This window comes from Nonomuraea sp. NPDC005692 (assembly GCF_040631115.1).
In the GTDB taxonomy this organism is placed as follows: Bacteria; Actinomycetota; Actinomycetes; order Streptosporangiales; family Streptosporangiaceae; genus Nonomuraea.
In genome coordinates this window covers 168,227-218,335 of the sequence record NZ_JBEXYU010000015.1, presented here as the reverse complement: position 1 = coordinate 218,335, position 50,109 = coordinate 168,227, and the positions used below count along the sequence as shown (strand labels likewise).

Here is a 50,109-nt window from a genome sequence, read left to right as displayed (position 1 = left end):
CTCCCTTGGAGGTACTTAACGAGTCCCTCTCGCTCCAAGCGGCCGCATAGGCTCTACGCCATAAGACGGCTGTCCGGAATCACCGAGGCCCCTCACTGCGCAACCGTCCTTCGATCTCGACGACCTCGTGCTGATGTTGGTGCGGATGTGCCAGTCCACGCCTACGGCCGCACTCAGGCTTCGGCCGCGGAACCCGGGCGGCTGCAACGTCGGCACCCAACGCACCCCACAGGCAGCGATGCGGCATCTACCACCTCCTCCGCCTTGTCCCCACGCTGCGTCTCTCCAAGCGCTTACGACGTCCCCATCACCTGGTCACGTACTTCCGTTGCCGGCCTCGCTGCAGTTGCCGAGGCAGCTCATCCGTAATGTGGTCGCCCTACCTGGAGGGGCTGCCTGCATCCTGCAGTATCTGATTGACGAGGGCGTCATCGCTGATGTGGCCGACCATGTGGCTCAAGCCATAATCTCGGCCGCGCTCTTGCGAGTCGGCCACGCTCCACCGGCCTTGCTACGTGCCTGTGCTGCGGCATTGGACCGAGAGCTCTCCTGGTCGAACAGCATGGGTGCGCCGCAGGATCGCCTTGACGAATATCCCTGCGATGTCTTGGCTCGGTCACCGAAGCTGATCGAACCGAGGGAAGCATCTGCGTCAGCCTCTGATGAGCAGGAACTTGTGACGCCAGAATGGCAACAATCCCGACCGGAGCGTCTGAATGCCGTTATGGAACCCGGGCGCGTAGTCACAAGCTCTGCTCCAGGCGAAGCTGTTCCTGCGACGACGTCAGCGCAAGTAGGCGCCGGCGACCTTGACACAACGAACAATCGGCGCGCCCTGAATCCTCGGTTGATCATTTCATGCGTAGAAGTCACGGCCGAAACCCCAGACTCAGCGCTAGCGGCGATGGATCGACCGCAATCGGAGCAAGCCATATCGCAGAGGGCCATCGAGGTGTTGGCGGAGTTCATGCCTCCGCATGCCAACGGCCAGGCAGGAAGCGGAAAAACCCGTGCCTTCCTGGACACGCTTTTGACTAGTTCGTTAAATGCTGGGCGCGGCAACCGTTTCCGGAGAGTGCTTTTCCTGCTCGATGAGAAGGCCTCCACGTGTGTGACTGATCTCGCCGATTCACTGTGGACTAACATCCTGCGTTGCTGGTGCAGGCAGACTCGTCCAACGGGCCATTGTGGTTCCACTGGGCATTTGCCAGATATCGTCCCGGTTAGTCCCCCATGGCTGACTCTGCGCACCTTCGGCAGACCCACAGATGAAATGCCGTATGCCTTGCCCAGAGAATCGGCAAGACTAGTCGCCCCTACGGCAACTGCCGTCCGAGCCATGATGCACAGCCAAGGTGGCGACATAATTGAGCCTTCAGGTGTCGGCGTCCTCACGGCCTTGCACTTTGTCGATCCCAGCGGCAGTTGGGACGTCCATGAGAACCACTGGGGAACTTGCAGTTCTACCTTCTCCATGACCCTGCTCTCCTGGCCTGAAGGTACGCCAGCCTCCATATCCTGGGACGACCCCAGTGGCTTCCGAACACAGCCTGCGGTAAGGACGTGGGCAAAAACGAGAGAACACACAACGGCGCATGTCCTACCACGTCACCTTCTCATCCCCTTTAAGCTCAGCACTCTCTTCCGATATGCCACTAGTGGAAGCAGTGAGTGCCTACGCGAGAAGGCGCTACACCCAGTTGAGTCCGCGGCCGGCCTGCGTGCACTCATTCCACACATGTGTTGGTCAAAATGGCAGCTAAATCTCGCCAGCCCTCTGCAGATTAAAGCAACCGCTACCTCAAATGCCCCTACTTGGCATGTAACAGCGCCGGTTCTCCACCTCCCAAGCTTAAGCAACGAGAGTGTTGAGCATGAACTGGATTCTCAGCGCGGAACTACCCCTTCATGGCTCCTGAACTCGCATTTCTGCCGTGATGCCTGGGTAATAGAGGACACGGAAGAGCTCCCTAGCCGCGTTCAGCAGCCTCGCATGTCGTCTCTTCCAAAGTATGTGGCGAGCATGAACCTATCGAGGCGACTGCGAACTCTGGCTGAGCTATACGATCACGCCATAGATCAATTGGAACTTGAATGGCTGCCTCCAGCGACTGTCGATACCAGCAACTCCGATACGCCCCTGAACCAGTCCCCGCATCGAGACTCATACAACAATCGAGCTGGTGGCAGGTGAGGCGCGCCCGCTCCTACGGCAGCTCCCGCCAGGTTCGACCTGCGGCATCACCGACAACTTTACGAGCCAGTGACTTTGGTCCCAGGTTTCCGACGTGCAGCAAATAGCTTACGGGGGAAGCTGCTAGGTTCTCGGCTCGTGTCTTCCTGGCGCCGCGCACGACGCCGAAGAGCCCGAGTGCTGCTGCTCCGCCGGCCAGAAGAGGGTGACCGGCGAAGGCGGCACTCCCTGCAGCAACGGTAGCGAGTGCCGGCACCTCGAACTTCGTGTTCAGCGCCCAAGGACTGATTCGACGCCAACGCCTCGCATGGCTTTTCGTAGGTCATGCAGAGGGCGTATGAATCGCCGTTCGACCTCCTGACGCACGTAGTGGTCGAGAATACCGGGGTCCTTGACTTCCCCAAGGCTATCGGCCAGCTCGGTGACCGTAGCGGTCACTAGCTGCCCGAAAGCGTCGAACTCAGCTCCATGCTTCTGACGCAGGTGGACGATTTTCTTGATGGGAATGTTGTCGAGGTCGGCTGGAAGGGCGACTTCGAGGGCTAGGAGAGCAAGCGTTTCATGCATCTTCTGAACCTGTCGAGGCACCTGCTCACCGGGTGACGTCAGCAAGGCGTCAGCGATTCGGTCGGCGGTCCAGTCCTGGTCCGCTGCATGAGTCTCAATCTGGTCTGTGATCGGCTGCAATTGGTTCTGCCGTGCGATCTCCATCGTGAGTGCGCATTTATATACCCAGGCCATCTGTGGGTGTACCACGACCCACCGTTCAGGCCCCCCCTATGATGCGTTCCCCCATATAGGCTAGGCCTGTATCGAATAGCACTTCTTGGAGAGCAGGGTCAATCTCATGGCTGATGATACCTGCGGATACCGGCGCCCCGTCCAGGTCTTCTCTGGAAGGAGTCGCCCTATCATGTGGCGTAGCCGTCACATGCGTGAGTCGTGCACGCTCAGGGAAGCTGCCAGGCGATCGGGGACGCAGGTGCTGGAGCAGAGCGGGTTGCTTTCCTATGGTCTGAGTGAAGGCCGACGACACTGCAGTCGCTGCTGCTGTTGGATCCACGCCAACGATGAAGTTGAGCTCATCCACCAGTGCTCTTGCAACGTGCGAATCACCAGTCCGATACCCCGACGGCACGATTCGTGCCATCGCGGGCCAATATAGGGCTACGGCCTTGAGCCAACGATCATCACGGATGTTGATGTAAGGGAAGTAGAGGGCTATCCGCTGCATACCTCATAGTCTCTCAACGAGAGAGACAGATTAAGGGTTTTCTCAAGTCGCCTCCGCCAAACTTGCAGCCTCGGACTTCCATGATCTGAAGGATCCCACCTGAGTTGCGGCCCGCAATCCGGTTTAGTGGGCATCCGGAATCAGGAGGCTTTGCGCGTCACACTGTTCCACTGGACCTCCAGCTCCTCCAGTGACGCTTCGCAACCGATCACCTGAATCGCCCCGGCTTCGGTGGAGACCAAACAGACCGGGCGCGGTTCACTACTCGCGCCAGGTCACGGCCACCCTGCTCGAAAGCGGTGCGCTGACCCCACCGGGAGAGGCCTCCGTCTGCAGCATGGTGCGGCGCCTGGACTCGTGGGTCGGCGAACCCGTACCGGACCCCGCCCTCGCCCTGCGGACGGAGACGCCGACCGGCTTGGCTCGCGCCAGCGAGAACGCAGCGCTTTGGACCCGCTCACTAATCGGCTATTCGGTCGTTGGGCTGCTGTGACGGGTGAGACGGGCGTAGTACTTTGCTCGCATGTCTCACTCAAGTCATGCAAGTTGACCGCTGGCTTACGTCGGAAAGCCGTCAGAGTGGCCGTCGCGTGGATCGTCGCCGGGTCGCCGATCTGCTTGGGTTCGTCGGTTGCGTACGCATCGGACGGGGCGCCGCGGGCCAACGCGGTCGTCGTCTGGGACAGGAACGCCCAGACCACCATGTGGGACGTCGCCCAGCAGCAGCCGCCGGAGCAGTCCCGGAGCGCTGCCATGGTGCACGGGGCCATCTACGACGCGGTGAGTCACACCGAACGGAAGCCACATATCACCTATGAGCAGATATATCGGATTGGATACGGCTCGAGCGGCTCCTAAAGCGGGTGCCGCAGGTCTTTTGCTTCGCAGACCTTGATAGGAACCGACAGTGCCCGCATGCGGCCGTAAGACCGTGATCAGGCGAGAAATAGGGGATGAGCTTGGGCGTGACCGTGCTCCCCCTGGTCAGACCGCGGTTTTGGCCACTTGGGTCTCCGGAAGCCCGCTACGAGCTCAGGTCGACTGCGGCCAGAACTGAAGCATGTACAGGTCCACCTGGTAGATATCGCGGGGGAAGAGGGGTTCTCGGTCGTTGTCGAGGAACTTGCGCCGAATGCGAACTCGCCAGGTGGTGGCGCGACGACCGAGGTCGAGGACCCAGTTGCGGTGAATGTAGCCGCCGGTCATGCTGAGGGCGCTTATCCTGCCGGTGCTCAGATAGATCTCGCCGGTCCAGACATGCGGCCAGGAGCCGTCGTCGGGCGGTTCCTCGTCCCAGCCCTCGCAGCAGATGCAGAGCGCGGCGCCCGGGCTGGTCTTCGGCCGTACGATGTTGGGACTGGTGGCCACCCATTCACCGGAGCCGAGGGGCGGGCAGTCCCAGGGGCTGGGCTCGTCCCGTAACCCTTCTTCCTCGACGCCAATGTCCTGAATCCCATAGAAGTCACTAATGGCCGTCTCTCCGGTCAGGACGGCGGTCCTTTCGGCGATCGTACTCACCTCTCATCCATGAACCGCCCGGGGCGCCAGGCGCCCCGGGCGGTTTGCCGCTCACGGAGTCAGTTGATCTTCACATAGAACGCGTCGGCGTATGCTGTGTCGGGCTCACGCCAGACAGAGAGTATTCGGTTGTTGCTGAACCAAGCGCCGAGGACGACTCCGTGCTTCGTATTCTCCTCGGTCGGGATTAGGTGAACCGAGTAGTTGTGCCGCGGCAAGGCGAAAGCCGCGCCTTCCCAGGTTGCGGCGAAGGGGAACTCATCGCAACTCTTTCCCTTTTTCTCTTGCTCGGGAAGCCAGCCGAACTCCTTTTTGCAGGCTTCCTGTGCCGCACCCCGGTTCGCCTCGTTGTCACTGACGTGATCTCAGCGAATTGCCGGTAGGTGGTTGTGCTCGAAATGGGTGAGGACAAGAGCGGCGCGGGCGATGTCGCCGATCGCGCTGGGGCTGGCGGTGATGTGCTGAAGGATCCGCCAGCGGCCTTTGAGCAGGGCGAATCCGCGTTCGCCGAGGCATCGCAGGGCGCGCAGGAGCCGGTTGTAGGTGCGGTTGTCCGGGCTGAGAGTCTGGTTTCCCTCAGGCTGCTTGATGGGCGTGTGAATGCCGATCCCGGCGCCGTCGTAGTCGCTGTCGGCGAGGGTGGGCAGGCCGGCCGTGGCTGCGGCGTACAAGGCGCCGAGCACGTGCGTGCGGGCAGCGGTCAGGTCGTGCACCGAGCCCGGCTCGACCTCGGCGATCCACAACGGGAGCCCGTTGGGCGCCGAGAGGGCTGCAGGTTGCCGGCGTGCTGGTGGGCTTTGCCGGAGTACCAGGCGTCGATGGGCTCGCCCTTGACGCTGATGATCTGCTCGGCGCAGCGGTCGGTGAGGATCAGGGAGCCGTCGAGGATCACGTAGGCCAGCCCGTCGGCCTGAGCGCGGTCCAGGGCCTCATGCAGATCAGGTGCTTGAGCTGCGAGGACGTCGACCCCTTCGGCGATGTAGCGGTAGGCGGTGGCGCGGGAGACGCGGTGGTCGCGGCCGAGCTTGGGGATGTCGCTCTCACCCCGGAACCAGCGCAGGACCAGTACCGCCTGCCAGAACGGCGTCAGGGCGCGACTGCCCTTCGGGGTGCCGAGCCGGCGACGTTCGTCCCTCAGCAGCCGGGCAACATGGTGAACCAGCGCGCGGGAGACGTCGAGCATGGCACGATGAGCAATCACGTGGAGCCTTTCGGCTGGCGGGGATTCTTGTGGTGAGAACTCATCTACCGGAGGCTCCACGTCTATCTCCGGCCTTCGACGACTTCTCCCAGAAGGTCCGAAACGCCACCCCGGGCGTCCCGAAGATCCCCTAATCGCCCGAATTATTTCTCTGAGATCACCTCACTGGAGTACGGCGTGCGGTGGAGTGGCCTTCTGGCGCTGCCACCAGGGATGCTCTTCGGCCCAGAGATGTCGGGGAACATCTGCCCGCCCGGCACCGGGTTCGTGTTCTGCATCTGCGCGGGATCGAGCGCTCGTTTGATGTGGTCATAGATGTTGGGGAAGGAGACCCCATTAGGGTTCTGGTCGGTCCTGGTCATGGTGAATGCGGGTACGACGTCCATGACGACGCAGCCTCCACCGTTCGAGTTGAGCCAACCCAGCGACGGGGATTTGTCGCATCGCACGGTGTCCGAAACCGGGTCGGCGATGCCGACGGTCACCACGGTGAAGCGAACCTTCATGGAGCCGGTCAGCGTGCATTCCCCGATTTCGTGGTAGCCCGTGCGGCGGTTGGCGTAGAAGGTCTCGACTATCTGCCATTGGTTGGTGTTAGCGGCCCACGCGTCCGGACTGTAGGCACCAGTGCCGGTCGCGGCGCCGCGTGCGCAGTTGGTGGTATTGCCGGGATAGGCGGGGTCTTTGAGCAGCGTTGGGAAGGACACCGTGCTGCTCGTCAGCACGCCGTACTTCGAGTCGATGAACACATGCTTGGTCATCGAGAAGGTGCGTGCATCCTGTTCGGCGCGGAGCCGGAAAAGGAGCCGTCCCTTGATCTCCGAGACAACCGTGCCGCCGACGTACAGGCGGTAGTACCATTTCACGGTCCTGCAGTACGCGAACCTGTTCTTGAAGTAGCCGGCCTTCGTCGCCGTCCGCGCGTCGGACAGGCATTCGGAGTAGCTGACGTCGCTGGCACGAGCGGGACCTTCGGGCAGGACTCTCTTGATCTCAGCAGCGGTCGGGTTGGAAGAGGCGGCGAGCGTACGGGCTGCCGTCGGTGCGTTCTGGGCAATGGTGATCTCCTGCCAGTCCGACCAGGCACCAGTGGTTCCGGCGAGGGTGCCCCGGGCACGCCAGCGGACCTTCCAGCCCGGCTTCAGTTTCCCGTGCGGGATCTGGACAGTGGCCGATGTCCCTGGCCTGGAGACGGGGCTTCCCCCATAAACGTGGACACCGATTTCCCCGTGTTCCGCGTAATTCAGTGAGCTAGAGAGGCAGATCAGTGCTCTGAGCTGGGCTCACATGGTTGTAGCCGCCTGGAGGGCGTTTCTCTAGGCGGTGGTGTTCGGGCTGGTCAGCGGGGTGTGGGCTGCAGGTCGATGACTTGCTTGGGGCGGGGGATGCCGAGCGTTGCCAGCAGGTCGAGTTGCGGCTTCGTGAGGGCGGTGACCTGCCGGAACAGGCCGGCGGATCCGGTGAAGGTGCCGAGGTGGATCCGGTCGAGCTCGCGGCGTATGGCCCGCCAGGTGGCGCCGGTGGTGGTCTCGGTGATCCGGATGAGGAGTAGGGCGAGCCAGCAGAGGATGACGTGAGCGCGGATGCGTTCTTCGAGCCGGTGATAGACCGGCCGCAGGTCGATGATCTGCTTCATGTCGCGCCAGCCTCGCTCCAATTCCAGTAATTGCTGGTAACCGACGGCGATGTCCTCGGCGCTCAGATGCGGGTCTGCGCAGCGCAGCAGGTACTTGCCGTCGAGATTCTCCTCCGTTTTGATCTTCGCGGTGTCGATGCGAAGCTTGCCGGCCGGGGTGGTGCGCAGGTAGCGCGCCAGGCCGGGCTTGGCGGAGATCTTCCCGCGCAGTTCGCCCCGTTTGAACTCGCTGAGCTGGTCGGTGTCGTCGATCAGGACGGACAACTGGGCGAGGAGTTGTTCGCGGGTGTGCTTGTCACGCTCGGCGGCTTCGGGGTTGTGGCAGATGACGAACCGTTCGGTCTCGCTGATCCGCACTTCTTTGATCCGCAGGTTGCCGGAGATCTCGGTGTAGCGGCCCTGCCGTGACAGAGCGGCTTTAACCTCGGGGCTGCCGGAGCGGAGCTTTTCGCCGATGATGTAGGAGTGGTCGCCTTGCCGCAGGTAACGGCGGTTTTCGGCGGAGGAGAAGCCGCGGTCGGTCACCCATACGATCTTGGATAGGGTCCAGTCTCGCATGTCGTCCTTGACCTGGCGGATCAAGGTCTGGTCGGAGGCGTTACCGGCCCAGCACCAGCAGCGGACCGGGATCCCGTCCCTGGTCACGGCCATGCCGATGACGATCTGCGGCAGATCGTCACGAGCGTCCTTGGACTTGCCGTAGGCCCGGAACCCCGCCTCGGCGTTCTCCTGGCCGTCTTCGCCGTCTGCGTCACCATCATCGTCAGGCAGGCGGTCACCGCGTTCGTCCCGGGCGACGGGAGCATCGGGCTCCTCCAGCTCGAAGTAGGTGCTGGTGGTGTCGAAGAACAGCAGGTCCACCTCCAGATTCAGCAGGTTGGCCACCTCGTCGAACACCTGCTTTTCCAGGTCGTCCTTGACCTCGTGCAGCCAGTCCATCGCCCGGTAGCAGGCGTCGTCACTGGTGGCGGGCAAGCCGTCGATGTGCACGTCCTGGCTGATCCACTCGGCCGCGGCGAGTTTGGAGGATGGGGCCAGTGCCCGGTTGGCGACCAGGGCGAACAGCACGCGCTCGGTGGCGGTCATGTCCCGCCGGCGGCCGCGCTTGGGCTGCCCCACCCGGGCGGCGATCTGATCGATCCGCAGTCTGCGCCACAGATGGTCGAGCACGTGGGCGCCGCCGAACGCGGCCGAGGAGGTGAACTCCAGGTCCGAGGCCGTTGTGGAGGCCAGTGCCTGGCCGGGGTCCAGCAGTCGGGATAGAGACGCGACCAGCCGCTTGATCGCTTCGCGGTCGAGATCGTCCTCGCGGCCAAACGTGAACAGCACCTTCGGCACCGCCCGGCCCTTGATGGGGTCCCACTCGTTATGGGCGAGATGCAGATAACGGACGGTCCCGGACTTGTTCTCCCGCTTCGTCGTCTTCACGTACACGACTCCAGACCATAGGACCACGATCCAGGTCAGCGCAGGCAAATCATCAAAATCGCGTCTCTAGGCGTTTCTTCGTTGTCACCCATGCTCCAATTCGTTGACCTGCATGTTCAGCCCTGTCCGCCCTCTAGATTCGTCGAATTACGCGGAACGCGGGCCTAACCGTCGTCACACGAAGCTCTACGGGCACCGCGACGCCGACAGCAAACGTCCCCGGGATCTCCTTCTCGGTCTGAGCTGCGGTCAGGCATCGTCCTTAGGGTTGGGAAGCACATATTCCACAGCCTTCTTCGCTAGATGAAGAGGGAAGGGAAAGGCCAGGGGTGCGTCGATGTCGGGTGCGTGGCGCAACTGGTGGACGCAGGCGGCCCACTCGCCGGGCTCTTCTCCGCGTTGGCAGGCGAGGACCGCGATCTCCAGCAGATTGGGGTTGAAGGCGTTCTTGTCGGTGTCCCGGACTTCCTTGCCCGTCCGGTCAGTCCGCACACCCTCCTTCCGTGCCTTGATGGATGCCTTCTTCGCGGTGCCGGGTCGATCTGTGGAGCTGTAGAAGACCCGTTCGCCGTGCGCCTCGGTGAGGGGCCAGAGGCCGGCCGGGATCCCGTGATTGCCGTCCGTGGCGTACCACTGAGGGGTTTCGTCGCGGCTGCTGTCCCTCACCCGCAGGAGACGCAGCCGATTCCCCCAAAGGGCGACGGGTATGGGGTCACCGTCGTCGACCCAGATGTGATCCCGCATGACCATGCCGTTGTTCAGCCATGGCCAACCCCCACGGAGATTCTGCGCATGAACCATGAAGAGTGTCGGGTGATCGCGCAGCTGCGCCAGTAGCGGCCGGAGAAAGGCCGCCGTTCTCCTCTGCAAGTTCTTCTGCTCTTTGTCCCACTGAGAGAAGGAGCTCTGCGTGCCGTTTTCGGCAGTTTCGTCGTCGGCCGCGATCTCGTCTGCAGAGGCGTGGGAGTCGACGCCTCTGGCCAGCCATAGCAGATACTCGGGATAGGGCGCCCATCGGCGTTCGTCCGCGATCCAACCCGACACTCCGCGTACGCCATCCGCCGGACGCACCCTGATGGCGAGCAGTTGCCGGATGGCCCGGCGAGTGGGGCCATCCTTCCTGCGTTTCGCCATCCATACGGCGACGTACTGCAGATCCCCTGGGAATGTGTCCACGAAAGTGTGCCGCGGAACGCGTGAGGCTCCGAGCTGTCGAAACGCGTCGATCCACGCCATCTTCGCGCGGTGGGGGCGGTTCTTTATCAGAGCCTTGTCTACGGCGGTTTGGAGGAACTGGGTGATCACTCCGGCGTCGGCGTAGCCCAGCCGGACGGCGAACTTCGAGTCAGAACGCTTGATCTTGAAATCTTTATCAATCTCTACCAGCGAGACCAGTGGTCTGGGCCCCTTCTCGTTGTTCATGGTGTTCACGATCTCGCTCCGCCGTTTGGCGATGGCCTCCCCCAACTCTTTGCTGCTGGGTGTCTTGATGGCGCTGACCTCTAGGGCGGCGCCGATGTCCCCGGTAGACCGTACTTGCAGGATTACGTCGAGTTCAGGCGTTCGCCAAGTGAGGGTCTCGTCCGCACTGTCTGGAGTGGGCAGGTCGAGCAAGCTGCTAAGGGACGTGATCAGGGCGTCGCGAGTCGCTTCTTCCTGCCAATGGACGCGGGCGACCAGTGGTGCGCCCCCGAGTGCCTCCCTGAGCAGTCGACGTCGTTCGACGGCATCCCTGACCGCCTGCTCCGCCTTCTTGTGCTCCAGGATCCGCACGCGATCGGCCTGGGCTGCCTTCCTGGGCGCCAGGATCTTCTTCGGCGCGTTGGATGGCTTGGCGGGCCAAGAAGCGCGACGGCAAGCGGGAGTCCGGGTGAACTCAGGGGAGATTGCCTCGTCGATCCACGCCATGAGCGGCACTCTGTCCGCGGACATGAGCCCGGCGCCCACTTCGTGGGTTCCCATGGTTGAGTGGTGCGGAATACCTGCCCTGATTCCGGTGAGTCCGTCCAGGTATTTTCTGGGATTCCTTCCGAGATCCGCTGCATCCACCGCGGAGCGCACCAGGCTGGCTGCTGGGAGCAGGTCGGGCCTGTCGATGGCCCGCCACGTGTGCTCGGCTCTCCTGACGTCGTAGCGAAGGCGGTGGATCGCGATCCGGGTGCTGTCCCCCGATTCTCCGGGCCACTGCGTGTCGGTGATCACGTGAACGGACGCCGAACGGCCTGCTGTGTAGACGGTGCCTTGGGCGTTCACTTCGGTCACCCAGCGTCGGACGCCCGTCCGCACGTGCAGCCGGAACTGCGAGGTGAACGGCACGGTCTGTACCGTGATGGTGATGACGTAGGAGAACAGCGCCCCTGGAGTTTCCGACAGATCGCCACGCGGGGGCCATGAAACGAGCTCCGCTCGCCGGTCGGTAGTCGGGGCCTCGAGAAACGACCAGGGGCGTCCACCTGCTCCCCTGAACTCGCCACGCCGCCGGATGAGGCGGGCCACGTAGTCGGGAAGCAGGTGGTACAAGGATGGCTCGGGCTGGGCGGTCTTGCCGTCACTCAACGTACGCCCGGCCAGATCGATGAACTTGGCCTGCCATGGTAGTGCGGTCCTCATGAGAAGGTCGTAGGCGTGTTCACGGAGGTCCTCCGTGCCGCGCATGCCGAGGAGCCAGACTCCCAGCAGCCCTTGGACGATCCGGTTGTCTACGGGGTGATGCGCGTAGAGCCACGGGACATCATCTTCCATGGAGACCCGCTGGCCCACCGAGATCACATCCGGTGCGGCCAGGGGGAGGAGCGCATTGAGCGACCTTATGGGAAAGGTCCTGACCTGATTTTCAGGAATGTCGGCGAGCCCTGACCGGTGGGCCTCCGCGAACGCCGCCCGTAGCTCTTTCGGGACGTGCAGGACCTGGAAGGGCTTGAGCAGTGAGTTCTCTGAGGGCTGGTAGGCGGTCAGGGTGATCGATTCGTACGTCATTGCCATCTCCTCTCGGCGCCGTGGAGGGGGACGGCCTCGGGAGACCTCAGCAGAAGCTTTTTCAGGCCGTCGTAGAGCGGCCGGTAGAGGGCGTCCGCGAGATAGATGTTCGCCTCGGTTGCGGGAAGCCGATGCGGAGGAGCGGGACGGCGTTGCCACTCCGGCGCGTCCCCGAAGTAAGGGGCCAGGACGTCGCGCATGCTGACCAGCAGACTGGAACGCGGGTTGTCCCTGCGCAGTCCGGCGGCACGCCGCGGAGCGAAGGCCGAGTCCACGAAGTGCACACGAGCACTCACGCCGCCCCGCGTCAGCCGGCCGATCACCTGCCACATCACTACGAGCAGGTCCCATGTGAGGTACTCGCGGTCGGCGTCGCTCAGTCGCTTCCACATCAACTCCCGGTTGGCGAGCCAGTGCAACTCCCTGCGCGCCTGCTTCCGCCACTCCAGACCGGCGGCGTCCAGCGACGTCGCGTTCTGGACGACTTGGTCGAAGGCACCGCCGGGACGGGTACGGCGGACGGTCAGATCGTTGAGCGCGTGGATGAGCACACTGACGTCGCTAGGCGTGGGAAGGGGACGGGCCAGGAAGTAGACCGATCCGAAGAGTGCCTTCTCCTGGTCATTGAGAATGTTGTGCCCGCGTTCGACCGACTGGAGCGGTGCGATAAGGATGGTGTATTTGGTGGCGCCGAATGTGGCGAGGTCGCCGCGACGGAGCGTCGGAGCGTCCCGGCTGCCGTCCTGGTCGTGGCGCGGGACGTCGGGGGCCTCATCGTCATCTGAGATGAGGACGCAGATCCTGTCCCTCCACTCTCTGATGCTTTGGAGAGCTCGGCCCGCTTCTTTAGCGTCTTTGTAGCTGCCGGTTAGTACGAGCAGATGCTGACGGCTGGGAGGCAGCTTCCCCAGTTCCTGCGTGAACCTGGAACGCCCGCCTTTGTCCGTCGGATCTGGATCGGCGAGGCCGCGAAGCATCTTCCACAACACGTCGTTCCGATTGGAAGACGTGCCGGAGAGCTGCAGAGGTCTCATCGGGTCCTTTGGCGCGGCGTCCTCGACGGCGTCATAGACGAAGGAGGTGAACATGGAAATCTCCGGGATGGAGGGTTCCCCCGGTTCCTCTTCGCGTGCCTTGGCATGCAGCACCGCTTTCACCGGCTCGGCGAGGTGATAGCGGGTGGATGCGCCCGCCCAGCTCGTTCCGGACATCAGCACTACGTTGGGGCCATGGCTGCCGTCCACGTCGTGCAGGGTCGGGAGGACGGACAGAAGCTCTCGGCCCACTCCTGTGCACCGGATGAACCTCAGCTCGCCCGTCTTGGCGTAGACATCCCTGGCGTCGGGGACGAACTGGAACGCCAGGATGTTTCCCATAGGGGACTCGGGGATCACAGGAGCGTAGTCGGCCGGGGAGCTGTGATAGAGCGCATTGGCGGAGGGATCGAGATTGAGCGCGATCTCCACTCTGGGCCAGAGCGTCGTCAGTAGATTCAGCCGGTCGTGCATGATCGCCACGAGCAGCGTGAACTCGAACCTACGGCGTTCCCGACGGAGCTCCTCCTTGACGTTTTCTCTCACCTCAGCGTCCAGATCCAGGCCGGAGAGCGCATCAGGGTCACGCAAGCTTGCGAGCTGGGAGAGGAGGGTGTTGAGTTCCTCGGCCACTCTCGGGCTGCCTGGCCTGCTGGTGACCAGACGCCGGGCGAGCTCTTGGAGCTGGAGCGTTTCCCCGGCCGGCGCGTCGTCGGAGAGTTCGGCCTCGTCGTTGTCGCCAACGGGATCATCACGGAAGTCGTCGAGTATCTTCAGGATCGCCTCGCGTCGCTTGTCGCGGGACTCCTGAGCGACACCAGGGTCCTGACTCAGGTGGGCCAGCAGCCTCGCGCTCGCCTCCTGCCTCGTCTCGTGTTTGGGGTTCGCCCGCTCGGCTGCTGACGGAACCCGGTCGGGCAGTCGGGTCGCAGGCCACTGGCCGACGAGCTCAAGCTGGAGCGACCAAACGGTGAAGAGATCCGATCCCAGCCACTCGCGAAGTTCGTCGTCACTCACGATCATGGCGTAGATGCGATTGGCCGCGGTCGATACGGTGTCCAGCGCGGCGGTCCATTGCTGGACCATCTCGCTGGAAAGCTGGATGCGGCCCTCGCGTGCCAACTCGGCGACATTGTGCCGATTGATCTCGTCCAGCCAGGAGTCGTCCCCCCGCTTGTACAACGTCGCGGTCGGGGCGAACAGGTGATCCAATCTGATCTGGACCTGGTCGGCTTCATCGACGATCAGCAGATCTGCGGTCCTGCAGGCCACCTCCAGGTAGCGAATGCGTTCAGGGTTCTGCTGAACAGGAACCGATGAGACCGTGAGTGCCTCAGGAGTGGCGACCCAGATGGTCGCCTCGCGGAGCCCCCGCGCGGCATCATGCCTCGGGCAGTGGCTCCACATCGGACATCCCCGTCGGGGCTTCCGCTTTTCCTCCATGAGATCCGCGGCGAATCCGCTTCCTTGGGAGGCTTGGTCCAACGGGCTCATCGACTGGCATGGAGCCTCCAGGTACGGCAGAGGCCCGTCCGACTCCGCACCCCGCAGTGCGCTGAGCGGGCAGGCGGTGCTCAGGTACGCGAACGCGGCGTCCTGCTGCAGAAGAGGCAGCGGGGAGACCTGCCGGAGCCGCCGATGCAGCCGTCTGGTGTGCTGCTCGCGGGTGGATGCTCCGATGAGAGGGATCGCGTGCAGCCTGTCCCATCCGGCATACGCCTTGTCGCCTTCCTCAATTTTCCGGTCGGCGGCTGCACGCAGCTTGTTGAAACCTTGTGCCACACGGAGCGCCTCGGCGACGTCGCCGACTACGAGGACGACACGCTGTCCCAACTCGGCCACGGCGTGAGTGGCGAGGATGTCACGCAGCGTGCTCTTACCCACTCCCGGAATTCCGATCAGGTTGAGCAGACCGTCGACGATCAGGCGATCCGCTTTGGCGAAGCGTCCGCTCTCCTCGTTCAATGTGGAGAGCTCCATCGCGAGATAGCGCGATTCCCAGTCCCTGAGCGCTTTGGACTGGCCCTCATTCGACTGGTCGAGGTCCGCCATCTTCTTGGCGGTCTGCCGGAGCGCTTCCACCGGTTGGTTGAAGGGCTTCCGGAGGTGCTGGACCTCCAAGGGGAGACGGGAGTCCACCGGAGGCGGCAGGTCTTCGGGGATGGTGATGTACTGAGCACCGCTGGTGCGCCCATGGAAGAGATGCGGACCCGGTTCCGCGATGGTGATTCGACTCGTGGTGAAGGGCGGTGCAGAGCTCAGAAGGGCGTCGTACAGCTCTAGACGATGCGCTGCGAGCGAGGGTTCTCGCTGAACCGCCGGCCAGGCCAGGCTTTCCGCGAAATCGTACAAGCGGTGCCGCGGCGGCAGTTGCCGGTACCGCTGCAGAGCGGAACGCCAGACCTCCCGCCGGTGCATGGACTCCAAGTGGTATCGGGCCGCGCGCAGAATCTGGCGAAGCCTGTCATCCGGGCGGCTCGGGACAATGCCTCGGGCGCGAGAAAAGGGGTACCCGCCGAACAAGGGCCATCCGTCGATGGGAGCGAGTTGCCGGTTGACCAACTCGATGACATGGAGCCCGAGCTCGACGGTGTAATCGAGCTTCTTGCCGAGCTCGTTGTATTCGGCGGCTTCTGCGGCAGGCATGGTCGACAACGCCTCACGGAAGTGGTCGCGGAGGTTACGCATGCGAGCCTTTCAGCATTCGACATCCCTGAGCGGGCTTGGAGCTTGGCGGCTGGAGTCTTCTGAGGCTCGGAGCTGGGGGCCTGCGATGACGAACTCGCGGATCGGCCGGGCGGCGTGGTGGAGGTTCTCCGCAGCGTGACGCACGTTGCCGATCAGTACGCTGCGTCGGCCGCGACACTTCGTGGTCTCGCACTGCCAGCGCTCTCCGGAGCCATCTTTGATAGGCACCAGGACCAGGCCGCAGTGGCCACAGACGGCTATCTCGTCCGTGGAGCTGAAGTACCGCTCGTGAACACGAAGGAAGAGAGTGTCGATCAGCTCGTCTGTTACCTGCAAGCCCCCGATTCGCTTCAGTTTCAGAAGAGCGATCTCCTGTTTGGACAGAACGGGATGGGCGATCAGCCATTCGCGCAACTCCGGGAAACCGTCGAGGTGGCCGGCTTCTTCGTAGAGCGCACGAGCTTCCAGCAGCGCGAGCTGTTCTAGGCTTTTGTCGGGTGCGTCTGGGTGGGCGTACTTCAGGGAGAGCCCGAGGCAGAGCTCCGACGGCCGGACCGGATCGAGTTCGACGAGTAGCCCGGCCAGATCTTCGTCATCGGGGAGGCTGAGGAACGGCCAAGTTTCTATGGGGCTGCTCCAGCACAAGGCCATGAGATCCGCCAGCGTTCGAGGGCAGCTAAGACGTCCGCGGTAGGGCGTCAGCTGATATCCAGCTGGATGCCTCAGCACCCCGATGAGGGCGATACGGTCAAGCACATACTGGGCTAGCGGAGGGTAAGGAACGCTGAAAGCCTTCTCCTTCGGCCAGTCCGCCAGCTGTGCCACCGTCGCGGCCACCATGCCGATGATGCGCCGGGACTCGGCTTCGTTGTAGGCCTCGCCCATGGCATGGTCGAGGGCGGTGGGCGCGGACGAAGGGAATGGAACATCCGTCACGGAGCGCTCCGGTCCGATCTGTTTCTCGGCGACACTGGGCACCATCGGTGGTAGGAGCAGCGGCTGCAGACCTCCTCGCTGGGCGTCGGGAGATGTTCATCGTCCGGATGCCAGCTCCGGGCAAGGCTGTGCACTATGGATTCGGCCCGCTCCTGAACCGGCATCGAGTTGGGGTCGATCACCCGGATGTCGGGTCCAAGAGGCGTAAGTAGCTCCAGCTCGACGGCGGAGCCCGGGCCGGCGGGAATCGCCCCGGCCTTGAACAGAAGTACAGCCAGCGCTAGCTGCGAGTACCGGGTCAGTAGGTCGGCACCATCGGCGACGAAGCCGCTTGACGTGGTTTTCAGCTCGCGGTAGACCCATGAACCGTGGCGCCGGTAGAGGAGATCCGCGTCCGCCACGATGAGAACATCCGCATGCCGGTCGTCGGCGGCTACCGTCTGCTCAGGGTATGCAGGGCTGTCGGGTGCCGTGTCCAGAAAGGGGCACACCTCCAAATGGGCCGCGAGCATCGCCGCTCCGCTCCGCGCGTACTCGTCTTCCAACGTCCACTCGTCCACCGACCAAAAGTCGGGGTTCTCTGGGAGGTCGTCTGGAGCGCATGGCCTTATGGGTTTCCTGCTATGGAGCCGTTTCAGCCACGCGTGGACGGCATGGCCCCGGCGTACGAACGCAGTCTTCTCGGACTCCTCATCGGGTGGGAGACTCAGCGCGCGGAAATGCGCCTTGGCAGGACAGTCGCTGAAGTACCTTCCGGTTGTCGCCGACCAAATCCGCCTCGGGCGGGATGAGTCACGGATGTCTAAGAACCCAGGAGCGCGGTGCAGCCGACGGCACTCCGACCGGACTTTGCAATCAAGGCAGTCACGTCCCGCGACCTCTGTGACCGGACGGCGGAGTGCGCTCAGGACGTCGGCCGCCTCTGAGACGAAGAAGGCCTGGGCGGCTTCGGCCGTATCGTCGTAGAGCATCCGCGGTAACCCGTCCATGCATCCGATCTCCACGAGGCGGACCCGGCTCGGGAGCACGGAGGCAGGGGGCGAAGCAGTAAAGGGAAGAAGCGGGAAGGGTTTGCCACCACGGTATGGGCCGGGGTTCCTGTTCACGACTTCCCGGTCGACACACGATCCGGAGGCCAGTACATGGGCGGCGGTGGCCAGCTCCGCGTCGGTGCGTCGCTTGGTGCCCGCCTTGCCCATGGCCGGGATGCGGAGCTCGCGGACGATGTCGTCCCCGTGGCGATAGACGTAGCCGCGTCCCCACGCGCAGAGCTCTTGGACACGGGAGGTGACCGCAGCGCCGCTGGAGGGATACTGCCGCACCCAGGGCCCGGCTGGCCTGAGGTCGGCCGCGGTCTGGAGGTGATAGTCCTCCTGGAGCGCACGAAGGTAGTTGTGCACTGCATCATGTGTCCACGCCAGCAGCCCCTCGTGCAGTGCGGGGATCAGTTCGCCGGCGATGTCACGCGCCGCGTCGCCGCGGACAGGAAGGCGCGAGAAGGCTTCGTCCAGCGGTACCTGATGGTTTTCGACGAGTTCGAGAACGGCATTGAAGGGTGCGAAGGCAACGCCGGCGAAACGTGAAAATTTTTTTCTCACTTGCCGCTTCACTGAGTAGTCAGTTTTGGCCGCCAGGTAGGTCGGGCAACTCTTCTGAGAAGTTGTGGCCGAGCTGCTATAGACACGGATGACGGCATTGTCGTGTTCGTGGTTAAACGGGCTCATCTGACCTCCGGGGGAGTCAGGTTAGCATAGCTTTCGCGACGCATGAGGGCCGATTAAGTTGCTGGTCAAAAGCCTTGTTAGCTGCATGAGCAGCCACATAGGAGGTGTGATGGACATTGGGGACAAAATCCACGGCCGTTTCGAGATCGAACGCAGACTGGGACGTGGAGGGATGGGCGATGTCTGGCTCGCGCGGGATGAGGACTTCGGGCGGAAAGTCGCGATCAAGTTCACGAGCGAGCAGTCCGCTATCGGTGGGACTGATGCGATCTCAACGGAGGACTATGAGGAGTTTCGCCGACGATTCGAACGGGAGGCTCTGGCGACGGCTGCGCTCGATCATCCGGCGATCCCGGCCGTTCACCACCGAGGCGTCTGGCGCGGCCCCTCGGGAGGGGAGATGCCCTACCTGGTGATGCAGTACATCGAGGGGAAGACTGTTGAGGACCTGCAGGAGGAGCGGGGCGGCTTCCTTGAACCGGAGGAGGCGGCGTGTCTGGCTGTGCAGCTGTGTTCGGCGCTCGCCGTGGCACATGACGCGAACATCGTGCATCGCGATCTCAAACCGGCGAACCTCATGGTCGCTCCCTCAGGAATGATCAAAATCATCGATTTCGGTGTGGCGTTCATCGTCGACTCGGAGACATCGAGGATAACCAAGAGCAAGTACTCCAGCCCGGGAACGAGCGGGTACATGGCGCCGGAGGTTCTGAAGGGAGCCAGCCCGGGAGGTGCGGCGGCCGATCTCTATGCACTGGGAATCGTCGTGTATGAGCTGCTGGGGGGACCTATGTTCCACGTGGACACAGCTACGAGCCTCGACGCCGCGCATCTGTACGAGGACCCGGAGCCCTTGTGTGAACGGAGGCCGGCGGTTCCGCCAGGCCTGAGTGAAGTGGTCGGCCGGTTGTTAGTCAAGGATCCGGCGGAGCGTCTCGCCGGTGCCCGCGAGGTGTCGGCCCTGATGCGGAGGTATGTCCCCGTGACCGGTGCTCCGGGCATTGGGCGTCATGTGGAGTTCGATGTCACGCTGCCATTCAGAACGCCGTTCGCTCCGCTCGCGCGACCGGATGGCAGTCCCCGGCCGGCGACGGTCGACGTGGCGGGGGTCGCCATGTCGGCGGAGTACGCGCAGCTGGGACGTGCGCGCGAGCTCTGGGACTCGGGCGACCGTGACGCGGCACTCCGTCTTTTGAAGCATGTGATGGAGGAGGCGAAACGGGAGCAGGGCGATGTGGGGAAAGGGGCTGAGCGGGCCTGGCGGCTCTACGCGGAGTGGCTCCACGATGCGGGGCGCGTGGGGGAGGCGGTCGGCGAGCTAAGGAACATGCTTCGGATTCTATACACCAAACTGGGTAGACGGGACAGACGGTCAGTGGAAGTGCGCGATCTGCTGAAGAAATACGAGTTGGAGAAAGAATGACGGGCGAGGATGGCTGCCCCGCCCGTCTTCGTGCTATCGCTTAGGCCGCTTCGGATTCGTGGGCCGCTTTCTCTTCGTCATAGCGTCTCCCTGTTCTGAAAGTCTCCACGGGAAGTATGGAGCATTCGACCGGCTAAGCCACTGCGCTAGTATATCGCTTCCGTTTGTCCAGCGATGGCTATTTCTGGGATGATGCCGCCGCCTCCTTGGCGCGTATCTCGCGGACTTGGTCGGTGTCCGTGTGACCTATGTCCTCAAGGACGGCGATGGCGCGGAGCCAGTGCTCGACGGCACTGTTCGGGTCGCCTGACGCCAGCGCGCTGTCGCCCATGCTGTCCAGCGTACGGATCTCGTTGGCGCGGTAGCCGATCTCCCTGTACAGGAGAAGGCATCGCTCGAAGTAGCCGAGCGCGGCCTTGTGATCGCCGAGCAACTGGTAGATGCAAGCAACGCTGTCAAGATCGGCTGCCTGGCTGTTGGGGACATTCAGATCGCCGTGTATATCGGCGGCTCGCGTGCAGTACATCAGGGCTTCCTGGTGTTCTCCCCGCATCGCCAGGCTCCAGCCGATGCCGTTCAGAGCATCCGCGAGCCCGCTTTCGGCGCCAGTTTCTCGAAATCCGTCAGCGGCGAGGTGGTATTGCTCCAGGGCGGCCTCGTGATCTTCCGCGTAGGCGAGACTGACCGCCAGGACATAGCGGCAGTCGGCTTCCGCGCGTACCGATCGTCCCGGCCCCAGCGTGGACAGGGCGTGCCGACCGAACTCGACGCTCTCAGCGTGTGCTCCCAGACGGCGCAGGGTGATGGCCAACTGGCGGAGAAAGTAAGACCGGATCTTCGGATCCTCAGGCTTCGATGGGTCGTTCGTGATTGAGCGCAACATCGCTGCGCAGTCGTTCCATCGCCCGTGATACCACATGTTCTCGATGAGACAGTCCACGATAGTCCTGGCTGTGCTCTCCAAACCGTGTTCCTCGGCGTATCGCACGGCGGAGAGAAAGCGCGGTGCGTCCTGGCCGGCGAGACGGGTACCGGGATCCGTGGCGGCGGCCAGATCGGCGTAGTGCTTGACGAGCCTTTCGCAGGCGCGGTCGTGGACGTCCTGGAGGCGCCGATCCCCACGGCAAAGAGAGAGGGCATAGTCGCGGAGGAGCTCGTGCATTTGGAAGCCGCTGTGCGCATTCTCTTGTATCAGGTGGAAATGCCGTAACCGGCGTAGCAGGGCCAACCCTGCTCGGGTGCCCTCTACACCGGCGAGCGAGGCAGCTCCTGAGCTGTCGATGTCAGGGCCCGGGGCCGAGCCGACCAGGGCGAAGAAATCCTGTAGCTCGGCAGGAAGCGCGTAATACGTCCAGGAAAAAACGGTGCGGAGCGCGGAGTCCGGCTCGTGCAGGTCGAGGAAGTCCAGCCGGCTATCGGCGTCGGTCAAAACGGACACGATTTGGTCCAGTGACAGCTCAGGCAGGTGCCGGACGTGGGATCCGGCGATTGCCAGGGCTAGAGGATTGCCGCTGCACGCGGCCAGAACAGAGGCGATGGCGGCGGGCTCGGCGGCTGCTCGGTCGGCGCCTATGTGCTGGATCAGCAGATCCCTGGATTCGTGGGTTGACAGTGGAGCCAGGCGAAGGTGCGTCACGTCGGTTCTCCGCAGGAGGGTCCCCAACTGGGTGCGGCTGGTGACGATGATGGCGGAGGGGCCGTGGCGCGGGAGCAGATGGAGGACGCACTCGCTGTCCCGTACGTTGTCCATGACGATGACGAACCGCCTCGTCTCGACCGCGTCCAGATAGTGCAGTCGGCGGCCTTCCGAATCCTTTCCTGCGGCCGCATCGGCCTCGCCCATCTGTTCCAGGAGCACCTCGACCGCCTCCGCGGAAGACATGGGAGCGGTCGGACCGAAGCCTCGGAAGTCGACGAACAACTGCCCGTCGGGGAAGTCCTGAGCAGCCTCGTTGGCCATGTCGATGGCGAGAGTGGTCTTTCCCAAGCCGGGGCCACCGGTGACAGCGACGCGGAGACACTCCGCCGTCGGTTCGGGGTCGAGGAGATTGTGGTCGCCTCGGCGCACGTAGGGCTGAGGGAGGGCAGGAAGGCAGTTACGTCGCGGGCCAACGGAGCGCTGCATCGACCCCTCCTCGCGAAGCACGGCCTGAAGCAACTCCTCCCGCCGCCACCATCGTTGGGCGGTCGCTGCTTTGCTGCCGCGCCCGGCGAGCTTGCTGAAGGGCTCGTCGATGAGTGAGTCACCCAGGGCCGCGCGCAGGGCCTGCTCGCTGCGGAAGAGGTCGGTCCCGTCGGGCTCCTTGAGATCCAGCCGGATGACCTCGGCACACCGGAGGAACGCTCGCAAGTCGGAATCAGAGGGCTTGTGTCCGACGATGGCCGTCCAACGAGTTTCGATGACCTCGACGAAGGTTTCGAGCGCCCTCCGCTGGGCGATCGTCGGCGCCGCTGCCCGGAGAGGGAGGTCTACCGGGTGGCCACAGAGGCGCAGGAGCACGGTGCCCAGCTGGTCGAAGGCTCGGCTCCCATCATGGTTCGTGGCGATCACGAGCCGGTCGTGCGAGAGGTCGACGGGGCGCACGCCCGCACTCGTGTGGATACCCTCGACGAAGGCGCGCACCATCTGGTCGATGGCCTTCACCAGATCTTCGGTCTGCGCGTCCAGCCGTCTCATTCCGGCCTTCGCCTGTACGAGGATGAACCCGCCGCCGGACACGGCGACGCCCACATCGTCGACGGGAAGTCCGATCTCACACCCCACCGCTTCAACCCGGACGGCGGCGTCGAGCCCGAGGTCGGTCAGCGGCATCTTTACGATGGCACGCACGGCCCACCAAGCGAAAACCTGAGCCTGGAAGGTGAGACCACGCGCAGCTCTCGCCCCACCGGCTGATGATCTGGCCCCGGCCTGGTGATAGGACTCGTCCATGGCCTCCCCACCGTCTCGCAGATCCGCTGACGGGAGCATCTCACAATCGGTCCCAGCCGGATCGTCGCCTTCATTGGGCAGGGGCGTTTCCCGCTGGGGCGGCGGGGAGTCTCACCGTGAAGGCTATGTCGTTGGGGGACTTGTCACCTCGACGCGCCACGTGCGCTCGGTGACCGTCGCGACGATGGCCAGTCGCATGCCTATGCCGTCGGCTGGGGAACGGCAGGCGTTGCCGCGTGAGCAGCCGAAGCCCAAGGACAACGCTGATAGAACCGGGGGCAGGCCCCCTGACTGCGACCCCCGAGCGTGCCGACGGGCAGGACATCAAGCACTGGTTCGGCGGCCGGATCGCCGCCGAGCTGCGCCTGTGGGAGGCGCTGGAGCGGGGGCTGCTGGCCCCGTTCCAGTATTTCGGGGTACACGACGGCACCGACCTGCGCCAGATCGGCTGGCGCCGGGGCCAGGGATATGACGTCGGCCAGCTCTCGAACGTCTACACGGGCAACGATCGCCGCGCCGCCGTGGTCCTGGAGACGTTTCACCGCAAAGTAGGCGATGTGGGGCGGATGCGGGCCCTCGGCTTCTGCGTGAGCATCGACCACGCCCGCTTCATGGCCGACCGCTTCACGCGGGCCGGGCTCCCGTCCGTCGCCGTCACCACGAACAGCTCGCGTGATGAGCGCGACCAGGCCCTGCGCGACCTGCGCGAGCGCAAGATCAACGCAGTGTTCACCGTCGACCTCTTCAACGAAGGCGTCGATGTCCCGGAGATCGACACCATGCTGTTCCTGCGCTCGGCCGCGGCCTGCGGCTGGCCGACGACAAGCCCTGCCTGACCGTGCTCGACTTCGTCGGCCACCAGCACAAACAGTTCCGCTTCGACCGCCGCTACCGAGCGCTCACCGGCGCCAGCCGTACCGGCATCGCCAGGGAGATCGAGCAGGGCTTCCAGACGCTGCCCGCCGGCTGCGTCATCGACCTGGACCGCGACGTACGCCGGCTCGTCCTCGACAACGTCCGGCAGGCGCTCAGCCTGAACTGGCGGGACCTGGCACGTGAGCTGCGCGACCTCGGCGACGTCGACCTGCTCACCTTCCTGCGGGAAACCGGGCTGGACGTGGAGGACCTTTACCGGCACCGCCAGGGCTGGGCCTCACTCCGGCACGCCGCCGGGTTCGACGCCGCCCCGGGTGATGAGAGTCTCGGCCGGGCCTTCGGCCGGATGCTGCACATCGACGACGTCGAGCGGCTCACCTTTCTGACCGGCGTGCTCGCCGGGCGAGTGCCGCGGTCCCCGCGCTCCCCGCGCGAGCAACGCCTGCTGGCCATGCTGGACGCCATGTTGTGGGGCGGCACCGAGCCCGTTTCCGGGATGGAGGCCCGGCTCGCCCACCTCACCGGAGCCCGCGCGACCGAGTTGGGAGAGCTGGCGAACCTGCTCCGCTCGGGCCTGCGCCACGTGGCCCCGCCGCTGGACGCCGTGGTGCCGCTGCATGTGCACGCCCGCTACAGCAAGAACGAGGTACTGGCCGCGTTCGGCATCGACCGGCCCGCGCACATGGGGGAAGGGGTCAAGTATGTACCGGAGCACCGGGCGGACCTGTTCTTCGTCACCATCGACAAGTCCGAGGACCACTACTCCCCCACCACGCTCTACCACGACCGGGCGATCAGCGAGAACTGTTCCAGTGGGAGTCGCAGAGCACCCTGCGCACCTCGACCGCCACCGCCCGCCGCTACCTGAGTGGCGAGTCCACCGTTCACCTGCTCATCAGGCAGTCCAAGCGTGACGAAGGGCTGGGCGCGCCACCGTACACGTACGCCGGGCCGATGCGGTACGTGAGCCACGAGGGCGAGCGGCCTGTCCGCTTCGTGTGGCGCCTGCATCATCCGCTTCCACCCGAGGTGTTCCACTACGCCAAGGCCACCGCCGGCTGAGCCAGCCGCAGCAGCACTATCTTCGAAGACACCCGCATCTGACGAGCGGGACCGCCTTGCAAGACTCCCACCCGGAGTACCGCTTCCACCAGTGCAAACACCCACCCAGCGATGGACATTGGGAGGTCCTTGCTGAGGAGCCAATGCAGGCCGAGCAATCATCACATATGGCCCGTTGATAGAGAAACCGGACGCCGTTCGACTCGAGCTCTCCTAAGGCGGGTGCCGCAGGTTCGAATTCTGCCGGGGGCGTCAGGTTCGACCAGCAGCAAGGCGCCCTTGAGCAGCCGCGGCGCTAGTGAGGGGCTTCTTGATGTGTCCGGCGCCGTATGACTGTGGCCCATCATTTGTGGCTGATTCTTCCCAATGCCTTCCCACGGGACCTGACGCTCGGCGCCGAGAAGCGATCAGCAGGTCTACTGCAGTTATCTGTGAGCCGCCGTCCCCGTGAGGGGGTGAGCGCGCAGTAATCAACTCTGGGATACCTCATGTGGCTGCCGGCAGCCCATGCCGGCCAGGTCGAGCGTCGCACGCCGGGTGGCTGACTCGCCCGCCTTGGTGGCGTTCATGGCCGGCCTTGGCGAGTGTCGTACCGGCCATGGCGGCCCGTTTCGGCACCGCGGTGGCGTCCGACTCATCTCCAGGTGGGACGACCTGCCTGACGATCGACTCGCCGTGGCGTGCGGCGAGATCACGACCGTTGGCGGAGGGCATCCGCAGAATTCGCACAGGCTAGAGCAGAAGCCGCCTCTTGTTATCACGGATAGCAACTGGGCGTTACGGTGCGTGGATGGTCAGTGTGGGAGGCAAACGGCGACGGCACACGATCGCCCTGCCTGACGCTTACGCCGTCAGGCAGGACCGCACACTCCAAGGAGAGCTCCCATGCTTGGCTCGACACCTCGACTGCCGATGGACGCTCCCAGTGCGGGCCGCCGCAGTCGATGTCAGATGTCGCGGTATCTGGCCCGCGCCGGCCAACGTGGCCAGGGCATGGGCCGGCGGAAGCGGAGGCGGCCAGGATCGCACTCGACAGGCCCGATTCTGGCCGAGTCCGGAGGATGCCGATTCACGAGAACTGTTCAAGGATGGAGTGCGCGGCTTCCAGCAGACGATGCAGGCGCAGGGTGTCGGGGGCCAGGGCGGTGATCAGAAGGGCGGGTCCGGCCAGCGGTGTCAGTACGGCCTGGCCGGTTGCGGGGTTGTCGCTGATCAGCTGAGCGTGAGGTGATTGCTGGTCCAGAGCCGGGTCGACGATGAGGATCTGGCCGATGGCGCGGTGGCCGGCGGCGATGGCTGGGCCGTCCCAGGCGGGCGCACCCGGGCCGTACATCGTGTGCTGGTCCAGGAGGGGGCGGCCGCCGCGGTGGACGGTGAGGCGGGTGGCCAGCCGGCCCGGAGGCTCGCCGGCGCGGCCGAGGACGATCTGTTCGCGCAGCAGGAGCCGGGCGGTCGGTGCGAGGACGACGATGCAGCTCTGGCGGAGGTTGCTGCGGGCGGCGGAGATGAGCGGCTGGGGCAGCCACTGCAGACTGGCATGCTCGGCGACGGTCAGGCGGACGTCGTAGGTGGCGTGGCTGGTGGTGGGGCCGCGCAGGGCGATGGTGGCGGCGGCGGTGGTGAGGTGCAGGTGAGCACCGCGTTCGACGGTGGCCTCGATGCGCAGCCGGTCGCCCCCGAGTGGGGCGCTCATGGCGCCGACGATGCACACCCGTGCCTGGTCGCCGTGCGGGCGGGCGCGGCGTAGGTCGAAGGGGCCGTCGCCGGCGAGTGTGGGCAGGGCAGTGGCGTCGCCGGCGCGGATGGCGCGGATGCGGGCGGTGGCGTGCACGCCGGGCGCGTGGTGGGTCAGTCGGAGCTGGGCGGGTTCGGGTGGGGACGGAGCAGGGATCATGGGCGGCCTGCGGTCCAGTCGGCGAGCCGGGCAGTGATCCACTCGGCAACGGGGGTGATGCCGCCTGCGGTCTTGACCGCGGTCAGGACGGTGGGCAGGTCGCCGCGCTGGGCCTTGGCGTCCCGGGCCATGGCCTCCAGGTCGGCGCCGACATGGGGGGCGAGGTCGGTCTTGTTGATGAGAAGCAGGTCGGAGGCGGTGACGCCGGGGCCGCCCTTGCGGGGGATGTCGTCGCCGCCTGCGACGTCGATGACGAAGATCTGGGCGTCGACGAGGCCCTTGGAGAAGGTGGCGGTGAGGTTGTCGCCACCCGATTCCACCAGGATCAGGTCGAGGGCGCCGAGGTGGTCCTCCAGGTCCTCGACGGCTTCGAGGTTGGCGGAGATGTCGTCGCGGATGGCGGTGTGCGGGCAGGCGCCCGTCTCGACGGCGGTGATGCGCTCGGCGGGCAGGACGGCCTCGCGCAGCAGGAACTCGGCGTCCTCACGGGTGTAGATGTCGTTGGTGACGACGGCGATGGACAGCTGTTCACGCAGCGCGCGGCACAGGGCGGCGACAGTGGCGGTCTTGCCGGAGCCGACCGGCCCGCCCAGGCCGATGCGCAGGGCGCGACGGCCGCCGCCGGGACGCTCGTGGGAGGAACCGCCGGGGCCGTGTGGGAAGGCGTCGTCGTGGTGCAGGTGCATGGTTGCTCCCGAAATGGGGTTGAGGGAGTGGTCAGGAGGCGAACAGGCGGGCCGGGCGGGCGGCGTGCCGTTCGGCGATGATGTCGAGCAGCGGCGCGGAGGCGGCCGGCAGCGCGGCAGGCCCGTCCGTGTGGACGCGCTGTGCGGCCTCGGCCGCGGCGCCCGCGACGTGGTCGATGTCGGCGCCCAGGCGGGCCAGGACGGCTGTGGCGTCGAAGGGGTCCAGCCGGAGCAGGCGGACGGTTGCGGTGGCCGGCCCGCTGACGCTCTCGTACGCGGCCACGTAGGCGGCGTCCAGCGGGGTCAGTCCGGCGCAGCGGGCGGCCAGGCCGAGCACGACGGGCTGGTGGGCGCCGCGCGGCCGGGCCGCGGCCAGGGCGTCGAGCTCGGCACAGGGCCAGGCGGTCCGTACGGCTCGGAGCAGTTGCCGGCCGAGCCGGCGCGAGGTGTGCCGGAGGGCTGGGGCGGCGGTGCGGGCGTCGGCCGCCTCTTCAAGCAGGAGCGGGTCGTAACCGGTGGCGGCAGCGGCGGCGAGCCCGGCCGCGACCAGGCCGCTGGTGTGCAGCCGGCCGCGGCAGAACTCCTCCAGGCTCGCCACGTCCCGCACGCCGCCGGCCTTGACGGCCTCCTCGGCCCCGCCGGAATGGGCGTGCCCTCCGGCGGGGAAACGGCCGTCGGCAAGGATCAGCAGGGCGGCACGGTTCATGGGACGTGGCTCACCTTCCGTTCGAACGGTTCATGGTGGTCAGAACAGGAAGTAGCGCTGTGCCATGGGAAGTGTGTCGGCGAATTGTCGGCCGTCGACCAGCTGATCGTCGATCTCGGCCGTGACGTCCTTGGCCTTCGCGCCGCCGATCACCACCTCGAAGGTGTCGGGGTCGATCTCGATGTCGGGGCAGGCGTCGTTCTCCCGCATGTCGGCCTTGAACACCTTGCGGGTGTCGCGGATGGCCCGGAACGGCTTGCGCGCGTCGACCCTGTCGGCCAGGCCGGACCGGATGGCGTGGTCGGTGACGAAGTTGACGGCGTTGGCGGCCGGCGCCCGTCCCGTCGCACCCCACATGGGCCGGGGCAGGATCGGCTGCGGCGTGGTGATGGAGGCGTTGGCGTCGCCGACTTGGGCGTAGGCGATCTGGCCGCCCTTGATGACCCGGTGCGGCTTGACGCCGAAGAACTTCGGCTCCCACAGCACCAGGTCGGCGAGCTTGCCCACCTCGACCGAGCCGACCTCGTGATCGATGCCGTGCGCGATGGCCGGGTTGATGGTGTATTTGGCGACGTAGCGGCGGGCGCGGTGGTTGTCGGCCTCACCGTCGCCCTCCAGCGGGCCGCGCCGGCCCTTCATGACGTGCGCGGTCTGCCACGTCCGGATGATCATCTCGCCGATGCGGCCCATGGCCTGGGCGTCGGACGACATGATCGAGATGGCGCCGAGGTCGTGCAGGATGTCCTCGGCGGCCATCGTGGAGGGCCGGATCCGCGACTCGGCGAAGGCCAGGTCCTCCTCGACCAGCGGGTTGAGGTGGTGGCAGACCATCACCATGTCGATGTGCTCCTTGACCGTGTTCACGGTGAAGGGGCGGGTGGGGTTGGTGGAGGCGGGCAGCACGTTGGGCAGGCCGGCCATGGTGATCATGTCGGGGGCGTGGCCGCCACCGGCGCCCTCGACGTGGAAGACGTGGATCGGATGGTCGCCGATGGCCTCGATGGTGTCGGCGACGGCGCCGGCCTCGTTCAGCGAGTCGGCGTGCAGGGCCAGCTGGACGCCGGTCGCCCGGCACACCTCCAGGCAATGGCGCAGCACCGCTGGCGTGGCCCCCCAGTCCTCGTGGATCTTGAACCCGAGCACGCCCGCCTCGACCTGGTTGTACAGGGATTCGGTGGACATGGTGCTGCCCTTGCCGAGCAGCCCGATGTTGACCGGGAAGGCGTCCAGCGCCTCGAACAGCCGGGCGACGTGCCAGGCGCCGGGCGTGACGGTGGTGGCGGTGCTGCCTTCGGCGGGGCCGGTGCCACCGCCGATGAGCGTCGTGACCCCGGAGGCGAGCGCCTCGTGGACCTGCTCGGGGCAGATGAAGTGCACGTGGGTGTCGATGCCACCGGCGGTGAGGATCTTGCCGTTGCCGGAGATGATCTCGGTCTCGGCGCCGATCAGGAAGTCCGTCGCGAGGGGGTGCCTGTCGTGCAGGCGGTCCATGGTCTCGTCGTTGTAGGCATTTCCGAGCGCGACGATCCGGCCGTCGCGGATGCCCACGTCCGCCTTGACGACGCCCCAGTGGTCGAGGATCACCACGCCGGTGATGACCGTGTCGGGCGGCTGGGGCGCGCCGAACCTCGCGCTGTCGCGTGGCGCGCAGGACTGGCCCATCGACTCGCGGATCACCTTGCCGCCGCCGAAGATGACCTCGTTGCCGCTGCGTCCGGGGCCGCCGGCCCAGTCCTCGGTGATCTCGATCCGCAGGTTGGTGTCGGCCAGCCTGATGCGGTCGCCGAGCGTCGGGCCGTAGCGGTCGGCGTACTTGACGCGCGTCAGCGGCTGGTCGATGGGCAGGATCTCCGGCTCCTGCGCGCAGGTCTGTGACGAGGTCTCCGCCACGGGCTCGACGGGGGCGTCCGCCGCCTGCTCGGCCGATGCTTCCGTCAGGGGGTCATCCATCGAGCTCTCCCCCGATCTGCCCGCGCAGGCCGGCGACGATGCGCTTGCCTTCGATGGGCACGAGCGTCACCGTCCGGGTGCATTGCGGCTCGAAGCGGACGGAACTGCCGGCGGGGATGTGCAGGCGCTTGCCGTAGGCGGCGGCGCGGTCGAAGTCGAGGCGGGGGTTGGCCTCGTAGAAGTGGTAGTGCGAGCCCACCTGGATGGGACGGTCGTCGGTGTTGGTGACCGTCACCATGCTGATCTCGCGGCCCTCGTTGAAGGGCACCTGCCCTACGCCTTCGGGGTGGTCGATCTTGCCTGGATGGACCAGCGTCGCCGCTGCGGGCTCCACCTCGGCGGCCTGTCCCGCCTCGGTATCCGCTCCTGCGCCGGACTTCGGTTGAGCCTGCGGTTCTGCGAAGGGGTGGCGAATGGTGACCAGCTTGGTGCCGTCGGGGAAAGTGGCCTCGATCTGAAGTTCGGAGATCATTTCCGGGACGCCTTCCATGACGTCGTCACGGGAGAGGATCTTGGCTTCCGCTGACATGAGTTCGTGGACCGACTTGCCGTCCCGGGCCGCCTCCAGCACGTGTGAGGTGATCAGCGCGACCGCCTCCGGGTAGTTGAGCAGGACCCCCCGCTCCTTGCGCTTGCGGGCCACGTCCGCGGCCACATGGATCATGAGACGTTCCTGTTCGTGCGGGGTCAGATGCACCCCACCACCTCGCCTTCGCTCTGCCCCGGAGGTGTCGTCCCCCAGGAGGCTGCCGACGCATGCCCGGCTCAGGGCATCACGAGATACTGATGATCACCGTTCCGATGCGTACTGAGCGTAACTATATGGAGACGCAACGCAATATGGCCTTGCGGTGAATCATGCGTCACTACTGACACAGGAATCCCGTTACCGCCACCATCGGGCCATCCTCGCCGCCTGTCCTGCAACGCTGAAGATCTCGGAATCGAGTTCCGCCGCATTTGCTCCAAGGGCGACGCCGCGCGTCCGCGGCCAGCGGCATCTGCTGCACCAGGGGAGGCCGTCTGTCTTACCCACACGCCTAGCCTGTTCAAGCCCCCGCCGGTGAGCTCGACGCGCACGGCGACGACTGGACGCCGCACCAGACTGCGCACTTGGCATCGACGCACCTGGCCGCCGCCGGTCGCACTGCGCCCGAGCGGCGCACCAGGTCCTGCCGTCAGCAGTTGGCCGGCCTCAACTGCTACGTCCGGCCAGGTGAGAAGACCGCGGCCCGCATCATTGCCAAGCGCGACTTCACAGCACACCGTCGCGTCCGTTTACATGCCCGGCTGAACAGGGACGACGACTGTCAAGTGCACGACATCGCAGCGTTGTCGACAAGGCCGGTTCCCGCCGATGTGCGAGCTTGGCGTCCTCAGCGCGCACGCCTCAGGCCGCGCCATGCCCCCAGCCTCGGGCGGGTCACCGCCAAGCGGCGATCGGGGGATCGAGGGAGGGGGTGTTCCCACCAGATGGGATGAACCCGACCGGCCGGCTGGAGCAGTCGGGGTCGAGGTACAGCAGCCGGGAGAAGCGGGTGTTGTTGACGGCCGATTCCGCATGGGCGTCGGGCGTGGTGATGCACGGACGCGAGCCGGAGACAGGGCGGACGACCTGCCGCTCGCCCTCGAATCCGGGCTCGGTCCAGAAGCAGACCGCATCGTCGGGGCAGCGTGGGTCCGAGGCGTGAAGGGTGTGGGCCGCGGCGGGCGCGGCGGTGGCGAGGGTGGCGCCGGCGGCGAGGACCGCAAGCAGAGTGAGGCAACGCATGGGGGTCTCCTCTCGGTGATGGACTCCGAGATCTCACTACCCTTACTCTGTGCGCTCGTTAACTTACATAGAGTGATGGAGTTGTGTACCCGTAGAGCGGGAGGCGAGAGCCGGGTCTGCCCGCTCAGGCGACGACGGGTTCGCCGCTCAGTGCGACACCGGCCCGGTGCAGTTCGTCCAACGCGGTGCGCGTGGTGTCGGCGGCGACGCCGGCGGTGTAGTCGAGCAGGACTCGCACCGTGAAGCCCGCGCGCGCTCCGTCGAGCGCGGTGGCCTTCACGCAGTGGTCGGTCGCGATGCCCACGACATCGAGGTCGGTGACGTCACGGGCCTTCAGCCAGGCGGACAGCGTCTCGCCTTCCTGAGTGAAGCCCTCGAAACCGCTCTTGGAGGCGGAGTGAGCGCCCTTGTAGAAGACCTCGTCGACATGCCCGGAGTCGACGGCGGGCGCGAAATCCGGATGGAACTCGCCCCCCTCATCACCGACGACGCAATGCACGGGGAACGAGTCCTGGAAGTCGGGATTGTCGGAGAAATGAGGGCCCGGATCGACATGGTGGTCACGGGTGGCGACGACGAAGGCGTACTGCCCGTCGGCGCGCCGGACCAGCTCGGCGATAGCGGCGGCCCGATCCGCGCCACCCTTCACCGGAACGCTGCCGCCCTCACAGAAGTCCTTCTGCACATCGACGACGATCAGTGCACGACTCACGGACACTCCCTTCTCGGGTGTAGCTCTCCTTGCGGACGCCCTTCCGGCGGACGGGTACACCGCTCGCCGGATGCCCACCGACCGGCCGTACGCACGCACGGCAACGCAGCTCACCGCTCCGGATCGGGGCCATACCTGCCCGTTCGTGACGGTGTGCACACAAGCCATCACTATATGCGCTCGTTCTGGGAAGGCAGAAGGGGGATGGCGTTTCAGTGAGCCGGTTCTGCGATCCGGTCGCAGGAGCGGCAGATGTGGTCGGCGGTCTTGGCCCACTTTGCGATCCCTTGTCGAACGTCGCGAGGTGGGTCCAAAGGATGCCGGTCGCCGCCGCAGAGGGCCCGCGGATGACTCCGCCATCAGAGCGTCAGCAGTACGAAGGGGCTGTTGAGAGGCTCCTACGATGGGCGAGTGGATATTTCCCGACTTCCGGTAGAGGCCCGGCAACGGCGCAGTGCCGAGATCCGCGAGTTCCTGCGGTCGCGCAGGGCCAGGCTGACTCCGTACGACGTCGGCATGCCCACCGGCTCCGGCCGTCGTGCCAAGGGGTTGCGCCGCGAGGAGGTGGCGGTGCTCGCGGGGGTGGGGGTGTCCTGGTACACCTGGCTGGAGCAGGGGCGGGAGATCCACGTCTCGGCCGGGGTCCTGGACGCCGTCGCGCGGGTGCTCCGTTTCGACACGGCGGAGCGCGAACATCTGTACCTGCTCGCCGGGCTCAACCCGCCCCAGGCCGAGCCGTCGGACCGGCCGGTCTCCGCGGAGTTGCAGCGGCTGATCGACGGCTGGCTCCCGTCCCCGGCCTACATCCTCGACCGGCACTGGAACCTGGTCGCGGTCAACCGCGCCGCGCACCTGGTGTTCGGCTACTCGGACCGTGACCACAACTGCCTGGTGAGCTTCTTCACCAACGCCCGCTTCCGCTCCTCGCTGCCCCACTGGGAGGACGCGGCCCGGGTGATCGTCGGCCAGTTCCGCGCCGACGCGGCCCGCTACCCGGACGACCTGGAATTCGGCAGGCTGGCCGCCGACATGTGCGCCGCGAGTCCTTCCTTCGCCGAGATCTGGGCCGAGCATCCGGTCGGCAACGCGACCGAGGGCGTCAAGGTCGTCCACACGTCGGAGACAGGTGAGCTGATCTTCGAGTACAGGTCATTGTCGTTGCCCGACCGGCCAGGACACCGGCTGATGCTGCACACGCCGCAGCCGGGCACTGCCACCGGGGCGCGGCTGTCCGAGCTGATGGCGAGCGCCTGAAGGTGGTGGTGCCAGGCCTAGGTTCGACCGGAACTGCTGGAATCGGACGATCCGTTTGAGGATTGCCGCATGAACCGATTCCTGAACAAGACCGTTCTGATCACGGGCGGTGCCAGTGGCATGGGCTTCGCCACGGCGCAGCGGCTCCTGGGCGAAGGCGCGTACGTCGTCATCACCGGACGCGACCAGGTCCGTCTCGACACTGCGGCCGCCCGCTTGACGGGCGCCCTGCCGGAGCCCGGCTCGGGCCGGGTGCTCGCGGTTCGAGCCGACGTCGCCTCCCCGGCGGACCTCGACCTTCTGATGCGGCGGATCGAAACCTGGCGCGGTGGCCTGGACGCGGTCTTCGCGAACGCCGGCGTGGGCGTGTTCAAGCCGAGCGCCGAGATCACCGAGGCGGAGTTCGACCACACCGTCGGCGTCAACTTCAAGGGCGTCTTCTTCACCATCCAGAAGGCGCTGCCGCTGATGCGGGACGGCAGCGCGATCGTCATCAACGCGTCCTGGACGCTGTATCGCGGGCTGTCCGTCGCCTCCGTGTACTCCGCCAGCAAGGCAGCCGTCCATAATCTCGCCCGGACGCTGGGCGCCGACCTCGCGCCGCGCGGCATCAGGGTCAACTCGGTCAGCCCGGGTTACATCGACACCGAGATGTACCGCGACGCCAACCCCGCCCCGGAGAGCGAGGCACGCAACTCGGCCGAGGTACCGCTCGGCGCCCTCGGTCACGCTGACGACGTCGCGGCGGCGGTGGCGTTCCTGGCCTCTGACGAGGCTGCCTACATCACCGGGCAGGACCTGGTCGTGGACGGCGGGCTCGTCGCCAGTGTTCCCGCCGCCTGAGCCGGCGGGCCGCCCCCTTCAGTGCCGGCTCCGCCGGCCGCAAAGTTTCACTGTCCATGATCCATGAACGCACCCCTCTCCAGGGTCGTCTCGCCTCGTGACGTGACCGAGCACGAGCCGGCCCGATCCGCATGCCCGCGGCAGGACCAGGTCCACAGGCTTGGGCAGCGCGTGCGGTTCCCGCAGCGTCACCGCGTCCATCAGGACGAGGCACATTGACGGTCAGCAGCCGCCACAGCCTCCCCCGCAACCGCACCCGCCGCCGCCTTGGGGCGGGCAGGGGGCCGGTGGGCGGGCGCAGACGACGACTTCGTCGGTGACGGGGCCGTCGGTCTCGTTGGCGGTGGCGGTGGCGGTATTGGTCAGCGGGCCGGGCTTGGTGACCTTGGCCAGCAGGGTGAGGGTCTGGGTGGTGCCGAGCTCCATCGCGCCGACGTCCCACAGGCCGGTGGCGGGGTCGTAGCTGCCGGCGGTGGGAGTGGCGGAGATGAAGGTCAAGCCCTCGGGAAGCTGGTCGACGACCGTGACGCCGGTGGCGTCGTTGGGCCCGTTGTTGGTGACGGCCACGTGGTAGGTGACCGCCTCGCCGACGGCGGCCTCGGTACGGTCGGCGGCCTTGACGACGGCGAGCTCGACGACGCGCTTCACCGGCGTGGTGGTGGCGTTGGAGGTCGAGGTGAGGTGGTCGGGGGTGTTGCCGAGGGTGTTGTCGTAGGTGGCGCGGGCCTGGTTCTCGATCTCGCGGCCGGCGCCGGCGCGTTCGACGCGGACACGGAACTCCACCGTGGTTCCGTTGGGCGCGTCCGCGGTCGAGGCCAGGCTGCGCCCTGCTGGGCGGTGGCGCCCTGGCCAAGGTGGAAGACGACGCGCCCGGCGCCTGCGTCGACGTACGCCTGGTCGTCGCCGGCCGCGTCGCTCTTGCCGCCGCTGCCCGGGCCGTCGATGACGCGCAGGGAGCCGGGGACGTAGCTGGTACCGGCCGGGATGTCGTCGGTCAGCACGAGGTTGTCGGCCGGGGCACCGCCTTCGTTCCTGGCGTTCACCCGGTAGGTGATGACGTCGCCGACCTCGACCTCGCCCTCGGGGATGGCGGCCTTGGTGAGCACGACGCAGGGGGCGGTGCCGAAGACGATGCCGTCCAGGAAGTTGCCGATCGCCGGGTTGCCGCCGGCGGCGGAGATGGACTTGAAGGCGAACCGGGTGGTGGTCTGGCCGGGTGGGACGACGTATTCGCCGGTGTAGTGGCCCCAGGCGGTGTTGCCGTCGGTCATCCGCGCCTGTTCCACCGGGGCGTTCGGGGGACCGATCTGCAGCGCCATGGTGTCGGCGCCCTGGCGGCCGCGGTGGGAGAGTCTCCAGTACAGCTTGGCGCCGGGTGTGGTGGGCAGGTCCTGGTACAGGGTGGAGACCATGTTGGCGTTGAGCTCGGCGAACTGCCGGCCGTCGTCGGAGGGCACGTTCTGGAAGCCGGTGTGCCAGAGTTCGATCTGGCCGTCGGAGGCGGTGGTGCGCCAGCCGGGCACCGCGCGGGGGTCGTTGTGGGAGGCGTCGGGCCGTATCTCGTAGTTGCTGACGACGGGTGCTTCGAAGCTGCCGTTGATCAGGGAAATGCGTTGACCGCATCCGCCGGGGGCGGGGTTCTGGGGTACGGCCATGAGGTGTCCTTCCGTCGAGGTGGCGGCGAACTGGTCGGCGTCGATGGCCTTCGGGTGCGCCGTCTGGGGCCTGCGCAGCGGGCTGCTGTGGGCGGCGCGAGAGCGCAGGGCGGACCACAGGCGGGCGGCTTGGGACGGCTTGTCGGCGTGCACGAGCGAATGGCCTCGCGTGGTGGGCGGGCGGGGTCGAGGACGGGAGAAGCGCAGCAAGGGGCGCGGACTTTTCCTGCTCGGCAACGGACGGGGGCGAGCAGGGACTGGCTGTCATGTCCGGGCGGCGGGCTGCTCGATGGGCGGCTGCCCTACGAGCCTGCGGCCTTGGCGGAGGTGCTGATCACGACGGTGAGGGAGGTGGGAGCGTGTGTTCAGCGCCTTCCAGCTATAAATGCTCTTCGTGCCCGATTGCACACTCAACGTAATTGAGGCTGGTGGCGGCGATGAACTAGCCGCAGAGTTAGAGCCGCATGGCCGCAATGGGGTGACGCGCCCACAAGTGCTGTTCGGCGCCGTCGCGAGCGAGCTGCCGTTGTTGACATTCGTCGCATAGGCGACAAAATACTCATATGAACAGTTCTTCAGCTGAGAATGTGTTGGTGGTTGACGGCTGCACCGTCAAGGTCGTCGACGCCGACCGGGTGTCCGCGGTGTGCGAGCGGATGCCCGCCGCCGAGGACCTCACCGACACGGCGGACATCTTCGGCCTGCTGTCCGACCCCAACCGGCTGAAGCTGCTGGTCGCCCTGCTGGACGGCGAGCTGTGCGTGTGCGACCTGGCCGCGGTGACCGGGCAGAGCGAGTCCGCGGTCTCCCACGCGCTGCGCCTGCTGCGCGCCCACCGCATCGTGGCCGCCCGCCGGTCGGGCCGGATGGCTTATTACCGGCTGGAAGATCCGCACGTACGGATGCTGCTGGACCTGGCGCTGGCCCACACCGAGCACACCGAGGCCATCCACCCGGAGCGGGAGGGCGAGCGCTGATGGGCGTGGGTCACGGGCACGGGCACGCCGGTGCCCGGCACCGCTGGCGGCTGGCGGTCTCGTTCGTCCTGATCGGCGGATTCTTCCTGGTCGAGCTGGTCTACGGGCTGATCTCCGGGTCGCTGGCCCTGATGTCGGACGCCGGGCACATGGCCGCCGACGTGGTCACGCTCGGCGCGGCGCTGGTCGCGACCAGGATCGCCGCGCGCCCCGACACCACCGGCCGGCGCAGTTACGGGTCCTACCGGGCAGAGGTGTTCGCCTCGCTGCTGGCCGTGATCCTCATGCTGGGCGTCGCCGTCTACGTGGTCGCCGAGGCGATCGGCAGGATCGGCGGCCCGGCCGAGGTCTCCTCCGGGCCGATGCTCGTGGTGGGCGCGCTCGGTCTGGTGGTCAACCTGATCGCCCTGCTCCTGCTGCGGTCCGGCGCCAGCGAGAGCCTCAACGTCAAGGGCGCGTACCTGGAGGTGGTCGCCGACACCGCGGGCTCGGTCGGCGTCATCGCGGCGGGGTGGCTGATCACGGCGACCGGCCAGGTGTTCTGGGACACGGTCATCGCGCTGGCCATCGGCGTGTTCGTCGCCGTACGTGCGATCTCGCTCGGCCGGCAGGTGTTCGCGGTGCTCGGCCAGCACGTGCCCGAGGGCATGGACGCCGCCGTCGTGGCGGCCGACCTGGCGGCCATCGAGGGCGTGCGCGACGTGCACGACCTGCACCTGTGGACGCTGACCTCCGGCATGAACGTCGCCACCGCGCACCTCGTCACGGGCGACCAGAGCGACAACCACTCCGTCCTCGATCAGGCCCGCGACCTGCTCCGCACCCGTCATGGCGTCGCGCACGCGACCCTGCAGGTGGAGCCGGACGGCCACATCGGCTGCGACGAGGTCGGCTGGTAGCCGCGGGCTACTTCGACGGCCGTCGGTAGAGCCAGGTCAGGCGGGGTGCGAGCACCATCCCTGGTCCTTGGCGATGAGCACGACCACGCCGTGCAGCAGTAGAGCGTGCGGGTGCCGAGCTCGGTGAACCAGGTCTCGCGCCTGGGCACCAGTGCCAGCACGGCCAGGCACATCGCCAGCGCGCAGATCAGCAGCCCCGCGCGCAGGCCCAGCCCGGCGTACCAGGACAGGTCGAGCGCCTGGTAACTGGTCTTGTAGTAGAACGGGCTCAGCTTGGCCCGCGGGGCGACGTGGAGCGCCACAGCGCGATCATCAGGAACTTGACGTTGTCGAGGAAGGGGTCGCGCCTCTTCGCCCGCGACGCCTGCTGAGGAACGGTCGCGAGTTGCCCGGACTGGGCGTTCTCAGCCATCCGTGTGCCGGTCCAGGTTCGCCGACCTGCTTCAGCGGGCCTGAGGCGACGTCGTCTCGGCCGCGCCGCGGGCGGCGAGCATGCCGCGCATCAGCTCGATCTCCGCCTTCTGGGCGGCGAGTATCGAACGCGCCATGCGCCTCACCTGCGGCTGGCCGCTCCCCTGCGCCGCCTGGGCCATCTGCACGCCGCCCTGGTGATGCGGGATCATCAGGCGCAGGAAGAGGGTCTCCGCCTCCTTGCCGCTCGCCTGTTCCAGTTGCTTGAGCTGCTCGCGGGTGGCCATGCCGGGCATCTGGGCGGACCGCGGTCCCATGCCGGGCATGTTCTGGTGGCCCTGCCGCATCCAGGCCATGCGGGGCTCCAGCGACGCCTGGGGCAGGCCCCACAGGTCCAGCCAGGCGTACATCTGCCCGACCTGCTGCTGCTGGGTGGTCGCGATGTCGTAGGCGAGCGTCCTGACCTCGCGGTCGGTGGTGCGGTCGCGGATGATCAGTGCCATCTGTACGGCCTGCGCGTGGTGGGCCTGCATGTCACGGGCGAAGCCGGCCTCCAGCGACGTGTCCCCGGGCGGGCCCGCGTACCAGAGGCGGAGGCCGAGGGCGGACAGCGCGAGCGTCAGCACCGCGGTCACCGCCACCAGGACGCCGCGCCGCCGCAGGAACGCCGGGAACCTCATGCCGACGGCTCCCCGACCCCGCCGCTGCAGGACGCGCCCGGCTCGGGCGTCCCTGGGCCGTTGATGTTGGCGCGCAGGAACGCCGTCAGCCGCGGGTCGTCGGCGTTGTCGAGCTTGAGCTGCTTGCCCCAGGCGCTGAGCACGACCGGCGCGGACAACCCCGTGTACGGCGACAGCACGACGAAGTCGCGCCCCTGGGCCTGCTTGTACAGGATGTCCAGCTGGTCCTTCGGCAGCCCCGGCCGGAAGGCGATCCAGACGGCTCCGTGCTCCTGGCTGTGGACGACGTTCTCGTTGCGCAGGGGTTCGGAGTAGATGCCGCAGTTCTGCCACTCCGGCGCATGGTCGCCGCCGACCGGCGGGGCCTGCGGGTAGCTGACGACCTTGTCGGTGTGGTTGCGACCGGTCACGTTGATCGTCTGGACGGCGTCCAGCGACCGTCCGGCCCGGTCGGCCAGGACGAACGCCGTGGCCGCCGTGGCCACCCCGGCGGCCACGACCACCGTGGCGCTGATCGTGACGACCCGCCGCCGACGCTCCGTGCGCTGCTGCTCCGCCCGCAGCGCGGCGAGCCGCTCCTTGAGCGTGCCCTCGGCGTTCTTGTCCATCCGCTACCTCCGACCGCGTGCTTCTACTGTACGTAGAACTTCTACAGTACGTAGAATATGGATGCCGTAAACGTCCCCTGTCTCACTGGTCCCGGGTGCGCTTGTCCAGCTGGGCGAGACGGTTGTTGTAGGCGGCCAGTTCGGCGTCCTTGCGCTGGTCGGCGTGGCGGTCCTGGCTTCGCGCCTGCCGGTGGTCGCCGAACGCCCACGCCATGCCGCCGGCGACCGCCTGGTCCTCCCTCCTGCGCGCCCTGCCCGAGCACACCCCCGACCAGATCACGCAGACGCTGCGCCAGGCCAAGATCGATCCCGGCACCAGTGTCGGGGAGCTCACCCTGCTGCAGCGCCACCTCCTGCTCACCTCCCTCAGCGACGCACTCCCCACCCCCGCCTCCCTGAGACGACACCTCAGCCGACCCGCTCGCCTCCACGAAAGGGGTTGCGCTCGTCAGAGCCGGAAACGCCGGTTCGGCCGATGAAGTTCGACAACTTGTAGAAATGAATGTCGGCGACTCACACCCGTCCCACCTGGATCGATAAGGCCGCCATGAGGAGCGGCCCCCGTTCCGGGATCAAGGGCTTAGCCGGGTCTTACGCCGGAGTTGGCACCGTGAGGCAGCGGAACTTGAGGGAGATGACAGATGAACGCGCACGAGCCTCACGAGCAGGACCCTGGAGCGCAGGGAAACGGCGGGTGGAGCCAGTTCGGCACCACGCCGCCGACGGCGGGAGGCTTTCCCCGGCGCGACCCGATCGTCACGGAACAGCCGCCGCCCCCGCCTCCGCCGGCGCCCGCCTGGAGGGCCCGTTTCACCGCCGGCCAGAAGGCGGTGGCCGGGCTCGCACTGGCGGCGATGGCGATCGCGGGTGGGGTGGTCGGCGCCGTCGCGGCGACCTCCTTCCGGCCCGCGCCTGTCGCCACCACCGTCCACGCACCCAGTCCCGTCCTGAAGCCGGCCTCCGGACCGCTCACCGTGGCGGACGTCGCAGCGAAGGTTCAGCCGACCGTCGTGATGATCCAGGGGCAGAGCGGCGAGGGCTCGGGCGTCGTGCTGTCGCCGGACGGCCTCATCCTCACCAACAACCACGTGGTCGAGGGCGCGAGCCAGGGCGGCGGGCAGATGAGCGTGAAGTTCAGCGACGGCAAGACGGCCAAGGCGAGCATCGTCGGCACCGATCCAGCCACCGACCTGGCCGTCATCAGGGCCGCGGGCATGTCCGGGCTGACCAAGGCGACGCTCGGCGACAGCGACGCGCTCAAGGTCGGCGAGGCCGTACTGGCCATCGGCAGCCCCCTCGGCCTGGACGGATCCGTGACGGCGGGCATCGTCAGCGCGCTTGACCGTACCCTCACCACTGGCCCTGACCAGCGGCAACAACTCCCTCCCGGCTTGGGACAGGAGCAGAACCAGCAGAGCGCCGGCACGACGATCGGCGGCGCCATCCAGACCGACGCCTCGATCAACCCGGGCAACTCCGGCGGCGCGCTGGTCAACGCCGCGGGCGAGCTGGTCGGCATCAACACCGCCATCGCCTCGAACGCCGCCGGCGGCGGCGTGGGCTTCGCCATCCCGGTCAACACCGCCAAGCAGGTCTCCGACCAGCTCATCGCCACCGGCAAGGTCCGCCACGCGGTGCTCGGGGTGAGCGTCACCGACGCGACCGGCGATGTGCCCGGCGCCCTGATCAGCCAGGTCATTGCGGGAAGCCCGGCGGAGAAGGCCGGACTGAAGCAGGGCGACCTGATCACGAAGATCGGCGACACACCGGTCGACGCGGGCGAGACCGTCGTCGGACAGGTCAGAGGCTTCAAGCCGGGCCAGCAGGTCAAGATCACTTACCTGCGGGACGGCCGGACCCGCGAGGCCGACGTCACCCTCCAGGAGAAGACCTGACCCGACAGCCGCGCCGGCGAGCATGGTGACCAGTCGACCAAGCCTGTCTCGCCGGCGGCCAGGCGCGGCGATGGCGCACGCGCCGGGGCCTCTCCCCAGGCAGGAAAGGGCCCGCTTCCTGCCTGGGATCGTATGCGGGAAGGCCTTCTCCCGCTCCGCTGCCGATCGAGATAGATGATGACGTGGTCGCGTTTCAACTCGCAGTAGTACTGCACCGGCTCGCGGTGCAGTATGAAGCCGTGCTCGTTCGCGATGGCCATCAGGCGCTGTTCGAGATCCGTGAGCGGGTGCTCGTGTGCGGTCATTGTGCTCCAGTGGAACCTTTGCATCATCGAGAATTGTGAGAGCAGGATCGATGACAGGAATCTGGCGGGACACCGAGGATGGGCTGGTCCCCCTGCCGACACAACCGTTTCTCCGCGAAAAAGATCTGCACGACAGCATCGAGCGGACCCCTGCCATGCTGCCACTGCGTGGACAGCCGAGGTTGGTGATCCTGGGTCGAGAGGTCTCTCTCGGCGCTGGCTACGCCGATTTGATTGCGGTCGACGCCGACACCGGTCAACCCGTGATCATTGAGGTGAAGCTCGCGGCCAACTCCGATCGAAGGTCGGTCTTCACTCAGGTTCTCGGTTACGCGTCGCACCTCTTCCGACTGTCATCTGAGACGTTCGAGGAACTCGTGCGCCCCTTCCTGGCCAAGCGCGGAAGCTCGTCCATTGCGGATGCGATCAGGACGGAGATCGCCGACGGCTCGGTGGACATGGCCGCTTTCCAGGACAGCATGATCGCGGCTCTGGAGGAGGGTCGGATCCGGTGCGTGGTGGTGCTCGATGCCGCCTCGCCTGACCTGATCGATCTCGCCGGCTATCTACAGGCGGTCACCAACGACCGGCTCGACATCGACCTGGTGACCGTCTCGGCGTACAAGGTGCAGGACAGCCAGGTGCTGGTGCCTCAGTTGATCGAGCCGGAGCGGGCGACCATGCGATCGCATGCGCGGCCGCCCAGCTCCCGGAGAGAGGCCAAGCCGACAGCGGGATCAGCTTTGTTCATCGCCAGCATCGACGACGCGGACCCAGCCCATGGCGAAGACCTCCGCCGCCTCTGTGAGTGGGCGCACCAATTGGAAAGCGCCGGATTGGCCACGCTCTACACGACCGTGGGCAAGGGACGTTGGGTGCTGAATCTCCGCCTGCCGGGTCAGGAGCGCGGCATGCTCACCATCTGGAATGACCGAGGAGCCTTCCTCAGCCCGCAGCGTTCGGTCCTGGCAGCCGAAGCACCTCTGACATTGGCCCGTCTGGACGAACGTTCCCCGAACGAGATCCGCCAGAACAACTACCTGACCAACCCGGTGGACCAGGAGATCCTCGAACTGTTCAAGGATGCGTACGCCGAGGCTGCGCACCGTAGGAACCGCCCTAGCCCGTGATGCAGACATTCCCGGGTTCGTCGACCGTGCCGGGTTGGATCGGCGGCCGTCGAAACGCAGTCGCTCCGACGTGTGGTGGACCGGGGACCTGCCTCTTCGCAGCTCATCGGGGCGGCACGCGTTAGTGTGCAAGTGCGCAAAGCGTGGTTTGTGGGTCAGGACAGGTCATAGCCTTGGGCGGCTTCGTTCACTGACGGTGTTGCGGTTGCAGTGTTCAGAGAGGTAGCGCGGTGTTCGAGGCTGTGGACGAGGTGCCGTGGGCGCGGCTCGGGTCCTGGCGCGACGGCCCGGACGCGGTACCCGACCTGCTGAGGGAGATCGCGGCGGCACCGTCGGGTACGCGGGTGGAGTCGCCAGTAGAACGGCTGCGATATGGCCTATTCAATGACATCGCGTGTCACGAGGTGTACGCCGCGGCTCCCTATCTGGTGCCGTACTTGATGGAGTTGGCCCGGGTTGCGCGGCAGCCTCATCGTGGGTTGATCCTGGACCTGATGACCGTCATGGCGAAGGCTCAGCCCCATCGCAATGTGTTCCGGGATCCCGCAGCCGGCCCCGAGCCTGACCACGCGGCTCTGGCGCGGGCGGCCATGGTCGACCACGTCGGCACGCTCGTGCAGTTGCTGGACGACGTCTCTCCGAAAGTCGTGGCGAAGGCGGCACGTCTGCTGGCCTGCCTGCCGGAGGCCGCACCGCTGAGTGTTCCTGCGTTGCGCGTACGGGCCGAGAAGGGGATGAGGCGGCCGGGTGAAGCCGGGGCGGTGGCCTGCGTACTGGCTGTGGCATGGCTGGCGGCGGCCGATCACGCGACGTGGTTCAACAGCCTGCTCAGCGACCCCTCTGCGCATCGCGACCTGCGAGCCATCGCCGCGGCGGGTCTCGCGCTGTCGGATCCCACGGCGGAGCCGGACGACGACGCGTTGATCAAATTGATGGCTGACGCACACGCTGACGCCGGTTCGGTGCTGGAGCGCTTCGAATGGCACGGCCGCGGAATCACGCCCCTCAATACGGCGCTGATGGGGGCGGAACGTTGGCAGCGGGAAGTGACCCGCGATCTGCTGCTCCGTCCCGGACACCAAGCGGTCGACCGAGGTCTGCACAGTGCCCGGGAGGCGATCTGGCACTGGCGCGCCGCGCCGGCAGAGTTGCTTCCGCTGCTTGCCGACCTGGCGCGTGATCTGGCGTCCGTATCACGGCCCAAGAACAGCCAACAGGACGCCCTGAGATATGCAGTTCAGCTGATCGCCGGCTCCGGCCAAGCCGCCGCGGCGCACGCGGACGTGCTGGCCGCGATGCTCACGGGAGACCCCGCCGAACCGTGGCCGGAAGCAGCCGCGCCCGCCGTGGAAGGGCTGGCCATGCTCGGCGACGGCCGCTGCATCCCCTGGCTTGCCGCCGCCTTCCAGGACAGGCACGGCCACGTCAAGCACCTCAACGTCCGAGACATGATCCCAGCCCTGGTGGTGCAAGCGGATGCGCTGATCCCGGCACTGAAACGCTATCTCGGTCCTTCGGACACAAACGGCACCATGCAATACGTCGACTGCTGCGACGCGCTGATCTCGTGGGGAGCGGCAGCAGCGCCCTTGGCACCGGCGATCGCCTCCCGCCTGGCACCGATGTACCTCTCCGTTGTGCTGCCGCTGTTCGGCGCAATGGGCCCGGCCGCCGCCGACGTCGAACCTCAGATACGTGCCCTACTCGACGACGAGCGTGACCAGCACAAGGCGGCCTGGGCGCTGTGGAGAATCACCGGCGCCCCTGGACAGGCCCCGACGCTGCTGACCGAACACCTCGAACGCTGCGGCGGCCGTGCCGCGGGCGACGTCGCCCCCATGCTCGAACAACTCGGTCCCGCCGCCTCCATCGCCGCGCCGGTGTTGTACGAGCACTTCCACGATGCCGAGCACGGCCACCTGTACGACCGGGTGGCGATCGCGCGGGCCCTGCTGGCGATCACCGGTGACAGCGAGGGGCTCGTCACGCCACTGCTGGAGGCCATCACCGCCAGGCCACTGTCGGATCAGGGACATCGATGGGCTCCTCCCTCCGAGCTCCTCGCCGTCGAGGCGCTGGGCAGGATCGGCTCGGCGGCGGACGCGGCCGTACCGGCACTGGAGGCCATCGCATCCGGCCGGGCCCGCGTGACGGACTGCGACGTATGGGCCGACGACCACTACCAACAGGCCGCCCGGCATGCGCTAGCTGCCATCAACCAGGCCCGCGCCGGGCAGAACGTGGATGCCGGCGGCGTGGCGTTCTCAGTACAGTGGCGGGGTGGTGGGTGAGCAGCTGAGTGTGCGGGTGGACAGCTGGATCTGGGCGGTTCGGCTCACCAAGACCCGTTCGATCGCGTCCGACGCCTGCCGGGGCGGTCATGTCCGGGTCAACGGGGTTCGGGTCAAGCCTGCGCACGCCGTCCGGGTCGGGGACGAGATCCGGCTGCGGCACGATGGGCGCGAACGCATCGTGGTGGTCTCCCGCGCCATCACCAAGCGCGTGGGCGCCGCCGTGGCCGCCGAGTGCTACGTCGACAAGAGCCCTCCGCCGCCTCCTCGCGAGGAGACCGTGGCGGTGGCCGTCCGGGCTCGTGGCGCGGGGCGTCCCACCAAACGCGAACGCCGCAGCATCGACAGGCTGCTCGCGCGCCCGACGGTGGAGGAGCGGCGGGACGGCCGGGCACGCCCGGACTGATCGAGCAGATCCCGCCGTCCTCGATGGCATCACCGTACGACGGGCTGACCGCATCCCCTCCCGGGGCTCTCTGGCGCTCGCACGGTACTCGTCTAGGACTTCGCTCTTGTACGGTCGCCCGCATGAACCGGCAGCAGCAGCACGAAGCGGTGTCCGCGGCCAATGCACTGACCGCCCGGTGGGTGAAGACCTGTTCGGGGGGATCTGTCGTGATGGCCGGCGCGGGCGCCTGGCCGTTGCTGGCTCATCTCGCGTCAGCCGCCGGTGGACGGGGGCGCGCGGAACTGCAGGAGGCCGTGGGGGTGGACGCCGCCACCGCCTCCCAGGCGGCCAGGGCCGTACTGTCGATCATGGACGGGTCCACGGCGGTCCGGTCGGCGCTGGGCCTGTGGTCCCGGCCGAACCTGCCGCTGCGCCCGGACTGGCTCGGCACGCTTCCCGCAGGCATGGACGGCGAACTGACCGCGGACCCGGCGGCGGACCGCCTCCGGCTCGACACCTGGGCCAAGGAGCAGACCGGCGGGCTGATCGACGCCATGCCCCTCCAGCTGAGCGACCGCGTGCTGCTCGTCCTGGCCATGGCGCTGACCGTGCGCACCGCGTGGCTGCGGCCGTTCACCGACGGCGTCGACCTGTTCGAGGCCGGTCCGTGGGCCGGGCGGAAGATCCATGTCCTACGCCGCAGCACCCGCGTACTCGACCGGGCCCGGGTCGCCGACACCCCGGCCGGCCGGCTGACCTTGCTTCGCGTCATGGGTACCGGTGGGATCGACGTCCATCTCGTGCTGGGTGACGACTCGACGGGCCCCGGGCACGTTCTCGGTGCTGGGGTCGATGTGCTGGCCGGGCGTCACCGCGCCACACCGGCCGGCGTTCTGGCCGCGGGCTGTCCGGGTCCCGGGATGACTGTCCGCCACGTTCGCGACCACGTCCCTGAGGACGTGCTGAACGTCAGAGTCCCGCGTTTCACCGTCACCGCCACGCATGACCTCCTGGAGTTGCCCGAGGTCTTCGGCCTGGCAACGGTGACCGACCCGAACCGCGGGCACTTCCCCGGCATCAGCACCCAGCCGCTCGCCGTCACGCAGGCCCGGCAGAACGTCGTCGCCGCCTTCCAGGCCGCCGGCTTCGAAGCGGCCGCGATCACCGCCTTCGGCGCCGTCGGAGGCGGAATGCCACCGCCGTCCCGGTACCGCGTCAGGCACGTCGACCTCGACTTCAGCCGTCCCTTCGGGTTCCTCGCGGTTGACCGCCGGAGCCGGCTCATCATGGCCGCGGGCTGGGTCGCCGAACCCGAACCATGGTCTGACTGAGCTCCGCGGCGCCCTCGCCGGGCCGAAAAATCGGTTGCCTGGGACGGCGTGGCTTCGAGAACGTGGTGCCCATGAGGCTCTGACGATCACCCCCGCCCTTCGAGATGCCACGACGCCGGCTCGCGTCGTGATGCCGACTGTCCATACCCTTCTGCAGGGAAGAGAGCGTCTTTGTCTCAGCAACACCCGGCCCCGTCCGCTCCGGTCACGGGTGCCACCGTCACCGTGTTCGCCTCCCCCACCAGCTGGATCGAGTCCGACGCCGTCGCGCAGTGCCGTCAGGTGGCCGCCCTCGACGGCATGACGCACGTCGCCGCCATGCCGGACCTGCACCCCGGCAAGGGCGCGCCCGTCGGGGCCGCCATGACGTCGGCCGTCCTGTACCCGTTCCTGGTGGGCTCCGACATCGGGTGCGGCATCGCCGTGTTCCCCGTCAGGCTCAAGCGCGCCGTGCCCGAGAAGCTCGCCGCCCGCTTCCCCGACCTCGATCGTGCGCTGGACCCCGAACGTGATGCCGACGATCCCGCCTGGGCCGTCATGAAGGACGACGTCCCCGCCGGTCACGTCGAGGGCCTCGGGACGGTCGGCCGCGGGAACCACTTCGTCGAGCTGGCCCGGATCGGGACCGTCTTCGAGCCGGGCCACGCCGATCGGCTCGGCCTCAACGCCGGTGACCTGGTCCTCGTCGTCCACAGCGGTTCACGGGGGCTGGGCGAACGCATCCTGCGCGAGCACACCGAGGTCCACGGCGCGGGCCCCGCCCCTGATCCCGGCGCCTACCTGGCCAGGCACGACCAGGCCGTACGGTGGGGGTCGCTCAACCGGCGGCTGCTGGCCGCCCGGGTCGCCCACGCGCTGGGGTTCGAGCCGGCCGAGCCGATCCTCGACCAGTGCCACAACCTGGTCGAACTGCGCGACGGCCGCTACCTGCACCGCAAGGGGGCGGCGCCGGGCGACGGCCGCGACGTGCTCATCGCCGGCACCCGCGGCACCCCGTCCTACCTCGTGGCCGCCCACGCCGGGCCGGACGCCGGCCACTCCGTGGCGCACGGCGCGGGCCGCAAGATGTCGCGCGCGGACGCCCTGCGCCGCGGCCGGGCCAAGCACACCGTCGAAGAGCTGCGCCGCACGCCGGTCGGGTCGGTGGTGGTGTGCGGCGACCGCCAGCTCCTCTTCGAGGAGGCGCCCACGGCCTACAAACGCATCGAGCAGGTGATCAACGACCTCGTCGACCATGGCCTGGCCACGCCCGTGGCCACCACGATCCCCCTGGTCACCTACAAGACCCCCGACCTCGGACCGGCCGCCCGAAGGGACCGCCGCAAGCGGGGCCGGGCGTGAACGCCCATCCCCCAGTCCTGGCCGGCCAGTTGCCGCACCGCCCGGACGGCGGCGTCCCTGTGCCGGCGGGGCTCCCCGCAGGGTCAGCGGCCGATCAGGGTCGCGTCGGGGAGTGACTGCTTGACCGCCTCCGGCGTGCCCACCACGACCGTCAGTTTTTCCTGGGTCTTCTTTGCCGCCGCGTTTCCGTGAAGCTGCACTTTTCCGAGGTTCTTCGCCTCGACGGTGACGAACATCCGGGTGGGGGTGCACCACAGTGTCACGGTGCTCTCCGAACTGGTTCCGGTCATGGGTTCCTTGGGCCCGGCGAAGCCCTCTTCCGCGGTGACGACGTTGCCCTCGGTCTTCGTCAGGTCCTGGCTCATGTTGAAGTTGACCTCGGAGGGCCCCTGGTCGGCGAGCCCGCACACGCCCTTGCTGTTGATCCAGGGGACCATGTCGTACTGCGCGACCTGGATCCGCGCCAGCACCTTGTCCGCCCCTTCCGGCATGCCCGACTTGGCGGCCGAAGCCGGCAACGACGCCAGCGGCCAGCGGCTCGGATCCTTGAGCAGCCAGTCCTTCGGCTCGTCCGTCGAACAGCCCGTCAGCAACAAGACCGCGAGTAACACGATTTTTCCCCACATAGGGGGATCATCATAAGGTCGACACTTCCGGACGTACGGGCGTACGCGGCGACATTCCAGGGGCGGGTTACCGTTGGGAGTAGGTGTCGAATCGGCGTTGGGGGGACGCATGAAGCGACGCTCCGCGAAGACCGCGATGGCCGCCGGGGCATTCCTGGCCGCCGTCACCACCGGGTCGGGGGCCGGTGCGGCAGCCATGGCATCTCCGCCGGTGCCGTCCCCTAGCCCTTCAGGCACACAGCCCACGTGCCCCGGCATGGGGCAGATGCATCCCGTGACCAGCGAGTACGACTACCTGTCGCAGATGGTCCCGCACCACGAGGACGCCATCGCCGCGGCCCGGCAGCTGCAGCGGTCCGGCAGGCCCGAGATGCGGCGGCTCGGGCAGTCGATCGTCACGACGCAGACCGCCGAGGTCGTCAGGATGAAGGGCTGGCTGCAGCAGTGGTACCGGCAGAGTCCGGCGCCGAGCCCGAGCGGGAGCACGATGCCCGACCTGTCAGGGCTTTCGGGGGATCAGCTCGACAAGGCGTTCCTCCAGCACATGATCCCGCACCACATGATGGCGATCATGATGTCGCAGCAGCTCCTCGTGCACGGTGAGGCGCTGCATCCCGAGGTCGCCGCCTTCGCCCGCAAGGTGCGCGACGACCAGCGGGCGGAGGTCGGCACGATGCGGCGGTACCTGGTCCAGTGGTTCGGGGAGCAGAGCATGCCCTGCATCCCACAAATGCCCGGCATGCCCGGCATGACGCCGGAGCCGCACATGTCCGGCATGATACCCACCACCGGCACATCCTGACGCCATCCCGGCCCCTCGGTCCGTCAGGGGAAGGGACGGCGCGGGCCGCGAGCAGGCGAGGAACGCCCAGCCGGAGAAGTGGAAGGACGCGC

38 protein-coding genes and 2 pseudogenes are annotated in these 50,109 nt (G+C 66.9%); 14 read left to right on the top strand and 26 right to left on the bottom strand.

The window, feature by feature from the left end; genetic code table 11:
* Window positions 1-2,464: 2,464 nt before the first annotated feature.
* The 11 genes and pseudogenes from ABZ459_RS28885 to ABZ459_RS28835 all read right to left on the bottom strand — a co-directional run bounded on the left by ABZ459_RS28885 (window position 2,465) and on the right by ABZ459_RS28835 (window position 18,569).
* Window positions 2,465-2,950, bottom strand: coding sequence for a DUF6236 family protein (locus ABZ459_RS28885; RefSeq protein ID WP_357976586.1), 486 nt, complete (start codon window positions 2,948-2,950; stop codon window positions 2,465-2,467).
* A 10-nt stretch (window positions 2,951-2,960) separates the two neighbouring features.
* A complete protein-coding gene (locus ABZ459_RS28880) occupies window positions 2,961-3,344 on the bottom strand; it encodes a DUF6236 family protein (protein WP_357976597.1) in 384 nt (127 codons plus the stop codon).
* A gap of 1,116 nt (window positions 3,345-4,460) precedes the next feature.
* Window positions 4,461-4,946, bottom strand: coding sequence for a hypothetical protein (locus ABZ459_RS28875; RefSeq protein WP_357976583.1), 486 nt, complete (start codon window positions 4,944-4,946; stop codon window positions 4,461-4,463).
* Between the two features lie 59 nt (window positions 4,947-5,005).
* Window positions 5,006-5,269: pseudogene (locus tag ABZ459_RS28870) on the bottom strand (NucA/NucB deoxyribonuclease domain-containing protein); the annotation flags it as partial.
* A gap of 42 nt (window positions 5,270-5,311) precedes the next feature.
* Window positions 5,312-6,129 (bottom strand): annotated as a pseudogene (locus ABZ459_RS28865) (transposase family protein).
* Window positions 6,130-6,290: 161 nt separating this feature from the next.
* Window positions 6,291-7,013, bottom strand: a complete 723-nt coding sequence (locus tag ABZ459_RS28860) for a hypothetical protein (protein ID WP_357976579.1) — start codon at window positions 7,011-7,013, stop codon at window positions 6,291-6,293.
* Between the two features lie 473 nt (window positions 7,014-7,486).
* A complete protein-coding gene (locus tag ABZ459_RS28855; protein WP_357976576.1) occupies window positions 7,487-9,217 on the bottom strand; it encodes an IS1634 family transposase in 1,731 nt (576 codons plus the stop codon).
* A gap of 243 nt (window positions 9,218-9,460) precedes the next feature.
* Window positions 9,461-12,187: a DUF3962 domain-containing protein gene (locus ABZ459_RS28850; protein WP_357976573.1), complete on the bottom strand. Its 2,727-nt coding sequence runs from the start codon at window positions 12,185-12,187 to the stop codon at window positions 9,461-9,463.
* A complete protein-coding gene (locus tag ABZ459_RS28845) occupies window positions 12,184-15,909 on the bottom strand; it encodes a hypothetical protein (protein WP_357976570.1) in 3,726 nt (1,241 codons plus the stop codon). The genes ABZ459_RS28850 and ABZ459_RS28845 overlap by 4 nt, the downstream gene beginning before the upstream one ends.
* A 9-nt stretch (window positions 15,910-15,918) precedes the next feature.
* Window positions 15,919-16,890 (bottom strand): hypothetical protein, encoded by a 972-nt coding sequence (locus tag ABZ459_RS28840; RefSeq protein WP_357976567.1) that lies wholly within the window; start codon window positions 16,888-16,890, stop codon window positions 15,919-15,921.
* Window positions 16,842-18,569 carry a PD-(D/E)XK nuclease family protein gene (locus tag ABZ459_RS28835; protein ID WP_357976564.1) on the bottom strand — a complete coding sequence of 576 codons (1,728 nt, stop codon included), beginning with the start codon at window positions 18,567-18,569 and terminating at the stop codon, window positions 16,842-16,844. The genes ABZ459_RS28840 and ABZ459_RS28835 overlap by 49 nt, the downstream gene beginning before the upstream one ends.
* 109 nt (window positions 18,570-18,678) lie before the next feature.
* Here ABZ459_RS28835 and ABZ459_RS28830 point away from each other — a divergent pair, with 109 nt between their 5' ends.
* Entirely contained in the window at window positions 18,679-19,992 is a 1,314-nt protein-coding gene (locus ABZ459_RS28830) for a serine/threonine-protein kinase (protein ID WP_357976561.1), read from the top strand.
* Between the two features lie 178 nt (window positions 19,993-20,170).
* On the opposite strand, the gene ABZ459_RS28825 is transcribed toward ABZ459_RS28830, so the two are convergent.
* Window positions 20,171-22,804, bottom strand: a complete 2,634-nt coding sequence (locus tag ABZ459_RS28825) for a tetratricopeptide repeat protein (protein WP_357976559.1) — start codon at window positions 22,802-22,804, stop codon at window positions 20,171-20,173.
* Between the two features lie 356 nt (window positions 22,805-23,160).
* Here ABZ459_RS28825 and ABZ459_RS28820 point away from each other — a divergent pair, with 356 nt between their 5' ends.
* Together ABZ459_RS28820 and ABZ459_RS28815 are read left to right on the top strand one after the other, a co-directional pair.
* A complete protein-coding gene (locus ABZ459_RS28820) occupies window positions 23,161-23,760 on the top strand; it encodes a helicase-related protein (protein ID WP_357976556.1) in 600 nt (199 codons plus the stop codon).
* A 2-nt stretch (window positions 23,761-23,762) separates the two neighbouring features.
* Window positions 23,763-24,668, top strand: coding sequence for a hypothetical protein (locus tag ABZ459_RS28815; RefSeq protein WP_357976552.1), 906 nt, complete (start codon window positions 23,763-23,765; stop codon window positions 24,666-24,668).
* A gap of 1,263 nt (window positions 24,669-25,931) precedes the next feature.
* Here ABZ459_RS28815 and ABZ459_RS28810 read toward each other — a convergent pair.
* The 7 genes from ABZ459_RS28810 to ABZ459_RS28780 form a co-directional block, all read right to left on the bottom strand.
* The gene (locus tag ABZ459_RS28810) at window positions 25,932-26,756 is read right to left on the bottom strand and encodes an urease accessory protein UreD (RefSeq protein WP_357976549.1); all 825 of its coding nucleotides are present in this window, start codon (window positions 26,754-26,756) and stop codon (window positions 25,932-25,934) included.
* On the bottom strand, window positions 26,753-27,442 hold the full coding sequence (ureG, locus tag ABZ459_RS28805; RefSeq protein ID WP_357976546.1) for an urease accessory protein UreG: 690 nt from the start codon (window positions 27,440-27,442) through the stop codon (window positions 26,753-26,755). Before ureG ends, ABZ459_RS28810 begins: the two co-directional genes overlap by 4 nt.
* 31 nt (window positions 27,443-27,473) lie before the next feature.
* Entirely contained in the window at window positions 27,474-28,148 is a 675-nt protein-coding gene (locus ABZ459_RS28800; RefSeq protein WP_357976543.1) for an urease accessory UreF family protein, read from the bottom strand.
* Window positions 28,149-28,187: 39 nt separating this feature from the next.
* Window positions 28,188-30,098 carry an urease subunit alpha gene (locus ABZ459_RS28795; RefSeq protein WP_357976540.1) on the bottom strand — a complete coding sequence of 637 codons (1,911 nt, stop codon included), beginning with the start codon at window positions 30,096-30,098 and terminating at the stop codon, window positions 28,188-28,190.
* On the bottom strand, window positions 30,091-30,795 hold the full coding sequence (locus tag ABZ459_RS28790; RefSeq protein WP_357976537.1) for an urease subunit gamma: 705 nt from the start codon (window positions 30,793-30,795) through the stop codon (window positions 30,091-30,093). The genes ABZ459_RS28795 and ABZ459_RS28790 overlap by 8 nt, the downstream gene beginning before the upstream one ends.
* A 726-nt stretch (window positions 30,796-31,521) precedes the next feature.
* The gene (locus tag ABZ459_RS28785) at window positions 31,522-31,869 is read right to left on the bottom strand and encodes a peptidase inhibitor family I36 protein (protein WP_357976535.1); all 348 of its coding nucleotides are present in this window, start codon (window positions 31,867-31,869) and stop codon (window positions 31,522-31,524) included.
* Window positions 31,870-31,993: 124 nt separating this feature from the next.
* Window positions 31,994-32,581, bottom strand: coding sequence for an isochorismatase family protein (locus ABZ459_RS28780; protein ID WP_357976532.1), 588 nt, complete (start codon window positions 32,579-32,581; stop codon window positions 31,994-31,996).
* A 411-nt stretch (window positions 32,582-32,992) separates the two neighbouring features.
* Between ABZ459_RS28780 and ABZ459_RS28775 the strand changes: the two genes are divergently transcribed.
* Together ABZ459_RS28775 and ABZ459_RS28770 are read left to right on the top strand one after the other, a co-directional pair.
* Window positions 32,993-33,835, top strand: a complete 843-nt coding sequence (locus ABZ459_RS28775) for a helix-turn-helix transcriptional regulator (RefSeq protein ID WP_357976529.1) — start codon at window positions 32,993-32,995, stop codon at window positions 33,833-33,835.
* Window positions 33,836-33,904: 69 nt separating this feature from the next.
* Window positions 33,905-34,678, top strand: a complete 774-nt coding sequence (locus ABZ459_RS28770; RefSeq protein WP_357976526.1) for an SDR family oxidoreductase — start codon at window positions 33,905-33,907, stop codon at window positions 34,676-34,678.
* A gap of 222 nt (window positions 34,679-34,900) precedes the next feature.
* On the opposite strand, the gene ABZ459_RS28765 is transcribed toward ABZ459_RS28770, so the two are convergent.
* Window positions 34,901-35,326 carry a DUF11 domain-containing protein gene (locus tag ABZ459_RS28765; RefSeq protein ID WP_357976595.1) on the bottom strand — a complete coding sequence of 142 codons (426 nt, stop codon included), beginning with the start codon at window positions 35,324-35,326 and terminating at the stop codon, window positions 34,901-34,903.
* A complete protein-coding gene (locus tag ABZ459_RS28760; RefSeq protein ID WP_357976523.1) occupies window positions 35,323-36,486 on the bottom strand; it encodes a DUF11 domain-containing protein in 1,164 nt (387 codons plus the stop codon). Before ABZ459_RS28760 ends, ABZ459_RS28765 begins: the two co-directional genes overlap by 4 nt.
* Before the next feature lie 440 nt (window positions 36,487-36,926).
* Between ABZ459_RS28760 and ABZ459_RS28755 the strand changes: the two genes are divergently transcribed.
* Together ABZ459_RS28755 and ABZ459_RS28750 are read left to right on the top strand one after the other, a co-directional pair.
* The gene (locus tag ABZ459_RS28755) at window positions 36,927-37,310 is read left to right on the top strand and encodes a metalloregulator ArsR/SmtB family transcription factor (RefSeq protein ID WP_357976520.1); all 384 of its coding nucleotides are present in this window, start codon (window positions 36,927-36,929) and stop codon (window positions 37,308-37,310) included.
* On the top strand, window positions 37,310-38,209 hold the full coding sequence (locus ABZ459_RS28750; protein ID WP_357976517.1) for a cation diffusion facilitator family transporter: 900 nt from the start codon (window positions 37,310-37,312) through the stop codon (window positions 38,207-38,209). The genes ABZ459_RS28755 and ABZ459_RS28750 overlap by 1 nt, the downstream gene beginning before the upstream one ends.
* Here ABZ459_RS28750 and ABZ459_RS28745 read toward each other — a convergent pair.
* The 4 genes from ABZ459_RS28745 to ABZ459_RS28730 all read right to left on the bottom strand — a co-directional run bounded on the left by ABZ459_RS28745 (window position 38,137) and on the right by ABZ459_RS28730 (window position 40,242).
* Window positions 38,137-38,511 carry a hypothetical protein gene (locus ABZ459_RS28745; RefSeq protein WP_357976514.1) on the bottom strand — a complete coding sequence of 125 codons (375 nt, stop codon included), beginning with the start codon at window positions 38,509-38,511 and terminating at the stop codon, window positions 38,137-38,139. The two genes, ABZ459_RS28750 and ABZ459_RS28745, sit on opposite strands and share 73 nt — an antisense overlap.
* Before the next feature lie 141 nt (window positions 38,512-38,652).
* Window positions 38,653-39,300 (bottom strand): DUF305 domain-containing protein, encoded by a 648-nt coding sequence (locus ABZ459_RS28740; protein ID WP_357976511.1) that lies wholly within the window; start codon window positions 39,298-39,300, stop codon window positions 38,653-38,655.
* Entirely contained in the window at window positions 39,297-39,908 is a 612-nt protein-coding gene (locus ABZ459_RS28735) for a DUF3105 domain-containing protein (RefSeq protein ID WP_357976508.1), read from the bottom strand. Before ABZ459_RS28735 ends, ABZ459_RS28740 begins: the two co-directional genes overlap by 4 nt.
* A gap of 82 nt (window positions 39,909-39,990) precedes the next feature.
* Window positions 39,991-40,242 (bottom strand): hypothetical protein, encoded by a 252-nt coding sequence (locus tag ABZ459_RS28730; protein ID WP_357976505.1) that lies wholly within the window; start codon window positions 40,240-40,242, stop codon window positions 39,991-39,993.
* A 307-nt stretch (window positions 40,243-40,549) separates the two neighbouring features.
* On the opposite strand from ABZ459_RS28730, the gene ABZ459_RS28725 reads away from it, so the two are divergent.
* The 6 genes from ABZ459_RS28725 to ABZ459_RS28700 all read left to right on the top strand — a co-directional run bounded on the left by ABZ459_RS28725 (window position 40,550) and on the right by ABZ459_RS28700 (window position 48,589).
* The gene (locus ABZ459_RS28725; protein ID WP_357976503.1) at window positions 40,550-41,803 is read left to right on the top strand and encodes a trypsin-like peptidase domain-containing protein; all 1,254 of its coding nucleotides are present in this window, start codon (window positions 40,550-40,552) and stop codon (window positions 41,801-41,803) included.
* Window positions 41,804-42,158: 355 nt separating this feature from the next.
* Window positions 42,159-43,238: a hypothetical protein gene (locus tag ABZ459_RS28720; RefSeq protein WP_357976501.1), complete on the top strand. Its 1,080-nt coding sequence runs from the start codon at window positions 42,159-42,161 to the stop codon at window positions 43,236-43,238.
* Window positions 43,239-43,468: 230 nt separating this feature from the next.
* Window positions 43,469-45,529, top strand: a complete 2,061-nt coding sequence (locus ABZ459_RS28715; RefSeq protein WP_357976498.1) for a hypothetical protein — start codon at window positions 43,469-43,471, stop codon at window positions 45,527-45,529.
* Window positions 45,519-45,935 (top strand): RNA-binding S4 domain-containing protein, encoded by a 417-nt coding sequence (locus ABZ459_RS28710; RefSeq protein ID WP_357976495.1) that lies wholly within the window; start codon window positions 45,519-45,521, stop codon window positions 45,933-45,935. The genes ABZ459_RS28715 and ABZ459_RS28710 overlap by 11 nt, the downstream gene beginning before the upstream one ends.
* Window positions 45,936-46,057: 122 nt before the next feature.
* On the top strand, window positions 46,058-47,248 hold the full coding sequence (locus ABZ459_RS28705; RefSeq protein WP_357976492.1) for a serpin family protein: 1,191 nt from the start codon (window positions 46,058-46,060) through the stop codon (window positions 47,246-47,248).
* Window positions 47,249-47,419: 171 nt separating this feature from the next.
* Window positions 47,420-48,589, top strand: a complete 1,170-nt coding sequence (locus tag ABZ459_RS28700; RefSeq protein WP_357976489.1) for an RNA ligase RtcB family protein — start codon at window positions 47,420-47,422, stop codon at window positions 48,587-48,589.
* Between the two features lie 83 nt (window positions 48,590-48,672).
* Here the strand turns inward: ABZ459_RS28700 and ABZ459_RS28695 are convergent, their stop codons facing one another.
* Complete coding sequence (locus ABZ459_RS28695; protein ID WP_357976486.1) at window positions 48,673-49,215, bottom strand: hypothetical protein; 543 nt, start codon at window positions 49,213-49,215, stop codon at window positions 48,673-48,675.
* A 265-nt stretch (window positions 49,216-49,480) separates the two neighbouring features.
* On the opposite strand from ABZ459_RS28695, the gene ABZ459_RS28690 reads away from it, so the two are divergent.
* Window positions 49,481-50,017, top strand: a complete 537-nt coding sequence (locus ABZ459_RS28690) for a DUF305 domain-containing protein (protein WP_357976483.1) — start codon at window positions 49,481-49,483, stop codon at window positions 50,015-50,017.
* The last annotated feature ends 92 nt before the right edge of the window (window positions 50,018-50,109 follow it).

What these genes read in the sequence shown, in the direction of transcription:
- ABZ459_RS28695 (WP_357976486.1), bottom strand. Translation starts at nt 49,215, where the DNA reads ATGTGGGGAAAAATCGTGTTACTCGCGGTCTTGTTGCTGACGGGCTGT.
- ABZ459_RS28750 (WP_357976517.1), top strand. Translation starts at nt 37,310, where the DNA reads ATGGGCGTGGGTCACGGGCACGGGCACGCCGGTGCCCGGCACCGCTGG.
- ABZ459_RS28785 (WP_357976535.1), bottom strand. Translation starts at nt 31,869, where the DNA reads ATGCGTTGCCTCACTCTGCTTGCGGTCCTCGCCGCCGGCGCCACCCTC.
- ureG (WP_357976546.1), bottom strand. Translation starts at nt 27,442, where the DNA reads ATGCACCTGCACCACGACGACGCCTTCCCACACGGCCCCGGCGGTTCC.
- ABZ459_RS28795 (WP_357976540.1), bottom strand. Translation starts at nt 30,098, where the DNA reads ATGGATGACCCCCTGACGGAAGCATCGGCCGAGCAGGCGGCGGACGCC.
- ABZ459_RS28810 (WP_357976549.1), bottom strand. Translation starts at nt 26,756, where the DNA reads ATGATCCCTGCTCCGTCCCCACCCGAACCCGCCCAGCTCCGACTGACC.
- ABZ459_RS28720 (WP_357976501.1), top strand. Translation starts at nt 42,159, where the DNA reads ATGACAGGAATCTGGCGGGACACCGAGGATGGGCTGGTCCCCCTGCCG.
- ABZ459_RS28840 (WP_357976567.1), bottom strand. Translation starts at nt 16,890, where the DNA reads ATGGTGCCCAGTGTCGCCGAGAAACAGATCGGACCGGAGCGCTCCGTG.
- ABZ459_RS28690 (WP_357976483.1), top strand. Translation starts at nt 49,481, where the DNA reads ATGCATCCCGTGACCAGCGAGTACGACTACCTGTCGCAGATGGTCCCG.
- ABZ459_RS28725 (WP_357976503.1), top strand. Translation starts at nt 40,550, where the DNA reads ATGAACGCGCACGAGCCTCACGAGCAGGACCCTGGAGCGCAGGGAAAC.
- ABZ459_RS28770 (WP_357976526.1), top strand. Translation starts at nt 33,905, where the DNA reads ATGAACCGATTCCTGAACAAGACCGTTCTGATCACGGGCGGTGCCAGT.
- ABZ459_RS28845 (WP_357976570.1), bottom strand. Translation starts at nt 15,909, where the DNA reads ATGCGTAACCTCCGCGACCACTTCCGTGAGGCGTTGTCGACCATGCCT.
- ABZ459_RS28830 (WP_357976561.1), top strand. Translation starts at nt 18,679, where the DNA reads ATGGACATTGGGGACAAAATCCACGGCCGTTTCGAGATCGAACGCAGA.
- ABZ459_RS28825 (WP_357976559.1), bottom strand. Translation starts at nt 22,804, where the DNA reads ATGCCGCTGACCGACCTCGGGCTCGACGCCGCCGTCCGGGTTGAAGCG.
- ABZ459_RS28735 (WP_357976508.1), bottom strand. Translation starts at nt 39,908, where the DNA reads ATGGACAAGAACGCCGAGGGCACGCTCAAGGAGCGGCTCGCCGCGCTG.
- ABZ459_RS28705 (WP_357976492.1), top strand. Translation starts at nt 46,058, where the DNA reads ATGAACCGGCAGCAGCAGCACGAAGCGGTGTCCGCGGCCAATGCACTG.
- ABZ459_RS28880 (WP_357976597.1), bottom strand. Translation starts at nt 3,344, where the DNA reads ATGGCACGAATCGTGCCGTCGGGGTATCGGACTGGTGATTCGCACGTT.
- ABZ459_RS28800 (WP_357976543.1), bottom strand. Translation starts at nt 28,148, where the DNA reads ATGAACCGTGCCGCCCTGCTGATCCTTGCCGACGGCCGTTTCCCCGCC.
- ABZ459_RS28850 (WP_357976573.1), bottom strand. Translation starts at nt 12,187, where the DNA reads ATGACGTACGAATCGATCACCCTGACCGCCTACCAGCCCTCAGAGAAC.
- ABZ459_RS28835 (WP_357976564.1), bottom strand. Translation starts at nt 18,569, where the DNA reads ATGAGCCCGTTTAACCACGAACACGACAATGCCGTCATCCGTGTCTAT.
- ABZ459_RS28740 (WP_357976511.1), bottom strand. Translation starts at nt 39,300, where the DNA reads ATGAGGTTCCCGGCGTTCCTGCGGCGGCGCGGCGTCCTGGTGGCGGTG.